The sequence below is a fragment of the Telluria sp. LT1R51-2 genome, from assembly GCF_059685775.1.
Window position 1 is genome coordinate 798853 of sequence record NZ_JCASIM010000001.1, and the last position, 57671, is coordinate 856523.

Sequence of the window (57671 nt, forward strand, 5' to 3'; positions counted from 1 at the left end):
AAGGGCGAGCGCGGCGAACAGGGTAACAATTAATTTCATCTGACTTGCGACAATAGACGTTTCAAGGTGGCGTGGAGCCGGGGATCGGCTGCGGGCGCGGCATAGCGCCAGGCGCTGTAACGACGCAGGAAGGCGATGGCGGCCTCGCGGGCGGGCGGGCTCAAGCCCTGCGTGCCGGCGGCGGTAGCAGCATCGATGGCAAGGATGCGCGCCGCGTAGGCGCTGGGCCCTTCGTCTTGCGCGCGCGGCAGGCCGGCCTGGCCCAGACGCTTGCACAAGACCGAGTATAGAGCATCGATCGGGTCGATTTCGCGACGGCGCCGCAAAATTTTCATCCCCCACCAGGCCAATCCGGCCAGCACCAGCACAACCCCGAACGGCCAGGCCAGCAACTTGTCCTGCAAGCCCTGCACGACGCTGCGCTGGCGTTCCGGCGTGTAGTTCAGCACCCACTGATTCCAGCCGTTGTTGATTGCGCCCATCGCGTTACGCACGTCGGCCAGCCAGGCACCGGCTTCCAGTCCGAACGGGTTCACGCCGCGCAGCGCCTCGATGCCGAATGGCGCGGGTCGTTCCGTGGCCCGGTTGGTCCCGGTCCGGACGCGCTCCGGTGCCACCGCCGCCGTCGGATCGACGCGCAACCAGCCACGGCCTGCGATCCAGACTTCGGCCCAGGCGTGGGCATCCGACTGGCGCACCGTCATGAAGCCGTCGATGGGGTTGAGCTCGCCCCCCTGGTAGCCGGTCACGACGCGCGCTGGCACGCCGGCCGCGCGCATCAAAAACACGAACGCGCCCGAGTAATGTTCGCAAAAGCCGGAGCGCGTCCCGTACAGGAATTCGTCGACCGTATGGCGCCCGAGCAGGGGCGGAGCCAGCGTGTATTCGAACGATTGCTCACGGAACTGGCGCAGCACGGCGTCGACCCGCTCGGCGGGATCGTCCAGCGCGCGCAAGGCCATGCCGGCAGCCAGTGCGCGCGGATTGAAGCCATACGGCAGCAACAGCCAGCGATTGGCATCAGCAAGAGCCGGACCACGCTGCAGCGCATACTCGACGTGCGAGCTGACGCGGTAGCGCACGCGGCTTGCCAGCGGCGCGTCGGCCGTCAGTTCGAACTGCGGCGAGATGCGCAGTTCGTGGCCCGGCACGACAGGCAGTTCGCCCGGCATCTCGAGCGCGAACACCCAGCGCGACTGCGACGGTTCAAGGGTGACTTCATAGTCCAGGCCCGGCCCGCCAACCGACAGGCGCAGATTGCGGCCCGACGCGGTGTTGTCACCACGGCGCCAGGTCAGGCCGTCGAAGGCATCGAGCACCGGGCCGCGCCAGTACAACTGGGGCGCCAGTGGCGGTGTGCCGAAGAAGCGCACGCGAAACGCCGGCTCTTCGGACAGCGCCAGATTCGACATCTGGCCCGGCGCCATCTGGTCCGACAAGCCCGAGGTGCCGGCGCCCGGGCCGCCCGGCATGCTCCACAGCGGGCCCTGGATGCGCGGGAACACGACAAACAGCGCGATCGCGATCGGCGCGGCAAAGGCCAGCATGCGCGCAGCCATCGCCAGGCGCGTGCGCAGCGGCGGCACGGCGCCGGTGAACTGGAACGACAGCTGCGTGGCCAGCAGCAGCAGCACCGACGCGATCATCATGATGGCCGTGCCGATGCCCTGCGCGTAAAAGAAGTTGGTCAGCACGAGGAAGAAGCACAGGAACACCACGACGAACAGGTCGCGCCGCGCGTGCATCTCGAGCATCTTGAAGGCCACCAGCAGCACCAGCATTGCCACGCCGGCGTCCTTGCCAAGCAGCGTGTCGTAGCTGAACTGCACGCCGACCATGGCGGCAATCGCGATCGGCAGCAGGACGATGGCCTTGGGCATGCGCTTGCCGCGCAGCGTAATCGCGGCGCGCCAGCCAAGCGTGGCCGCGCACAGCAGCGAGACCCACCACGGCAGATGCAGCGCATGCGGCGCCAGCACCAGCACCGCACTGGCCAGGAGCAGCAGCGTGTCGGCCTTGTCGCGTGGCAGCGGGGTACGCAGGAAGTTCATGCGGGGCCCCCGATGCCGTACAGGGCCAGCGCGCGCAGGCACGCGGCCTGGTGCGCGGCGCCGCTGCCGGCGTCGATGCGCACGGGGCCCAGGTGGAAGGCGTAGGGCAGGGCGCGGCTTTCGGCGTCCAGCACCCAGCGCGTCAGGCGCGCCAGGCGCAGTTCGAGGTCGAGGTCGCGTGGCATGCGGTCGAAGTCGAGCACCAGTTCGTCGCCGCCACCGCCTTCGAAGTGCTTCGTCACCAGCTGGCCGCCGATGCTGGGGTCGAGCCGCGCAATCTGGCGCCAGGCCATCTGGCGCGGCGAGTCGCCCGCCTGGTAATTGCGCACGCCGGCAAAATCATCATGGCCGGCCGTGCGCACGCTGTTGCCGCCGCCGCCCTGCAGCGGCAGGCCGGGCGCGCCGTCTTCAGGGCGCGGATAGACCAGCACTTGCGCGGCCGGTCGCCAGTAACTCCAGGCGACGAACAAGCCAAGGGGAAAGCGCGTCGACAGTTTCACGCGCCCCGGCGCGGCCCAGCCGCGCGCGGTGGTCGGCAGCGTGAGCGTGACGGTGGCCTGCGTGCCAGCGGCGATGTCAGCGACGTGGCGCGCATCTGGCCAGTCGGCAAAGTCGGCCCGCACGGCGTAGCGCGCCAGGCGCGTGCGGTTGATGACCTGCAGCTCGAATTGCGCAACCTCGCCCGCGAACACGGGCGCCGTGCGGCCTTGCTGCAGGCGCAGCTGCGCCAGATTGCGGTAGGTGGCGACCATGTCGACCAGTGCGCATGACAGTGCCAGAAAGGTCAGGCCGAAGCCCAGGCCCAGCCCGTAATTGACCGATCCGACCAGCAGCACGGCCAGCAGCAGCACGAACCCCAGGCCCGCGCGTGACGGCACAATGAACACGCGGCGCTGGCTGATGACCACCTCGCCCGTATCGAGCGCGCCACCGCGCGGCAGCCACACGCCGGTCGTGCGGCGCAACCAGCCCCGTAGCGCCAGCGCCATCAGACCGGGACCGCCTTTTGCAGCTGCAGCACCAGGTCGCGGCTGGCCAGTGCGGTGCCGTGGGCGGCGCGCACCGGCCGCAGGCGGTGCGCGCAGACCGGCACCAGCACGGCCTGGATATCCTCGGGGATCACATGATCGCGCCCTTCGAGCGCAGCCCATGCGCGCCCGGCCTGCAGCAGCGCGATTGCCGCGCGCGGCGACAGGCCTTCGGCGAACATGCCGTTCTGGCGCGAGGCCTGTGCCAGCGCCTGCACATACGTGATCAGCGCGCCGGACGCGTGGATGGTGCGCAGCTGGTGCCGGGCCGCGGCCAGTTCGGTGGCTTGCATCGCCGGCTGCAGGGTCTTGAGCATCGCGCGCCGGTCTTCGCCCATCAGCAGCGCGCGTTCGGCGGCGGCGTCCGGGTAGCCCAGCGTCAGGCACATCAAAAAGCGGTCGAGCTGCGACTCGGGCAGCGGGAACACGCCGACCTGGTTGGCCGGGTTCTGCGTGGCGATGACAAAGAAAGGCTCGGGCAGGGCGCGCGTGACGCCATCGGCCGAGACCTGGTGTTCTTCCATGGCTTCGAGCAGGCCTGACTGGGTCTTGGGCGTGGCGCGGTTGATCTCGTCGGCCAGCAGCACCTGCGTGAAGATCGGGCCCGGATGGAACACGAACTCGTTCTTTTCGCGCTCGTAGATCGAGATGCCGGCCACGTCCGCCGGCAGCAGGTCGCTCGTGAACTGCACGCGGTTGAAGCGCAGGCCCAGCGAAGTGGCCAGTGCGTGCGCCAGCGTGGTCTTGCCGACGCCCGGCAGGTCGTCGAGCAGCAGGTGGCCGCCGGCCAGCAGGCAGGTCAGGGCCAGGCGCACTTGCTGGTCCTTGCCGACCACGACCTCGTTGACCTGGCGTGCGACGGCGTGCAATTTGTTGAACATGATTGGCTTTACGTTATTCGGTACATGAAACAGGTCGGCGGACCTGGCACGCATGGCATGATTGACAAGGCGGCACAGCAGCGCTGTGGCCTGCCGTGGTAGATTAGCGCCATTGGCAATCTTCATACGTCGACAGCAACAGCCGTCCCAAGGGATTCTATGCGAGAACGGCGTGGCAAGGTGTGAATGGATGAGCACAGGCGGAGACCGAGCATCATGAGTACAGCGATTTACAGCCACCCCGACTGCCTGCGGCACGAGATGGGCGATTGGCATCCCGAGTCCCCGGCGCGCCTGCGGGCCATCGACGACCAATTGATCCTGGCGCGCCTGGATGGCCTGATCGAGCAGCGCAGTGCACCGCTGGCCGATACCGCGCAGATCCTGCGCAACCACACGGCGGGCGCGCTGGCGCTGGTGCGCGACCACGTGCCCACGACGCCGGGCGACTACTACCCGCTCGATGGCGACACGTCGCTCAATCAGCACAGCTACCAGGCGGCGCTGCGCGCAGCCGGCGCTGCGGTGGCAGCAACCGACGACGTCATCGCCGGCACGGTCACCAACGCCTTCTGCTCGGTGCGCCCGCCGGGCCACCATGCCACGCCGACCGAGCCGATGGGCTTTTGCCTCTTCAACAACGTGGCCATCGCCGCGCGCCACGCGCTCGAGGCGCATGGCCTGAAGCGTGTGGCGATCATCGACTTCGATGTCCATCACGGCAACGGCACGGCCGACGCGTTCCGCGACGATCCGCGCGTGCTGATGGCGAGCTTCTTCCAGCACCCGTTCTTTCCGTACACCGAGCCCGAACCGATTACCGCCACCTGCGTGAACGTGCCGGTGCCGGCGCGCTGCGAGGGCGACACCGTGCGCCAGCTGGTGCAGGAGCAGTGGCTGCCGGCGCTGCATGCGTTCAAGCCGCAGATGATTTTTGTCTCGGCCGGCTTTGATGGCCATCGCGACGACGACATGGGCGGCATCGGGCTGGTCGAGGCGGACTACGCGTGGATCACGCGGCAGGTCGTGGCGGTGGCCAACCAATACGCCGGCGGGCGGATCGTCAGCTGTCTTGAAGGCGGCTATGAATTGTCGTCGCTGGCGCGCAGCGTGGTGGCGCACCTGAAGGTGCTGGCCGATCTCGAATAGCCGGGGAACCGCGGCGGCATTCTGCGCTCTAACGTAGCACCGGCACAAGCCGGGCCGCGAGGAGACCAGCATGAGCGAGGAGACCAGCATGAAGCACCGCCGCATCCCGTACGCCCTCTACATCTTCTGCACCCTGTGCCTGCTGCTGGCCAGCACCGTGGCGGGCGCCACCAACTACACGCTCTGGATCAATGGCCGCAGCAGCGGTGGTGCGCCCGGCAACTACAGCGACTTTCGCTACTGGGGCCCGGCCGCGACGCCTGCCGGCATCAACAAGCAGGCGGTCAACTGGGACGGGCGCAGCAGCATCGCGTCGCAAAGCGGCCGCGTGCGCGATGCGCTCGACTGCTTCTGCACGGGCCAGAACTGGTGCTATATCGCCACCTACAGTGCGGGCGATCTGCTGCTTGGCTACACGCTGGCCAATTACGGCGGCTCGGCGCGCGCCGTGACGGACGCCAGCGCGAACGCCAATGGTGTATGCGCCGCCAGCGGCGGTGTGCAGACCGGCTGGAACCTCAAATGGGTGCGCGTCGCGGCCGGCGCGGCGGGCGGCTCCGAGCTCGCCAACGCCGGCGCCTGGACCACGTCCGAGCCGCTCGTGCAAGACCTCAAGACCAGCACCGCGCGCGCCATGTACAACCACAACGACACCCGCAACGTCTGGTTCTATCGCTACGCCGGCGCGCGCGGCACCGCCTACTCGTTCCTGTTGCCGGGCCAGGACGACGAGGTCGTGGCGTATCACAGCAGTGGCGGCGTGGCCGGCAATGCGGGCCGCGCGCTGTGCAATCCGGGCGACTGGCTGTGCGACGACCTGCGCCTGGGCACCGCGCCGAACCAGGGCGGCAGTGTCAAGTGGAGCTGGCACTCGGTCGTGTTCCGCGACGACGGTGAACGCTTCAACCACTATGGGGACGGCAACTGGGCTGGCATCATCGGAGTCATGCGTGAAGCGATGGTCGATACGGCCAACTAGGCGGCGCGCCGTCTGGCTGGCGCTGGTCGTCGTCGCTGCGCTCGTGGTCGGCCTGTTCTGGCGCAAGGATGATCCAGCACTGCCACTTGCAGCACCGGCGGCAGCGGTCGGCCTGCATTTTCTCGGGCCGGTGCCGGTCATGAATTCTGCCGGCGACGACCGTACCATGCGCCAACGCCAGCTTGCCGAACAGGTCCGATTAACGCAGCACACCTATTGCAGCTACCTCCAGCACAGCCGCTATCCGCATGCTTCGCGCCCGGCCGCGCAGCATCCCGACCAGCTGTATCCGAACCAGCCGGTGCGCGAATCGAACCCGATGCGTGTCGATGGCGGCGACAGTGATCCGGGCGTGCTGGTGCAGACCATGCAGTCGCGCGTCTACCTGGCGGCAGGCGAAACGGTCGAGTTGTCGCTGCGCGTTGTTGACGCGCACGGCGCGGCAGTACCGCTGGTGGTCACGCGTGCGCTGACCCAGGGCATGGCTGTGCAGGGAGCTCGCCCCGCGCCTCGCGTGACGCTGGCGTTTTCGCAGGATGACGGCGACCACTGGCGCGCCACGTTCGCGCCGCAAACGAGTGCACTGGCGGGCTTTCACGGCACCATTCGCAGTGAAGTGCGCTTCAGCGTCAATGGCCGCGCGGGTGTCGTGTTGTTCGATGTGATCTATTCTCCCGAGCTGCCGGCCATGTGGGCCGGCGCGCCGCATGAAGCGATCGGCCCGGACGCCGTCGAGTTCACGCTGCCGCTCGACGTGCGCCTGGCCGGCCGTTACGTGGTCAGCGGCCGCATCGACGATGCGCTGGGCCGCCCGTTCGCGCTGGCGAGCTTCAACGAACGATTGGGGCAGGGGACGCAGGCGGTGGTCTTGCGCGTGCACGGCAAGCTGCTGCATGACGCCGACCCCGGGCCACCCCTGCCGCTCGTGCTGCGCGATGTCGAAGGCTATCTGCTGCGCGAAAATGCCGATCCGGACCGGCTCTTGCTGGCGCGCCGCGAGGGCCCCGTGCTGGTCAGCCGCACGCTGTCGCTGGCGCACGTGCCCGATCACGCATGGCAGAGCGAGGAACGCAGCCGCTACCTGGCCGAGTATGCGAAGGACCGCATGGCGGCGCGCGAACGGTTGGCGGCGTTCGACCCGGCAGCCACGTTGCCACCGGCCGGGTGCAGCGAACCGGAGCTGGTTCAGTAAGGCACCAGCGGCAACTCGACCAGCGCGGACACCGCGATGGCGCAGCACAGCAAGCCCACGCCATACCAGCGCACCATCGATCGTTTCAGTCTGTCCCGTGCGCGCATATGTCGTCTCCGCTGGCGGCCCGCCACCATGCGTGGCCAAAGCCCAGTGTGCACGCCGAATATGTCAACAGTGTTGCAACGGCTCAACGTCGTGCAGAAGAGAAACGCCGGCTGTGGCGGGTTCGCGACGCCAGGGCGCGCCACCAGCGTAAAATAGCACCTTGAACGAAAGATAAAGAAAGCAACAGCATGTCGATACAATGGTTCCCGGGCCACATGAACGCGGCCAAGAAGGAAGCGGCCGAGCAGATGGAGAACATCGATCTGGTGATCGAAGTCCTCGATGCACGCCTGCCCGAGGCGAGCTGCAACCCACTGGTGGACCAGCTGCGCAAATTCCGCCAGCGTCCCAGCCTCAAGATCCTGAACAAGATCGACCTGGCCGATCCGGTCGCCACCGCCGCCTGGAAAGCCTATTACGATGCGCAGGATGGCGTCACGGCCTACCCGATGACGACCAAGAAACCGGCCGACGTCGCCCGCATCCCCGATCTGGCCCTGTCGCTGGCGCCGCACCGCGGCGTGCCGACCAAACCGCTGCGCATCATGATCATGGGCATTCCCAACGTCGGCAAGTCGACGTTGATGAATGCGCTGCTGAAAAAACGCGTGGCCAAGGTGGGCGACGAGCCAGCCGTGACCAAGGTCCAGCAGCGCCTGTACCTGAACAAGAACGTGGTGCTGGTCGACACGCCCGGCATGCTGTGGCCAAAGATCGCCATGGCCACCGATGGCCTGATGCTGGCAGCGAGCCACGCCATCGGTACCAATGCGCTGGTCGAAGAAGAAGTGGCGGAATACCTGGGTGAGCTGCTGCTGCAGCGCTACCCGCACCTGCTCACCGCGCGCTATGGCCTGAAGACCGAGGGCATGGATGGTGTGGGCGTGATCGAAGGCGTCGCGATGCGCAGGGGCTTCCGCGTGCGCGGCGGCGAGTACGACTACGAAAAGGCCGCGCACTCGCTGCTGCAGGATTACCGCCAGGGCGCCTTGGGCCGCATCAGCCTGGAAACGCCGGATTCGCGCGCGACCAGCCTGGCGCTGCACGCGGCTGAAGTGGCCGAGAAAGCCCGCCTGGCCGCCGAGAAGCTGGCCGCCAAGCTCGAAGAGCAGTCGCGCGGCAAGCGGGGCAGCTGACCTGCCAGGGCGCGTGCCGACACGGTATAATCGCGCCGTTTTGGTGCTCTCGTGCGCATTCCGGCGCGCGAAGTTAAACGGGAAACACGACAGGCCTGCGCCACGAGCCGGCCTGGAAGTGTGCTGCCCCCGCAACGGTCGACAAGCGCCGCGTTCGCACATCCTGCGCCGTGGCAGACAATCTCGATAACCACTTTCCGCACGACAGGAAGGTGAGGGCGTCCCGCTTGCCAGCCCGGATACCGGCCAGGACAGGTGGAAGCGCCACGCGCTTCCTTCGACGCCGGGCTGCGGGGACGCAGCAGGGCGCCCTTTACCGAGACCACATTCATCATGACTTTTGCAGCTCCTGCGCGCCGCGCGCCCCTCGTTGTGGCGTGCGCCTTCGCCGTGTCCACCTTTGCCACCATCGCCACCGCACAAGAAACGCTGGCGCCGGTCGTCGTCACCGCCGCCCGTTTCCCGGCCACCGCCACGCCGATCGGCGCCACCGTGATCACGGCGGACCAGATCCGCACCTCCGGCGTGGCCGACGTGAATGCGGCGATCCGCAAGATCGGCGGCGTCTTCGGTCGCCAAAGCCTGGACGGCTCGCCCGACTTCAGCCTGGACCTGCGGGGTTTTGGCACCAACAGCGCGCAGAACGTGGTAGTGATGGTCGACGGCGTGCGCCTGAATGAAAACGAGCTGGCCAATACTGTGCTGTCGAGTATTTCGATCGATACGGTCGAGCGCATCGAGATCACGCGCGGCGGCAGCAGCGTGCTGTACGGCGACGGCGCCACGGCAGGCGTGATCCAGATCTTCACCCGCCGTCCATCGGGCAGCGGTACGCGCGGTTCGCTGTTTGCCGAGGCCGGGCGCTTCGATGCCCGCGACCTGCGCGCCTCGATCGCGCACGGCGCCGGCCCCTGGTCGTTCGACGCCGCCGTGACCGATCGCCGCACCGACAACTACCGCGACAACAACCGGTACGAGCAGACGAGCTTCAGCGGCGGCGTGCAATATGCGTATGGCGCGAACGGCCGTGCCGGCCTGCGCTTCGAGAGCTCGCGTTCGGACGCGCGTTTTCCGGGTTCGCTGACGGACGCGCAATTCCAGTCGATCCCGACCCAGAGCAACACGCCGGACGACTTCGGCTCGCTCGACACCGACCGTGTCAGCGCCTTCGTCGAACACCGCATCGGCGCCATCGAACTGGCGGCCGAGCTGTCGCACCGCGAGCGCGATGTCGGTTCGACGTATGTGTTCTCGGGCTTCCCATCGGCCTCGCGCTACCAGGCCGATCAGACCCAGTTCTCGCCACGTCTGCGCCACACCGCCATGCTCGGCGACAAGCGCAACGAATTTGTCACCGGGATCGACCTGACCCGCTGGGACCGCCAGGTGACGTCGAGCTTCTCGGCCGGCGACGCCAAACAGGAGTCCAAGGCGATCTACGTGCGTGACGAGCTGACCTGGAACGCGCCGCACAATGCGCGCCTGGCCGTCGGCGCGCGCCATGAACGTTTCGACAAGGACTACGCCGACCCGCTCGCCTTTGTCGAGCCGGAAGACACCGAGCAGTCGGTCAACGCGTTCACCGTCGAAGGCAGCTTCGACGTCGCGCGCGAAGTAACCGTGTTCGCCAAGGCCGGCCGCAGCTACCGCATCGCCAACATCGATGAAAACTCATTCCGCTCTAGCCCTGGCGTGCTGGCCCCGCAAACCTCGCGCGACCTGGAACTGGGCGTCGCCTTTGGCAACGATGCGCGCAAGGCCACGGCGCGCGTGTTCCGTCACCGCCTGACGAACGAAATCTTCTTCGATCCGACGCTGGCCGGCGGCTTTGGCATCAACACCAATCTCGACCCGACCCGACGCCAGGGTGTAGAGGTTGAAGGCAACGCGCTGTTGGCGAACAACCTGCGGCTGACGGGCGCCTGGCAGTACGTGCAATCCGAGTTCCGTGATGGCCCGAATGCCGGCCGCGAGATGGTGCTGGTGCCGAAACACGTCGTGACGACGCGCCTGGCCTGGACGCCAGGCAATGGCCAGACCGCCGATGTCGGCGCGCAGTGGGTGGCCAGCCAGCGTTTTGGCGACGACTTTGCCAACAGCTGTGACGCACGCGTGCCGTCGTACACCACGGTCGACGCCCGTTATGCGCGCCGCTTTGGCCCATGGGAAGCGTCGGTATCGGGCCTGAACCTGCTCGATCGCCAGCATTACAGCTACGCGTTCAGCTGCCGCGCCGGGATTTACCCGAGCGATGGCCGCCAGCTGAAGGTGTCGCTGCGCTACGACTTCTGATCGATCGTCTGCCGGGCGCGGGTGGCTGATGTATTTGCACCCGTGTTTCAGCGGTAAGCAAATGCAATAAATCGCGCCCTGCAGACAGGGCAGGGGCAAAAAGTGGTAATCTCGCGATCGTTCGCTCAATCATATTTGTGGAAGGATGTTATGCGCACTCTGCGTTTTGCCCTCGTTGCTGCCGCCCTGGTTGCCGGTTTCGCCAATGCTTCGCCGACTGATCCACGCGTCGGCGCCGAATACACCGTGCTGGCCGCGCCGCAGCCGACCCAGACTGTCGGCAAGAAGGTCGAAGTCGTTGAATTCTTCGCCTACCACTGCGGCGCCTGCAATGCGTTCGAGCCAACGCTCAATGCATGGATCAAGAAGCAGGGCGACAACATCGTGATGCGCCGTATCCCGCTGCCGTTCCAGGGCCCGAGCGATCCGGAAGCCCGCCTGTTCCTGACGCTCGACGCCATGGGCAAGCTCGAGCAGTACCATGACCGCGTGTTCCGCGCCGTGCACATCGAGCGCAAGCGCCTGATGAAGGATGAGGACATCATCGCCTGGGCGACCTCGAACGGGCTGGACAAGGCCAAGTTCATGGAAGCGTGGAACTCGTTTGGCGTCCAGACCAAGCTCAAGCGTCTGCCGGCTGTTGCCGAAGCGTACAAGGCCAGCAGCACGCCGACCGTCATCGTCGATGGTAAATACGTCGTGTCGCCGGCGACTGTGGCACAATCGAACAAAATCCAGGACATGGGGCAGCTGATGACGGCCACCGGCCAGGTCCTCGATGCACTGGTAACGAAAGCAGCCCAGACCAAATGACCAACGACGTCGAACGCGACATCCTCAAGATCTACGAAGGGTCACGGCCCAAAGAGGAAGAGCTGTTTGAGATCAGCCGCGTGAACCATCTCGCGTGGTCGCTGGTGGCGATCTTCGCCATGGCGACCATCTGGCTGAGCATCGCCCTGATCAATGCCGAGAATCAGCGCCATGCGCTGGCAACGAATCAATGTCCTGACCTGGTGTTCAAGGCGGGCTTTGACAAGGCATGCCTGGTCACGGTGAGTTCGCGTGATCACTGGTGGGAACACCTCTGGTTCGGCGTGATGAATGTGCGGCCTGCTCCGCACAATGTTGGAAAATGAGTCGGCAAATGCGTTAACTGAGCAAGACAGGCAGTACCGGAACGGCGCCCCATGGGCGCCGTTCTGTCATTCCGCGGTCGAGACCGCATAAGCGCAGCGCCGCGCGCCATGTAACTGATGCTCGATGCGGATGACCTTCACGGTCGGGCCCAGCACGCGCGCGAATACGTCCAGCTCCGAGCGGCAAAAGTCCTGGCATATGCGTGCTGCTGCGCAGATCGGGCAGTGGTTCTCTATCAACAGCACGCTGCCGTCCGGCTGTGGCTGCGCCTCGGCCATATACCCCTCTTCATCGCGCACGGCGGCCAGCGCCGCGACGCGTGCGTCCAGTGGCGCCGCAGCGCCGACGTCGTCGAGCCGGCTGCGGTACAGCGCTTCGCTCGTCTGCTCACGCGCGACAATCAGGCGTTCCATCGCTGCCGGTCCGAACAGCGTCTGCACCTGCCCGATCAAGTCCACCGTGAGTTCGGCATGACGATCCGGATAGCGTGCCTGCCCGGCCTGGCTCAAGCCCCAGCGCCGCACCGGACGCCCGACCTTGCCCCCGCTGTCCTCATACTCGACCAGTCCCTTCTCAGACGCGCTCTCCAGATGGCGGCGCACGCCCATCGAGGTCAGATCGAGCTGCGCGGCCAGCGCCTGGGCGGTCTGGGCACCACGCATTTTCAACTGCATCAGGATGCGTTCCGAGGTGTTCATGGGGTCTCCAGTTGTGGATGCGTACTGCGCATGCTCCAGCGCCGCAGCGCCACCGATGCCCAGACTGCCAGCATGCCGCCGACGACCAGCACCAGCCGGGTGTCGATCAGCGTCAGCACGGCGCCCAGGAGCGCCATCAGGATATTGGCCAGGCAAAAAATGGTCGACAGCAGCGCCATGACCGACCCCTGGCCGTGGGCCGCAAACTCGTCGGCCGCCCAGGTTTGCAGCGCCGTGTTGTAGAACGCATGCGGCACCCCGAACAGGACGATCCCGGCAATACCGATCCACAGGTTGCCGAAGCCCACGCACAGGATTGCGGTGGCACCCACAGCCGCGTACCAGGCAGCGCGGCGGCGGCCTTCCACCAGACTGGCGTGGCCGGCGAACAGCGCGGCGGTCGTCATCAACGCGCACATGCCCATGTTCACGAGCGAAATCTGGCGCGCATCGTAGCCGCCTATGTCGACCAGCCATAACGGGAAGTATTCGTACAGCGACGCGACACCACAGCAATAGCCCAGGTGGACGATGAACAGCGTGCGCAGCGGGCCGTGACGCAGCAATGTCAGCGCGTGGCGTTCCCGCGCCACCGTCCACCAGCGCAGGCCGTGCGTGGCGGGCGGCGTGGCGGGAATCGTCAGGAACACGCAGAGGGTACCCAGCAGCAGGGCGACAGCGGCGATCCCGAACGGCACCTCGGCGCCCAGCGTCATCGTGAAGCCGCCCAGCAGCGGGCCGACCAGCCAGCCCAGGTTGAAGGAACCATTCAGCCACGACAGTGCGTGATTGCGCAGCGGGCCCTTGATGCGCTCGATCACCAGGGCCCGCATCACGGCGCCATTGCCTTCGAGCAGGCCGGTGCAGAAGCGCGCCGCCAGGAACAGCAGATACGATTCCATGACCATCGCCACGGCCGTGAGCAAGTGGCCGATCGCCGCGCCGACGGTTGTCAGCAGCAGCGCGCGGCGGCGGCCGAAACCATCGGACAACGGCCCCAGCACGGCGCTGCCGATCAGCAGGCCCAGTGGATTGATCATCAGGGCAAGCCCCAATAGCAGCTTGGGCGGCAGCCCGAGAAAGCTGTTGAGCCCATGGACGCTGCCATCGGCGAACAGCGGAGCGAGCATCGGATAGGGCAGCGAGGCGCCGACCGTCGACAGCAGGGCCAGGCCGCACAGGGTGAGGATGAGGAAACGCTGGTTCATAATGGCGCTGAAAACATGTCAACGCGCCGAGCTTACGCCCGCCCGGAAAATAAGTAAACGAAACTGTTTATTTATTTGGGGGCCTGCGGTAATTGCATCACGAAGCGCGCGCCGCCAAGCGGCGAGGTGTCGATATGCAGGGCGCCGCCATGCAACAGCACCGCCTTGTGTGCAATCGACAGGCCAAGGCCGAAGCCGCCGGTGGCGCGGTCGCGGCTGCGGTCGAGCCGGTAGAACGGCTCGAACACCTTGTCGCGCTCGCTTTCGGGAATGCCGGGGCCGTCGTCGTCGACGGCGATCTCGATGCCGGCCGGGTCCCGTGTGGCCGACAGCACGACGCGGCTGCCTGCATATTTCTGGGCGTTGCGCAGCAGGTTGCCGATGGCGCGCGCCAGCAGGCGGGCATCGGCGTCGATGGTGCCCAGTCCGTCCTGGAACTGGCAGGTAACGTCCTGGGACGATGGTGGCAGCGTCGCGCAGCAGTCGCGCAGCAGCGCGTCGAGATCGACCGTGGAACCCTGCAGCGCGCCAGCGCTGTCGAGCTTGCTCATGTCGAGCAGCTCTTTGACCAGGTCGTTCAGCTCGCGCACGTCGCCTTCCAGCGCGGCGATGCGGCGGCGCAGGTCCGGGTCGCCGGCGCGCGCGTCCAGCAATTCGAGGCCGAATTCCAGGCGCGCAATCGGCGTACGCAGTTCGTGCGAGACCGAATGCAGCAAGCTGCGCTGCGCCGCCATCAGCCCTTCGATGCGGCCGGCCATGTGGTTGATGCGTTCGGCCAGTGGATAGACGATCTCCGAGCGGTGCAACTGCGCGCGCACCGACAGCTTGCCGGCGCCGAATTCGTCGGCCATGCGCGACAGCGATTGCAGCGCGCGCCAGTGCGAGCGCGACCACAACGCGATCGGCACCAGCAGGGCAAGGGCGACGATGACGAAGCGCAGCAGCTCCATCGTGAGCTCCTTGCCGATGTCGATCGGCAGGTTCTGCGCATGCAGCACGTCGTCGTTGCTGCCGATATAGCGCTCGCCCGCCAGGTCGACGCGCCGGTACAGGGCCCGCTCGCCGATGTCGATGACAATGGCGCCGCGGTCGAGCGCCGCGCGCTGGCCGGCAGACAGCCGGGCGCGCACATCGGCCAGTGGCAGCAGGTCGTAGCGCACCGGCGAGACTTCGCGCACCTTGTTCAGGCGCGTGAGCCACTCGTCGACCGGCGCTTCGTCCACGTAATGCTCGATCAGGAAAATCTGGCCTGCAGCCTGGCGCCGTGCAATGTCTTCCAGCGGATCGCCAAACAGGCGCGCAAACGCGAAATAGATGAGGAATGTCGCAGCCGTAATCGACAGCATGACGAACACGAAGAACCGGAAAAATAGCCGGTTCACGGGGCCATCCGGGGTGACTGTCGGTGACGAAGTGCGGCCAAGGGCATGGTTTCTCCTGAGCTGGAGATTGTACAGCGGCAAGGGCATAACGGTCAGCATCCCCACGGGGCGCACGAGGGCCGCCTTACAAATTGACGACAATTGGTGGACATCTGAGGGGTGATTCGCAGCACCGGCAGCGCTTACCATCTATCTCATCATCAGGGTTTCCGTTTGCCCACTGATGCGTGAGTGTCAGTGGGTTTTTTTATTCGAGCCAGAGCGAAAGCATCTGCATTGTCACCATGCGATGGGAGAGCGCAGCTTGCTCGACGTAAAATATCAGCACACGAACTCCCGGACCGCTATCACGATGAAACAGTTCTTCGCCCTGGCCCTCGCCGCTGCAAGCAGTGCCGCGAACGCGCAGATGCCGGCCACCAACCCGATGCCCGATGGCAGCCACGACATGTATGCGGGGCTGGGCGCCGTGTCACGAGCTCGCTACGAGGGTGCGGAAACCCGCAAGACATCGGTCATGCCGGTGCTGCAGGTGCAATGGAGCAATGGGGTGTTTATCTCCGGCATGAGCGCCGGGATGCATTGGTCGAATGATCCCACCCTTGAATACGGCCCATTGGTATCGGTCCACGCCAGCCGCGACGCGTCCGGCTCGGGCGGCATCATCGATGGCGTCGGCGTTGCGACCATGCTGCCGCTGGCGGCGCGCGTGCGGCGCGACGATCCCGTCGTCGGCATGCCGGACGTGGATGCCCGGGTCGAAGGCGGCGCCTTCCTGAACTATTATCTGAATCCGGCCTGGCGGCTCACCAGCAGCGTGCTGATCGGCTCGGGCAACGAGCATGACGGCGCCCGCATGGAGCTGGGCGTCCAGCGCCTTGCCATGGCCATTGCGCCGCAGCACACGGTCTCGTTCAATGCCGGGCTCACGCTGGTCAACCGCGACTACAACCGCAGTTACTTTGGCGTGAACGAAAACGAGGCCTGGAGCAGTGGCAACGCCGTGTATCGCCCCGGTGGCGGCCTGAAAGATGTGCGCGCCGGCGCGCGCTGGAACTGGGCGCTTGGTCCATCGTGGATGCTCACCACCAACCTGCAAGCAACGCGCCTGATCGGCAGCGTGCGCCATAGCCCGCTCGTCGAGCGGCCCACCAACGTGACGGTTTCGACCGCCTTCGCCTACCGCTTCTGATGATGCAACGCGTACACCTCTCCGCCTGCGTGACCCTGCTGCTGACGGCAGGCATCGCCGTTGCGCAGGCGCGTGCCGACGAATGGGTGAGCTATCGGGATGCATACCGCGCGATGGTGGTATTCGACAAGTATGGCGGCCCCAAACACCTGTTGCACAGTCAGCTGCAGGTGCGCCCGCGCGCGCGGGGCATGCTGGACGACGCCGCAAGCCTGCTGATCAAGGGCCGCACGCTGCAGACCAGCCTGGCGCTTGATGCGCTGGGCCGCACGACGCTGCCACTGCTCAAGGTTGCCTACGACGAGAATGCCGTGCTCATGCCCAACAGGTCGCTGGGCGGCTTCACCGTGCGCCCGCGCATCTCGCTGGCGCTGCGCGCCGACGGTGCATATGACACGACCGAATTGCGCGCGGCCTGCGAGCAGGCGCTGGGCTTTGCCCGCCATGGCGACGCCTCGGCGAGCAGCCAAGCGTGTGTGGGCGTGCGGCTGGTGTTTGCAAAGACCAGTCCCGCAGCCGGTGCCCGGCTGCGCACCGGTGGCGCCGATACCGTCCTGCCAGTCACGCGTGCCCCTGCGTTCGCTGGCGACGTCGATGACGATTTCCCCGTCGTCACCTACCGCTTCACACCATCAGACGCGGCCCAGCTCGTCACATACAACGCACCGCTGGCCATCGTGCCAGTGTTTGAATAAGCCAAAAGCCGGGGTCAGATCTGACATTCGGACACGATCTCGACGGTAAAGCCGGGGTCAGGTCTGACATTCGGACACGATCTCGACAATCGGGTAGTTGGAACTAGCTGGCACCGCGCCATGCTATTGGTCAATACACCATTGGACGTGTTTAAGGCTGAGGCCGTGTCTGAATGTCAGACCTGACCCCGGCTTTTTACGCGTCAATTCCAGGCCGATGGCGAAAACAGATAGCCTTCGCCCCAGACCGTCTTGATCTTTTCCGAATCGGCATCGTCGAACTTGCGGCGCAGCTTCGAGATGCAATTGTCGATGCTGCGGTCGAGCCCGTCGAACTCGATGCCGCGCATCTTCTTGAGCAAAGCGTCGCGCGAGAGTACGCGGCCGGCTGCCTCGGCCAGCACCAGCAGCAGTTTGTATTCGGTATTCGACAGGATGCAGGGCTGGCCGCGCCAGACGACGCTGCGGTCGCTCGTGACGATGCGCAGCGCGCCAAATTGCAGGATGCGCGCATCGACGCCCGACTTGGCCTGGGCGCGCCGCATCAGGGCGCGCAGGCGCGCCAGCAGGACGCGCGGCTGGACCGGTTTGTTGACGAAGTCGTCGGCGCCTTGCTCCAGCCCCGAGACTTCATCGTACGAATCTTCGCGCGCGGTCAGGATCAGGATCGGGACGTCCGAATGTTCGCGGATCTGGCGGCACACCACCATGCCATCCAGGCCCGGCAGCATCAGGTCGAGGATCACAACGTCGGGCGCCAGTTCCTTGAAGCGCTCGAGTGCGGTATCGCCGCGGGTGACGAGGTCAACCGCGAACTCGTAACTGGACAGGTATTCGGAGACGAGCTCGGCCAGGCGCGCATCGTCTTCCACCAACATTACACGGTGCATTCAGTTTCTCCTCGGTCGGCCATTGTAGCGGCCGGTGCGCCGGAATGGCAGGTCCTGCGAGAAGCGAGACAAGTCATTACAGTTTGACGACAATCGCGCGCATCTGGTGCGCCCGATTGTCGGATCAACGCGCACACATGCGCCTCAATCAGCACCATCCTTACCGCCCCGCAGGCTGGCGCCGACCTTCTGGCTGGCGTGCAATGCAAGCGCTGGCACGGTCGCCCCATTCACGCCGCCGAGCGTGAACTTGATGACGCCATTGGCCGGGACCACCACGACGTCGCCGCTGCAACCGGTCCTGCTGGCATTGAGCTGGCCATTGATGACGTTGCAATAGGCGCCTGGCGGCAGGCCGGTCGCCTGCGTCGTGGTCCAGGCCGCCGGGTCGTTATTGATCGCGACAAAGCCCTTGTTACCGCGCGAAAACGCGATCTGGTTGCGTGTGCCGGTGGTGAAATTATCCACGCCCTGGCCCGATGTGGCAGCGCGAAAGCCGACCATGTTCGAGATTTCGGGCCAGCGGTGGATGAAGTCCCACGCCTGGTTGATCAGCGGATTGCCTTGTGCGTCGAACGGGCTGGCCGCTGGCGGCGGCTGCTCGCTCCGGGTAAAGCGAAAGCCCGAATGCACTTGCGCCGCGCCATAGGGCCAGGCCAGCATCAGGACATTGGCCAGCTGGTAGCGCTTGGTGCCTTGCGTGTCGTTGGGAACGCCGGTGAAGTTGCTGGCCACGAGCGAGCTCGGCGCGTGTTCGCCGCGTTCGAAATCCCAGTTGTTGATGAACACGGTCGCCTTGTCGCTGGGGATGAAGCCCCAGGTCCCGCCCCAGCCGGCGCTTGGCGACCCCATAAACCTGGGCAGGTCCGCCACGGCCGCGCCATTCACGTTCTGGAACATTTCCTTCATCGCATAGACGTAATGGAACTCGTTGACCGAGCCAGTGGCCAGGTAGGCATTCGCCTTGACGCCACTGTCCGGGATGACCTCCTGCGTGAACCACAGCGGCTCACCGGCTTTGGTCGTGCGGGATACGCCATTGAGGAAGCCGGCAATGTCGCCCGGCGCCATGTGCTTGGCGGCGTCCAGCCGCACACCGTCCACGCCCATGGCCACGAGCTTGTTCAGGTAGTTGCGGATCTGGCCCTGCACATAGCTGGCACCGGTATTCAGGTCGGGCAGGTTGTTGAGGCGGCAGCTCGTCACCTTGGTGCGGTCGGCCAGGCTGTAGTCACCGCCCTGGATCACGCAGGCGGCATGGAAATCGGGGGCGCTGAAATGGGGGTAGCTTTGCGTGGCGGCATTCCAGCTGCTGCCATCGGTGGCCGTGCCGGTACCGGCGCCGTCGGCCATCTGGTTGACGACCACGTCGGCGTAGATGCGCACCTTGGCCGCATGGCAGGTGTTGATCATGGCCTGCAGCTCGGCTTCGGTGCCCATCCGGCTGTCGAGCCTGGTGTAATTGACCGCCTGATAGACGTCGTACCAGAAGTCCAGCTTGCGCGATGCATGGGGTGGCGAGATCTGCACCGCGCCGTAGCCCTGGGGCCCGAGCCAGTTCGTACACTCTTTGGCGATGTCGTTCCATTTCCAGCGGAACATCTGTACCGAGGTATCGGCAGGGTTGAAGTCGGCTGCGGCCGCTGGCGTACTGAACGCCATGGCGATGCAGGCGATGCTGGAAAGACACGCTGCGCGGTGCAGACGCTGCACCAATTGCCTGGTTCGGATGAATTCCACGTTGATTCCCGGGTTGTGACGCGTTGACGATGAATGACCGCACGGTGGACAAACGGGTTGTCCAATGTTGCTACGACGGAAATTATCACGGAACGTCAGGGCGTAGATTCAGACTTGCTTCAGAGCCAGGCAGCCTGGGCATGAGGGTTTCCGGCTTGACGAACAGGGATCTGTCGTCGAAGATTCCGGTCATCAACCACGTCCTGACACCCTTGGAAAACGCCATGAATCTGGTCGTCAAAGTACGCGTGCTGCGGCACATCCGGCAGTCCGGCTTTCGTCCGCAACTGGAGGATCTCTCGCCTGATCTGTTTCCGTTCTGGCAGCGCACTAGCGGGAAAGAATTTCCCGGCATGCCGGACAACCCGCTTTTTTTCACCCATGCAGCAACCGGACTGATGCGCTTTTTCGAGGTCGCGGCAGACCGGCGCGAGCCGTGCGCGTTGCCATCGCTGGCCGCCGACTCGGTCTGGCATGCGTGGATGGCATGGGATCCCGTGAATCTGGATCACTTTTGCCGCCGCCACTTCGGCAAGCCGATCGACCATCTGCCCCACGCCAGTCTCGATGCACTGGCACTGCCGCGCGTGCTCGTTGGCTGTCGCGAGCACGAAGACGCGCGCTCGCGGGTACGGGGCTTGCCCGCGTTGTTCCGCCTCGATGCCACGTTGCGTATGCCATATGGTCATGGCTACGCGCTGCAAGACGAGGACATCGTGTACAGCCGTCTGGATGCCAATGGCAGGATGGCCGGTCGCGCACGGGCGCATCCCGAGCTGACACTGCGGGCGCTGCTGCTGGCAAACCTGATCAGCCAAGCAGACTATGCCGCGGCCCTGCGAGAAAAACGGGGGCTGGACACCGGGGCAGGCACCTATTACGTCGGTGATGGCGGCAGCGAGAACGCGATGCGCGACTGTGACGCTGACTTCAACTGCCATGGCGGCGGAAGCGATGGGGGCGATGGCGGCGGCGGCAGCAGCAGCAGTTGCGGCGGTGGCAGCAGTTGCGGCGGCGGCGGGGGAGACTGAGCGCCAGCATGCAAACGGCCCGCTCGCGCGGGCCGTTGCAGATCGTCACGCCAGATAGCGCGTGACCTTTAGTGACTCATTTGATTCAAGCCATGTTCTGGTTGACGAAGTCCCAGTTGGCGACGTTCCAAAACGCTTCCAGGAACTTCGCGCGTGCATTGCGGTAGTCGATGTAGTACGCGTGTTCCCAGACGTCGGCCGTCAGCAGCGGCTTGTCGGTCGTGGTCAGTGGCGTGGCGGCGTTCGACGTGTTGACGATGTCGACGCTGCCGTCGGCCTTTTGCACCAGCCAGGTCCAGCCCGAACCGAAGTTGCCCAGTGCCGATTTGTTGAACTCTTCCTTGAACTTCTCGACCGAACCCCATTTGGCATTGATCGCGTCCAGCGCCTTGCCGCTCGGTGCGGCGCCGTTCGGGGTCATGCAGTGCCAGAAGAAGGTGTGGTTCCAGACCTGCGCCGAATTGTTGAACACGCCGCCCGACGACTTCTTGACGATCTCTTCCAGTGGCATCTCTTCGAACTCGGTGCCCTTGATCAGGTTATTCAAGTTGGTCACGTAGGTCTGGTGATGCTTGCCGTGGTGGTATTCCAGGGTCTCGGCCGAGATGTGCGGTTGCAGGGCATCCTTGGCATACGGCAGTGCTGGCAGGGTGTGTTCCATGATAAATCCTTGTTGGGTTGGAAAGGTTGCAGTTCTGATAGCGGCGCTATTCTAAACCGGCTGCAGCAATATTGCATGACTGCATTCTCTTTCCTGTTGGACAGGATTCGTTACTCGAGCACGCTCTGCACCTGCGCTACACCAACCTCGGCGCTGCCATCGGCCAGGCGGATGTGCAGCGTGTCGCGTGCGTGGATCTGCGCCGGGTCGCGCACGATCTGGCCTTTGCCATCGCGCACGATGGCGTAGCCGCGCTCGAGCGTGCGCTGCGGGTTGAGCAGTTCCAGCTGCGCCGCCAGTCCCATCAAGGCATCGCGGCGGCCCTTGAGGCTGTTGCGCAGGCTGGTGTGCAGATGACGCCCGTCCGAAGCCAGTTGCGCCCGCAGTGCGCGCATGTCGGGCCGGTGCCGGCTCCAGCGCTGCTGCAATTGCGCCAGCACCAACCCCTGACGGTTGATGGGCAGCTTGACGGCGTGTGTCATGGCCGTGGCCAGTGCCAGCAGTTTCAGGCGCTGGTGGCCGATCTGCGCTGATGGGCTCAACAGGCGACGACTCAGGTTATCCAGGCCCTGGCTGGCATCCGACAGGCGGCGGTCCATCGCGCGCTGCAGATCGAGTGCGTCGCCGTGCAGCGACGCCAGCCAGTCGGCGCGCGGCGTGGCAGCCAGTTCGGCAGCGGCGGTTGGCGTCGCCGCGCGCACGTCGGCCGCGAAGTCGGCAATGGTGACGTCGGTTTCGTGGCCCACGCCCGAGACCACGGGAATGGCGCAGGCATCGATCGCGCGCGCCACGCATTCTTCGTTGAAACTCCACAGATCTTCAATCGAGCCGCCGCCGCGGCACACCAGCAGCACGTCGACTTCGCCGCGGCGCGAGGCGGTCATGATCGCCTCGGCAATCTTGTCGGCAGCGAACTGGCCCTGGACCGGCGTGGGGTAGAGCACCACGCGCACATGCGGCGCGCGCCGGCGCAGGGCGGTGAGCACGTCGCGCAGCGCGGCGGCGCCGGGGCTGGTGACGATGCCGATGCTGCGCGGGAACAACGGCAGCGCGCGCTTGCGGTCGGCGTCGAACATGCCCTGCGCGGCCAGCTTTTCCTTCAGGCGCAAGAACGCCTCGTACAACTGGCCCACGCCGGCGCGCCGGATGGCCTCGACATTGATCTGGTAGTCGCCGCGCGCGCCGTACAGCGTCACGAGTGCGCGCACCTCGACCTTGTCGCCTTCGCGCGGGATGAAACCGGCCGACTGTGCGCGGCCACGGAACATGACAGCGCGCACCTGGGCCGCGTCATCCTTGAGCGTGAAATACCAGTGGCCCGACGCCGCGCGCGTGAAATTGGAAATTTCGCCGCCGATCCACGTCAGTGGAAAAGTACGCTCGAGCAGGCGCGCCACCTGCTGGTTCAGCGCAGTGACGCTCAGAACGGCGGGGGGAGCGTAGGCGGAATCGGCATCGCTGGTCGGGAGCATGGTGGGTCGCGAAAAATCGGGGAGAGTGGATTATAGCCGTCCGGCGCAGCGTTTTCTGTCAATGGCGCACCGCAGGCAAACACCGATTATTGCTGCTTTTCAATGCAATCTATTGAATTGTGTTTGAAATCAACGGCTTGAAGGGTTGGTAATGTCGTTTGAGAGCGGTTTATCCACACAAGCTGTGGGGAACTCCTGCATAAGACCGGTTACTGCGCGCGGATTGGGCAGCGTGTCTGGATTTATTACAAAACAATGACTTAGGTCGTTTGTGGCGCGCTTGATCACAAAGTTGTCCACAGAATCTGTGCACACCTGATGACGCACTGTTTGGGTCGTTTTGCGGACCGGCGCTGCGATATCGGTGGGCGCGACCGTCATGGACCGTGCTGCCTGATTTTAAAGCACCACGGCGTCGTTCCAATAGAATCAAGGACTTGGCGTATTAACCTGACGCTTCCTCACACTCTTATCCACACAAAGTGTGCACAGTGTGAATATTCGAAGCACAGCGGGTGCGAAGTCCAAATAAACACGGTAACGCGGCGAATCAGGGTGGGTTTTATTGGATAATCAGCCCATATGCTCAAATTTTAAGCGGTTCGCTAATACTGATTGAAATCAAAGGCTTAGTGTCATAAATGGTGGCTTGCGCACAATTTTGTCCACAATAAGTGTGCGGAACTACACTATCCACTGGCGCGATCATTCTGTCGATATACTGCCTCCAAAACAGGCGTGCCGACCAAGTCCTATGAAATCAATGACTTATGACTTGTTAAGGCGGCTTGCGCACAATTTTGTCCACAGAATGTGTTCGCAACTACAGGAGTTCGCGCCGGCGTTGTCGAAAAAGCCATGGTGTCACTGCGCACTGGCACCGAGTCCTGAGACTGCCATTTTCTTGCGCAGGCGCAGAAAGCCGTTTGAAATCAACACACTCGTATGCCCTCAGGCGCGTTGCGCACAATTTTATCCACAGAAGGTGTGCAGAACTCTACTTGCTGCTTCGCTGCCAACTTGCTACATTGCCGGATTGACTTTTATCCTCTCAGGAGTATCTCTTGCTCGCCATCTTTCAAGCCGCAGGCTGGCCTATCTGGTTCCTGCTGTTCGCGTCGATCGTTGCCGTCGCCCTCATCGTCGAACGCCTGATCACGCTGCGCCGCGAGAAAATTCTTCCCCGCAATCTGCTCGACGAAGTCATCCGTGTGCACCACACGGGCAAGGCCACGCCGGACGTCATCAACAAGCTGGAACAGAATTCGCCGCTGGGCACCGTGCTGGCGGCTGCACTGCGTAACGTCGACGCACCACGCGACGTGATGAAGGAGTCGATCGAGGAAGCCGGCCGCGGTGTGGCCCAGAACCTCGAACGTTTCCTGACCACGCTCGGCACCATTGCCTCCCTTGCGCCGCTGATGGGTCTGTTCGGTACGGTGGTCGGCATGATCGAAATCTTCGGCGCCTCGGCCCCGACCGGCGGCAATAACCCGGCCCAACTGGCGCACGGCATTTCGGTGGCGCTGTACAACACCGGTTTCGGCCTGGCCATCGCGATGCCGGCCCTGGTCGCCTACCGTCACTTCCGCAACCTGGTCGACACCTATATCGTCGACATGGAACTGCAGGCCGTGAAATTTGTCGACGTCGTCCATGGTGCGCGCAAATGATGGACTTTCGCCGTGGCCGCAAGCGCGAAGATCCGGAGATCAACCTGATCCCGTTCATCGACGTGCTGCTCGTGGTCCTGATCTTCCTAATGGTCTCGACCACCTACAGCAAGTTCACCGAGCTGCAGATCACCTTGCCGACCGCCGAGGCCGACAAGCAGGCGCAAAAGCCGTTCGAGATCAATGTCACGGTCGATGCCAAGGGCAACTACACGGTCAATAACACGCCCGTGGCGTTCACCAGCGTGGCAGGCCTGGCGCAGGACATGAAGACGGCGGCGCGCACGCCCGATGGCCAGGTGGTGGCCAGCCCGGTCGTCATTGTCAACGCCGACCAGTTTGCGATGCACCAGATGGTGATCAATGTGCTGGAAGCAGCGCGCGTGGCCGGCTACGACAAGCTGACCTTTGCTGCCCAGACCGGCACTGGCAAGTAACCTCACCGGCCCGCCTCAAGCGGGCCGGCATTCTCCCGCATGGCATCTTCCTTCGAATCGACTCTGACGCGCGCCTGGTTGCGGCGCGGACCACTCGCGGTCGCGCTGCTGCCGGTGGCGCTGCTGTTCGGGGCGCTGGCCGCCGTGCGCCGCCGGCTGTTCCAGTCCGGCCTCAAACCATCGGCACGGTTGCCCGTGCCCGTCATCGTTGTCGGCAACATCTTTATTGGTGGCACAGGCAAGACGCCGCTGACGATCTGGCTGGCCGAGGCCCTGCGCGCGGCCGGCATGCATCCGGGCATCATCTCGCGCGGTCACGGTGGCGCTGCCGGCAAGGATGGCGCGCCGCGCGCCGTCACGCCAGGGGCCGATCCGCGCATTGTGGGCGACGAACCGCTGTTGATTGCCCAGCGCACCGGCTGCCCCGTCGTCATCGGCCGCCAGCGCGCCGAGGCGGGCAGGGCGCTGCTGGCGGCGCATCCGGACGTCGACGTCCTCATTACCGACGATGGCTTGCAGCACTATGCGCTGGCGCGCGATATCGAGATCGTCCTGTTCGACGGCCGCGGCGTGGGCAATGGCTGGCTGCTGCCGGCCGGGCCGCTGCGCGAGCCGCCGTCGCGCCGCCGTGATTTTACCGTGGTCAATGTCCCCGAAATTACGCCAGCGCTGGCCCGGGCCGTCGGCGGCGCCCCGTACCGCATGCTGCTGTCGGGCCAGTATGCCGAACCGCTGAACGGTGGCGCACGCGTGCCGCTGGCCGATCTGCGCGCCAAACGCCTCGTCGCCGCAGCCGGCATCGGCAATCCGGGGCGCTTCTTCGCGATGCTGCGCGCGGCTGGCCTCGCCCCTGGCGAACTGGCATTGCCGGACCATCATGATTTCCTGGACGACCCGTTCGCCGCCCTGGACGCCGAGATCATCCTGATCACGGAGAAGGATGCAGTAAAATGTCGGCAACTTGAACATCTGAAGGACGATCTGCGCTTGTGGGTCGTGCCTGTGACGGCGCAGCTCGACCCTGCGCTGGCTGAACAAATCGTGGAGAAATGTCGTGGACGCTCGCCTGTTTGATATCCTGGTCTGCCCGTTGTGCAAGGGTCCGCTTGAACTCGACAAGAAGGCGCAGGAACTGACCTGCCGCGCCGACCGTCTCGCCTATCCGATCCGCGACGGCATTCCGATCATGTGGGCCGACCAGGCGCGCAAGATCGAGCCTGTCTGATCGGCCTGCATGAACTTTACCGTCATCATCCCGGCGCGCCTGGCGTCGACCCGCCTGCCGAACAAGCCGCTGGCCGACCTGGGCGGCAAGCCGATGGTGGTGCGCGTGGCCGAGCGTGCCCGTGAATCGGGCGCGACCCGGATCATCGTCGCGACCGACCATGCCGACATTGCCGCCGCCTGCTTTGAACATGGCGTAAGCGCCGTGATCACGCGCGCCGATCACCCGTCCGGCACCGACCGGATTGCCGAAGTGGCGCACGTGCTGGGCCTGGCACCCGATGACGTCGTCGTCAACCTGCAGGGCGACGAACCATTGATCGACCCGCGCCTGCTGGCGGCCTGCGCCGCCCGGATCAGCGCCGACGTGCCGATGGCCACCTGCGCGCATCCGATCCTGGATGCGGCCGACGTGTTCAACCCGAACGTCGTCAAGGTCGTGCTCGACAAGAACGGCCGCGCACTGTATTTCTCGCGCGCCACAATTCCCTGGCACCGCGACGCGTTCGCCCAGACGCTCGAGTCATTGCCTGCCGGCTACGCGCCGCTGCGCCACATCGGCCTGTATGCCTACAGCAATGCGTTCCTGCAGGCCTATCCCGCCATGGCGGTGTCGCCGCTCGAGTCGATCGAGGCTCTGGAGCAGTTGCGTGTGCTGTGGCACGGTGTCCCGATCGCCGTGCACATCACGGACAGCGCACCGCCAGCGGGCGTCGATACGCCCGACGATCTGGCCCGGGTGCGTCTGCACTACACGTCTTGACGCAAGCCACAAGGGGATAGCAAAGCCATCTGCGCAGGATCAAATATCCTCGCTGCAACGGCTTGCGACTGGCTTTTACGCCAACTTTTGTGGTAACTTCCGTCTCAACGAAGTCTGCGCCATATCAAAAAGATCACCCTATCCGCCATTTTACTTTTCTCTATTTTCTAGAATCTCAGGAAACTCATGCGTCTCATTCTGTTAGGAGCACCCGGTGCCGGCAAGGGCACCCAGGCCAATTTCATCAAAGAAAAGTTCGGCATCCCCCAAATCTCGACCGGCGACATGCTGCGCGCCGCGATCAAGGCCGGGACTGAACTGGGCCTGGCCGCCAAAAAAGTGATGGATGCCGGCCAACTCGTGTCGGACGACATCATCATCGGCCTGGTTAAAGAGCGCCTGAAGGACGCGGACTGCCAGAACGGCTATCTGTTCGACGGCTTCCCGCGCACCATCGCCCAAGCCGAAGCGATGAAGGACAGCGGCGTGAACATCGATTACGTGCTCGAGATCGATGTTCCGGACGACATGATCCTGGAACGCATGACCGGCCGCCGCTCGCACGCTGCGTCGGGCCGCGTGTACCACGTCAAGTTTAACCCGCCAAAAGTCGCCGATATCGACGATATCACGGGCGAGCCGCTGATCCAGCGCGACGACGACAAGGCGGAAACCGTCTCGAAGCGCCTTGAGGTGTACCACAACCAGACCAAGGTGCTGCTCGGTTACTACGGCAAGTGGGCCGAGTCGGGCCTGCCAGGCGCGCCGAAATACCGCCGCATCACGGGCGTTGGCCCGGTCGAGCAAGTGCGTGACAATGCGTTTGCGGCGCTGGCCGAATAAATCGTTCTTCCGGTACTACCCCATCGATCCCGCGCTGGTCCCGCCCGCGCGGGATCGATGCATTTGGGGCCTGCGACCGTCATTACGCCGTACAATTGTGAGCAATTGTTTCCCGTGCGCCGTGTACGGGTTGGCAAGACGATAATAAGTTATCTGTCTACAACCCTGAGAGGTCTTTTCATGAACAAGAACAACGCCATCCGCGCCATGCTGCTGGCCTTTGCCGCTGCCAGCGCCAGTGCCCAGACGACAGGCGCCACACAGGGGCAGCCCGCCACGGGCGAGACATACCGGCCATCCCTTGACGGCCAGCAAACCTCGACCCCGGCCGCACCGATCGACATGCAGCCAAAAACCCAGGAAGAAAAAGCCACCGGCCGCCAGGAACCATCGCGCCTGAAGGACATCGACCCGGCAACGCACCCGGCGCCGCAGAACGTGCGCCCGCAGCCGACACCGTCGCCGAAGACGCAGCAGGAGCAGGGCGTGCAGCCAGTTGCACGCCGCTCGGTCCAGCAGCAGATTGACAGTGCAGCGCGCCTCGCGTCGCCGAATGCACCGACGGTGGTCGCCCCGGCCACCAGCGCGCCGACCCCGGTCGTGCCAACGACCAGCCAGGTTAGCCCATGCATCGGCGCCACGTGCACTGACGCCACCGGCGCGACCACCGCCGGCGCGGTCGGGAGCTCGAGCGTGAACAGCGCCGGACGCCTGTGCAACCGCAGTGGCACCACGGTGCAGTGCTTCTGAACTAAGACCGCCCGTCGTCCCGAAAGTTCGCCAATCGCCGACTTTACGTTTACGTAAACGTTAAAGCCGGGCAAAATACTGGTACAAGAACTTTTACTAGGGACAACCATGCACATCCAGGATAACGTCTTCATCGTCACCGGCGGTGCGTCCGGCCTTGGCGCCGCCACCGCGCGCATGCTCGCCGCCAATGGCGCGACCGTCGTCATCGCCGACGTCCAGGCCGAGGCAGGGCAGGCGCTGGCCGACGAGCTGAAAGGCCAGTTCGTTCGCTGTGACGTCACCCAGGAAGCCGACGCCCAGGCCGTCGTCGATGCGGCCGTTGAGCTGGGCGTGCTGCGCGGCCTGGTCAACTGCGCCGGCGTCGCGCCGGCCGTCAAGACCGTCGGCAAGGATGGCGCGCACCCGCTGGACGTGTTCCAGCGCGCCGTGAACATCAATCTGGTCGGCACCTTCAATATGGCGCGCCTGGCCGCCGAGGCCATGGGCAAGACCGAGCCGGCCGAACACGGCGAGCGCGGCATCATCATTAACACCGCATCGGTTGCTGCGTTCGATGGCCAGATGGGGCAGGCGGCCTACGCGTCGTCCAAGGCGGCCGTGGCCGGCCTGACGCTGCCGATGGCACGCGACCTGTCGCGCAACGGCATCCGCGTGATGACGATCGCACCGGGCATTTTCGAGACGCCAATGCTGATGAACATGCCGCAGGAAGTCCGTGATTCGCTGGGCAAGATGGTGCCGTTCCCGCCGCGCCTGGGCCTGCCGACCGAGTTCGCCCACCTGGCCCGCGCCATCATCGAAAACGTGATGCTCAACGGCGAGACGATCCGCCTGGATGGCGCGATCCGCATGCAGCCAAAGTAGTTCTTCAGGGACGTGTCCTGAAAGCATTTCGAAGATGCTGTAGCATGTCTTCGATGCCGGGCGCCTGGCCTATGGTCTCGCGCCCGTTTGCTATTTTGGAGAACCGTTTGAACACACTCAGCAAGCTTGCGCTCGCTCTGGCACTGGCCGGCGCGACGACCACGCCCCTGTGGGCCCAGGATTCACTGCAGGCCGCGCCCGAAGCGGCGACCGGCTACACCGAGAAAAATGGCTGGCAGGCCAAGAAGTACATGGTCACCGCCGCCAACCCGCTGGCGGTCGAGGCCGGCTACCAGATCCTGCGCCAGGGCGGGGCCGCGATCGATGCGGCCATTGCCACGCAACTGGTGCTGACGCTGGTCGAGCCGCAATCGTCCGGCATCGGCGGCGGCGCCTTCATGGTCCACTATGACGGCAAGCAGACGCAGGCGTTCGACGGCCGCGAAACCGCGCCAAGCAAGGCCGACGAGCACCTGTTCGAACGGCCTGACGGCACGCCGCTGTCGCGCACCGAAGGCGTGGTCGGCGGGCGCTCGGTCGGCGCGCCGGGCGTGCTGCGCATGCTCGAACTGGCGCACCGCCAGCACGGCAAGCTGCCGTGGAAGGTGCTGTTCGCCCCGGCAATCCGCTTGTCGGAGCAAGGCTTCAAGGTCAGCCCGCGCATGCACAAGATGCTCGCTGGCGAGACGTTCCTGATCAAGGACCCGGTTGCCGCCGCCTATTTTTATGATGCTGCCGGCAAGCCGTGGCCGGTTGGCCATGTGCTGAAGAACCCGGCGCTGGCTGCCACGCTGCGCGAGATCGCTGCCGGCGGCGCCGACGTGTTCTACACGGGGCGCTTCGCGCGCGACATCGCGGCCAAGGTGGCCGCGCACCCGACCAATCCGGGGCTGCTGACAGCCAAGGACATCGCCGACTATCGCCCGAAGGTCCGCACGCCTGTCTGCAGCGACTACCGCGCCTACACCGTGTGCGGCATGCCGCCACCATCGTCGGGCGGGATCGCCGTGGCCCAGATGCTGGGCATGTTCGAGACCTTCGACATGAAGGCGCTCGCGCCGAAGGACGGCGTGCCGGGCGCAGACGCCGTGCACGTGTTTTCGGAGGTAGGGCGCCTGGCCTACGCCGACCGCAACCGCTACGCCGCCGACGCCGACTTCGTGCCGCTGCCGGGCCGTGGCATCCCGAGCCTGATCGACAAGGGCTACCTGACGGCGCGCGCCGGCATGGTGGGCGCACGTTCGATGGGCGAGGCCAAGGCCGGCACGCCGCCGGGGATGGAGGTTGCGTGGGGCACCGATAACGCGATCGAGACGCCGTCGACGTCGCACATGTCGGTGGTCGATGGCAATGGCGCCGGCCTGGCCATGACGACGACGATCGAAGATGCGTTTGGTTCGCGCCAGATGGTCGATGGCTTCATGCTGAATAACCAGCTGACCGACTTCTCGTTCAGCGCGCGCGACGCCGACGGCCCGGTGGCCAACCGCGTCGAAGCCAACAAGCGCCCGCGCAGTGCGATGTCGCCCACGATCGTGTTCGACCGCGCCAGCGGCAAGCTGGTGCTCGCCATCGGCTCGCCCGGCGGCCCGGCCATCATCAATTACGTGGCCAAGGTGCTGGTGGGCACGCTCGACTGGGACCTGAACGTGCAGCAGGCGATCGCGTTGCCGAACTTCGGCAGCCGCAACGGTCCGACCGAACTGGAGCGGGGTCGCTTCCCCGACGCCACGCTCGACGTGCTGCGCGCGCGGGGCCACGCGATCCGGGTCAGCGAGCAGACGTCGGGCCTGCACGGCATCGAGCGTGTGATGGTAAAAGGCGTGCCGATGTGGTTTGGCGGCGCCGATCCGCGCCGGGAAGGTGTTGCCAGGGGCGATTAAGGTAGCGCTCGAGAAAAAGCCGGCTTGAATGTGCCGGCTTTTTATTTTGTGAGACACAGAGTTCCGAATGCGTAGCGAAGCGCTTCCGGCAGCGTAGTCACATCGACGTATTGATTCAGGAGTTCGAGCCGGAGCTTGTCCTTGCCGCCATAGGCAGCAACAAGCCGGTTCGCATAGTCGATCATGAGACGCTGCTGAATGTCGCGCGAGTATTCCTCGGTGAAGTCGTCATCGGCCAGTCGGTAGGGGCCTTCGTGATCGATGATGACGCACGCTTGATGTTGCAGCATGATGATCGGCGCATATTCATCGGTGATATTGCGTGGGAAGTGCATATCGTCGACGCGGTGCCGAACCTCAGAGCTGTTGAGCAGGTAGTAGACCCGGCCGGAGGCGTCGCTGGCGCTGGCAAAAATGAAGAAGGTGCGATGTGGATTTCCTCCCTCGTCCAGCGCCGGGCACTCCTTGCGTAATGTTGACGGGAAGGGCGCGAAATGGATTGTGGCGGGTTCATACCGCAGGCGAAGGACGGGATCTTGCAGAATGCGTGGCAAGGGTTGGGCGCACAGCAATCCGCTCAAAGTACTGAACAGGATGGCGCAAACAAATGGCTTGATCGTGTTGGACGACATGGCAGCAGCCTCGCTATTCGTTGATTCTGGGTCTGATCGAGCATTTGACGGGCATGGACACGCGCGCCAGCGCCGGCAAGTTGGCGATCTCTATTTCGGCAGGCGCAAGTCCCTGAATGTATGGCGAAGCTCGTCGGGCAGCGTGTCGAGATCCACGCGCTGCTTCAGGATTTGCGCCCGAAGCTTCTCTTTGCCGCCGAAAGCCGAGGAAAGCCGAGCGGCGAAGTCGATTGCCAGCCTCTGGTGTATATCCTGGGGATATTCGTCATTGAAAACCGGACTCCTGAATGTTTCTCTGGCATCGTTATCGATGATCAGGCATTCCGGACCCCGGACCATCACGATCAATCCATGGCCACCAGTCGAATACTTGGGGAAATGAGGAGGCTCGGGGTTGTTCCGGATTTCGTACCCATGTAGCAGATAAAAGATTCGGCCCGCGTTGTCGCTTGCTTTGGCGAAGACGAAATGTACACCGACACTGTATTCATTGTCAGATAACGTGTCGCACCCGGCGATGGCCTGCAATGTTAGCGGCTCGAAACGTATCTTTGCCTGTTCATAACCCAGTTCAAGGAGCGGGTCGTGAAGGATTCGTGGCAGCGACTGTGCAAATAGAATACCGCTCGTGCTGCTGAACAATGCGACGGCGATGAGTTGCTTAAGGACGGTAGAACGCATCAGGTGGCGTCTTGATGCGGTAAGTTCGACCCGCCCAGAAGTCGCGCTGCTTGAAATCCGAGATCCAGATTTTTCCATCGTATGCAGCGATGTGTCCCGAAGGACTCTCAGCCGAATGGGGCTGGATAACAACCACGTCGCCTTTCATCGGGATAAAGATGTCAGAATTTTCAACGGTTAGCCGATGGAAACCAAGGCGCAGCAGCACGGGACCCCAATCCTTTGCATGGCCGGGGTGCCTTCCGTTCGTGGGCGCGCCACCAGCAGCCAGAGCCAGACGGACATATTTGGCACACATCCCCTGGCCGTATCTTTTCGCATTGTTCCGCAGATGCGTCGTGTACTTTTCAATATCAACTGGCATATCGATGCCTGCACGATTCTGTGCTGCGCCAGATTCCAGCGATAAGGATGGGCGAAGAGACATTGGCGAGCTCGTGAAACAGCGTGCCATGCCGAGTCATGGTGCCTGCCATACGTACTCCAAGGTTAGATGGAAGACGGATTTTCGGCCGGTACAAGCATCACGATGTTGGCGTTTCGCAAGACCAAGCGTCGGGTGGCAGCGATCCAGTGCGACTGGGGCACACAAGCGACAATCTGTGACAAATTCTTGCCATTTCTATCCCATATTTGCCTCAAGACAAGCAGAATTTGCTAACCTTCTGGCGTGGAGAACAAACAGAAAACCGGACCGAGCGTGACATGGCAAGGCGCACGCGCTGCCTGCCAGGGCGGGATTCTGCACGCCGCACGGCGCGGCGACGTGCCGGCCTTTTTCACGGCGTGACGATGCTGCGCGCGTTCCTGCTCCTGGCGCTGCTGGCGCTGACCACGCTGTGCGCAGCGCCCGTGCGCGCGGCGGCGCCCGAGCCCACCTTGCGCTTCGAGCACCTGTCGGTGCAGCACGGTCTGGCGCAGGAATCGGTGCTGTCGATCCTGCAGGATGCAGATGGCTTCATGTGGTTCGGCACCCAGTCCGGCCTGTCGCGCTACGACGGTTACCGGTTCGTCAATTACCGCAGCGAGATCGGCAATCCGCGCAGCCTGGCGAGCAACTGGGTGCGCGCGATGCTGCTCGACCGCCACGGGACCATGTGGCTTGGCACCGATGGCGGCCTGAATCGCTACGACCCGGCCACCCGCAGCTTCACGCTGCATGCGCCGAACGAACCGGCTCGGCGCGGCACCGGCAACCGCCAGATCAAGACGATGATCAGCGATGGCCAGGACGGCCTGTGGATCGGCACCGCCGACGGCCTCCAGCACTTCGACATCGACACCGGCAAGTTCACGGTCTGGCACCATGTTCAGGGCGACCCGCGTACGCTGCGCGACGACGGTATCCAGGCGCTGGCGCTGGGCGGCGACGGGCGCCTGTGGATTGGCAGTGCGGCAGGCCTGGACAGCTTGAGCGCGGACCGCCGGCGCATCGAGCACCATGCGTCGGACCTGCCGGAGCGTGCGCTCCCGGTGCATGCATTGCTGGTCGACAGCCAGCAGCGGCTGTGGGTGGGCCGCTACGGCGGACTCGAACGCCATGGTGCGGGCGGGCCGGGCAAGGGCGCGCTGCGCCGCTTCGGGGCCGGCGACGGCGTCGGCAACGAATGGATCACCACCCTGCACCAGGATGCCGACGGCACGGTGTGGGTGGGCACGCACGACGACGGCATGTACCGCTGGCGTGCACAGCGCGACCGCTTCGACGTCTTTCGCCATGCAATCGCCGATCGCTACAGCCTGGGCGACAATTTCGTCTCGGCGCTGTACCGCGACAATGTGGGTACGTTCTGGGCCGGTACCTGGTATGGCGGCGTCTCGCGCGTGGACCTGGGCGGGGGCGGCTTCGCCCGCATCGTCGGCCGCTCCGATGACCCCCATTCGCTGGCCGACAACAAAATCCGCGCGCTGCTGCAGGACGGCGACCATTTGTGGATTGGCTCGGCCACCGCGCTGCACCGGTTCGATCCGGCGACCGGCAAGGCCGACGTGTACCGGCACCAGAAGGACAATCCCAACAGCCTGATCGACGTGCCGGCGGCGGCGATCGTGCGCGATCGCGCCGGCCTGCTGTGGATCGGCAGCCGCTCGGGGATCACGAGCTTCGATCCGGCGACCCGGCGCTTCCGGCGCCAGGTGCTGCCGGGCGACGCCGACGCCAACCAGGTGCGTTCGATGCTGGTCGATCGCGATGATGTCATCTGGATCGGTACCCGTGGTGGCATGCACCGGATGGCGGCCGGCACGCGCGCGCTGACGAGTCTGCGCCATGATCCGGCGCGCTCGGCCAGCCTGACGGATGACTCGGTGCGGCCGCTGCTGGAAGACCGCCGCGGGCGTTTCTGGGTCGGCACGTTGTCGGGGCTGGAGCTGCTGGACCGCGCCAGCGGGCGCTTCCGCCATTTCCGCCACGATCCGTTCGACCCGAACAGCATCAGCCACAACGAAGTGCAGTCGCTGTTCGAAGACAGCCGCGGCGATATCTGGATCGGCACCGGCGTGGGCCTGAACCGCATGACCACCGGGCCGGATGGCGCGCTGAGCTTCACGCGCTACTCGACCCGTGATGGCCTGGTCGACGATGCCGTATCGGCCATCCTGGAAGATGCGGACGGGCGCATCTGGGCCAGCACGTCGAGCGGTATCTCGAGCTTCGATCCGGCCAGCGGGCGCTGGCGCAGCTACACGGCGGCCGACGGCATCAGCGAAGGCGCGTTCTTCGACACGGCGGCGCTCCGGACAACCGATGGCACGCTGTATTTCGGTGGCTTCAATGGCCTGACCGCGTTCGATCCGCGCGCGGTCCACGACAACCGCATTCCGCCACGCCCGACGATCACCGGGCTGCAGGTGTTCAACCAGCCGGTCGAGCAGGTCTTCCCGGGCCTGTTGCCGGGGCCGATCGAGCATGCCAGCAGCATCACGCTGCCATCCGACGCCGCCGTGATCACGGTCGAATTCGCTGCGCTGCATTTCGCTGCGCCCGAGCGCAACCGTTTCGCCTACCGCCTCGACGGATTCGATGCGGGCTGGGTCAATGCAGGTGCCGACAAGCGCTTTGCCACCTACACCAATCTCGATCCGGGCACGTATGTGTTCCGGGTACGCGCGGCCAACAAGGATGATGTCTGGAGCGAAGACGTGGCCGCACTGGCGATCACGATCGAGCCGCCGCCGTGGGGCACCGCGTGGTTCCGGATCGGCATGATTATCCTGATCTGCGGCGCGATCTACATCGGCATGCGGATGCGCTTCGCGAGCCTGCGCCACCAGAAAGAGCGCCTCGAGCATCAGGTCAGCGCGCGCACCGAGCAGGTCGAGCAGCAGAACCGCATGCTCGAGCACCAGACGCAGGAGCTGCGCGAGCAGGAGCGGCGCGGCCGCCACCAGAGCAACGAGCTGGCGCTTGCCTACCGCGCCTTGCAGGACAACGAGGAAGTGCTGCGTCAGGCCAAGGAGCGCGCCGAGGATGCGACGCGCCAGAAGTCCGAGTTTCTGGCCAATATGAGTCACGAGATGCGCACGCCGCTGGCCGGCGTGATCGGCATGCTGGGCTTCGCGCTGCGCGACCTGGCGCTGCGCGAGAGCACGCGCGAGCAGATCGTGCGCGGCCAGGCCAACGCCCAGGCCCTGCTGGGGATCATCAATGATCTGCTCGACTTTTCCAAGATCGAGGCCGGCAAGCTGACGGTGGAGCGGATCGACTTCGACCTGCACGCCAAGATGCGCAACGTGGCCAGCCTGTTCGACGAACAGGCGGCGGGGATGGACCTGGCGTTTTCGGTGCTGGTCGATGACAACGTGCCGCGCTATCTGGTGGGCGACCCGACCCGCGTGCGCCAGGTGCTGGTCAACCTGGTCGGCAATGCCTTCAAGTTCACCAGGGAGGGCGGGGTGACGATCCATGTCGAATGCCGGCCAAGCGACCAGCACGGGACGGGCGAGCAGCACATGATCCGCTTCACGGTGCGCGATACGGGCATCGGCATCCCGGCTGCGGCGGTGCCGCGCCTGTTCCAGAAATTCGAGCAGGCCGACACCACCACGACGCGCCGCTACGGCGGCACGGGCCTGGGACTGGCGATCTGCCGCCAGCTGGTCGAGCTGATGGGCGGGACCATCGGTGTCAACAGTGTCGAAGGCGAGGGCAGCGTGTTCTCCGTGCTGCTGCCGCTGCGCGACGGCGCCCCGCCTGCCCATACCCCGCACGTGACGCGCGCGCCGCACAGCCACCAGCTGACGGTCCTGTGCGCGGAGGATTTCCCGACCAACCAGGTCATCGCACGCCTGATGGTCGAGGAGATGGGCCATGCGATCGACATCGTCGGCAACGGCATCGAAGCGGTGGCGGCGTGCGCCCGCAAGCGCTACGACCTGGTGCTGATGGACGGGCGCATGCCGGAAATGGACGGCGCCAGCGCCACGCGCCTGATCCGCGCCGGCGGCCCGCCCGACGCGCCGGTGCTCGACCAGCACGTGATGATCGTGGCGCTCACCGCCAACGCCAGCGGCGAAGATCGCGCGCGCTACCTGGCCTGCGGCATGGATGCGTTTTTGACCAAGCCGATCGATGAAGCGGCGCTGCACCTGCAACTGGCGCGCGCGATCGAACGCCAGCTGCAGCGCGGGTTCCCGCTGCCACTGCTGGCGTATGGGCCGGTGGTTGCCATGGCACCAGTTGCGCCTGTGCCGGGCGCACCTGTGCCGGCCGCACCTGTGCCGACTGCGCCTGTGTCGGTGGCACCTACGCCGGCCGCCCTCGATGCGCTGTTCGGTGTGGAGGCGCCAGCGGCGCCGCCTGCCGCGCGGAGTGACCACCTGCGGCTGCGCCTGCGCGCTGCATTCTGCAACGACCTGCCGCGCCGGCGCGCCGAACTGGACGCCGCGCTGGCAGTCGACGACTTCGAGACCGCAGGCCGGATCCTGCATGGGCTGCGCGGCAGCGCTACTTATCTGGCCGAGCCGGCACTGGAAGCACTGTGCAGCGAACTGGAAGTGGCCGCCGACGGTCATGATGCCGGGCGCCTGCGCGCCGGCTTGCCGCTGCTGGCTGCGATCCTCGATACCTTCGAAACCGGGGAACCGTCCTGACACCTGCTTATAATGAAGTTCCTGAGGAATCTGGTGGAGACGTGATGAACGTGCTGGTGGTCGACGACGATGTGGTGGCGCGCATGATGCTGATGCATCTGGTGGACAGCTGCGGCAGCCATGCGATCGTCGAAGCCGAAGACGGCGCCGATGCCTGGCGCCAGTTGGCGGGTGGCCTGCAGCCCGACATCGTGTTCTGCGATCTGCGCATGCCGCATCTGTCCGGGATCGAACTGCTGCAGCGCGTGCGCCAGACCCCGCTGCTGGCGGCCCTGCCGTTTGTGCTGGTCTCGGCGGCCTCCGACAGCGCCACGATGGACGAAGCGGCGCTGGCCGGCGCCAGTGGCTACATCGTCAAACCATTTCGCCACGAGGATGTGCGCGCCCAGTTCGAGCGCCTGTTTGCGCCAACCGAGGCGAACGATGCGAACGATGAGGCGCCGGACGCGGTGGCGCGCCGGCTTGACATCGACCTTGATCGCCTGCGCTTGTATCTGGATGGCCTGGCGCGCCAGTTGCAGGCGGCGCAGGGCGGCCTGGCCGAAGGCGCCGAGGGCGTCGAACAGCTTGCGCGCCTGCGCGCCGGCTGCAGCATGCTCGGCCTGCACGGCGCTGCTGCAGCGCTCGGGCGGGCGCCGCTGGCGGCCGGCCTGATGGAGGCGCAGGTGGCAGTGATGCGCCAGATCGAACGCGCTGCGCGTGCATGATGCCGATGGCATGACGGCCTGCCAGATCTCCTCGCTGCCGGTGTGCTTTGGACTTACCCTATCCCGCGGGTGTGGCCTGACTAGCGCTGCCGGTCGGCTGCTTCGTTGTCAGCCGGGGATCACGCCATGAACGACGTCACCAGTGCCGCGTTGTCCCCGTCCGGCCACACCGATGGCTTCGCGCGTGCGCACTTGCCGCCCCCCGACACCTGGCCCGACTTCCTGTTCGACCTGCCCGAGCTGCAATACCCTGAGCGCCTGAACTGCGCGAGCGCGCTGCTCGATGACGCCATCACGCGCGGCTGGGGAGCGCGCACGGCGCTGATCGGCACGCGCGAATGCTTGAGCTACGCCCAGTTGCTGGCCCAGGTCGACCGCATCGCCCACGTGCTGTGCCACGATCTTGGGCTGCCTACCGGCAGCCGCGTGCTGGTGCGCGGCGCGAACTGCCCGATGATGGCGGCCTGCATTCTGGGCGTGATCAAGGCCGGCTGTGTCGTGCTGCCGACCATGCCGCTGCTGCGCGCACGCGAGCTGGGCGCCATTGCCGACAAGGCGCGCATCAATGCGGTGCTGTGCGCCGATGGCCTGGTGGATGCCATCGATGCACTGGGCCTGCGCGTGCCGGTACTGGTGTTCGGCGCGCCGGCGCCCGATGTACCCGGCGCGCTGGAAGAACGCATGGCGCGCCACGACGCCCCGTTCGTCGCTGCCGACACCGCGCGCGACGACGTCTGCCTGATCAGCTTCACGTCCGGCACCACCGGCATCCCGAAAGGGACCATGCACTTTCATCGCGACGTGCTGGCCATCTGCGACTGCTTCCCGCGTCACACGCTCGGTGCGCGCGCGGACGATATCTTCATCGGCACGCCGCCGCTGGCGTTCACGTTCGGGCTGGGCGGCCTGCTGCTGTTTCCGCTGCGCGTCGGCGGCGCGGGTGTGCTGCTCGAACGCCTGAGCCCCGAGGCGCTGCTGGCGGCCATCGCCGACTACCGCGCCACCGTGTGCTTCACGGCGCCGACCTTTTATCGCCTGATGGTAGCGCAGGCGGACCGTTTCGACCTGACCAGCCTGCGCGCCAGCGTGTCGGCCGGCGAGCCGCTGCCGCTGGCCACGCGGGCGGCCTGGCAGGCGGCGACCGGGCTGGCGATGATCGACGGTATCGGCGCGACCGAACTGCTGCACATTTTTATTGCCAGCGCGGGCGCGGCCATCCGGCCGGGTGCGACCGGCAAGCCGGTGCCGGGCTACCAGGCGTGCATCCTCGATGCCGACGGCATGCCCGTCGGGCCGGGCGTGATCGGGCGCCTGGCCGTGAAAGGCCCCACCGGCTGCCGCTACCTGGACGACGAGCGCCAGGGTGATTACGTGCAGGGTGGCTGGAACATCACCGGCGACGCCTACGAAATGGACGCCGACGGCTATTTCTACTACCGCTCGCGCACCGACGACATGATCATCTCGGCCGGCTACAACATCGCTGGCGCCGAAGTGGAAGAAGCGCTGCTGCACCATCCGGCGGTGGCCGAGTGCGCCGTCGTGGGGCGGCTCGACCCCGAACGCGGCCAGGTGGTCGAGGCCCACGTCGTGCTGCGCGCAGGGCGGGCGGGGTCGCACGAGCTGGCATGCGAATTGCAGGAATTCGTGAAGACGCAGATCGCGCCGTACAAGTACCCCAGGGCCATTTTGTTCAAGGAAAAACTGCCTCGCACCGAAACCGGTAAACTACAACGCTTTAAATTACGCACGAACGCAGATTGAGGACAGCATGCAGGAAGTGGATGGACGTGAAGAAGACCCAGCGATGGGCGGGGCAGCCGAGCTGGACATGGAAAGCCGCCTGACGGACGAACATCACCAATCGCTGCGCCTGTGGCTGCGCATGCTGTCGTGCACCACGCGTATCGAAAACGAAATCCGCAGCCGCCTGCGCACGACGTTCGACATCACGCTGCCGCGCTTTGACCTGATGGCGCAGCTCCAGCGCCATCCGGACGGCCTGCGCATGGGGGAACTGTCCAAGCGCATGATGGTCACAGGGGGCAATATCACAGGGATCACCGATCAGCTCGAACGCGAGCAGCTCGTGGTGCGGGTGCAGGATGTGAACGACCGGCGCGCGTCGGCCGTCAAGCTGACGTCAGCAGGGCGCGCGGCGTTCGACGAGATGGCGGCCGTGCATGAGCGCTGGATCGAGGAAATGCTGGCCGATGTGGCGGCGGACGACAAGGCGACGATGATCGCGTTGTTGTCGACCATGAAGCGCAGTTTGCGGGTGGATGACGGGGTGTAGCTGGTCCCCCCGACTGGAATCGAACCAGTATCCCACGCTTAGGAGGCATGTGCACTATCCATTGTGCTACGGGGAGGACGCCCGCGCCGCCAGGTGCTGACGGCGCGAAGCAGGGCAAGCCTGCAGTCCGGCGGGCAGGCCCCGCAGGGCGGGCTGGTACCGTGAACCGGTTGCAATTATAGCCGGGATCGAAATAGAAATGCAGGTTCATGCCCGGCAGTCGGTACAATGTGCCCCTTATTCAATCAACGCACCTTTTCCCCCCGCGCCTTATTTTCTTCGCGCGACGAAACGCATACCGATCATGGCTGTCATCTCCATTAGTTCCGCTCAACTTGCTTTCGGCCATGTGCCGCTGCTCGACCACGCTGATTTTTCCCTCGAGACCGGCGAACGCGTCGGCCTCATCGGCCGCAACGGCACCGGCAAATCCTCGCTCCTGAAAGTCATCTCGGGCCGTTCGCGCCTGGACGATGGCTTGCTGGTCATGCAGCAGGGCGTGACCATCGCCTATGTTGAACAAGAACCGGTGTTCGACCTGAGCATGACGGTGTTTGCTGTGGTTGCCGGCGGCATGGGCGACCAGCAGGCGATGCTGACCGAATACGAAGAACTGACCGGCAAGTTCGGCCAGGGCGACGACGACGCGCTAATGGAGCGCATGCATGTGATCCAGACCAAGCTCGATGCGAACGACGGCTGGAATCTGGCGCACAAGGTCGAGACCACGCTCGATCGCCTGAACCTGTCGGGCGACGCGCTGATGGGCACGCTCTCGGGCGGTATGCAAAAGCGCGTCGCGCTGGCCGTGGCGCTGGTGTCGGCGCCGGACGTCCTGCTGCTCGATGAGCCGACCAACCACCTGGACTTCACGTCGATCAAGTGGCTCGAAAGCCTGCTGCGCGAATTCCGCGGTTCGGTCCTGTTCATTACCCACGATCGTAGTTTCCTGGACAACGTTGCCACCCGCATCATTGAACTCGACCGCGGCCGTCTACTGTCGTTCCCTGGCAACTTCACGACCTATCAGGCGCGCAAGCAAGAACTGCTGGCCAATGAAGAAGTCGAAAACGCCAAGTTCGACAAGTTTTTGGCGCAAGAAGAAGTGTGGATACGCAAGGGCGTGCAGGCACGCCGTACCCGCGACGAAGGCCGCGTGCGCCGCCTGGAAGCACTGCGTTCGCAGCGCGCGGTGCGCCGCGACCAGCAGGGTCAGATCAAGCTCGACGTCGCCACGGGCGAACGGTCGGGCAAGATCGTTGCCGATCTCGAGAACATCTCGAAGATGTATGGCGACAAGGTCATCGTCGACAACTTCACCGGCACGCTGATGCGTGGCGACAAGGTTGGCCTGATCGGACCGAACGGCGCCGGCAAGACGACGCTGCTCAAGATTATCCTGGGCGAAGAAACGGCCGACAGCGGCAAGGTCCGTCTGGGCACCAAGCTGAATGTTGCGTACTTCGACCAGATGCGCACCCAGCTCAATGAAGAAGCCAGCCTGGCCGACACCATTGCACCGGGCAGCGACTGGGTCGAGATCAATGGCCAGCGCCGTCACGTGATGACCTACCTGAACGATTTCCTGTTCTCGCCGGAACGCGCGCGTTCGCCGGTCAAGTCGCTCTCGGGTGGCGAGCGCAACCGCCTGCTGCTGGCGCGCCTGTTCGCCAAGCCGGCCAATTGCCTCGTGCTCGATGAGCCGACCAACGATCTGGACATCGACACGCTCGAGCTGCTCGAAGAACTGCTCGAGGAATACACGGGCACCGTGTTCCTGGTCAGCCACGACCGCACCTTCCTCGACAACGTCGTCACGCAAGTGATCGTGGCCGAAGGCGCCGGCAAGTGGCGCGAATTCGTCGGTGGTTATACCGACTGGGAACGCGTCAAGGCGGCAGCGCCGGTGGCCCAGGCGCCGGTCAAGACCAGCGCCCCGAAAGCGGACGACACGGCAGCCCCGGCCGCCAAGAAGGTCAAGCTGAGCTACAAGGAGCAACGCGAACTGGAAGAATTGCCGAAGCTGATCGCGACGCTGGAAGACGAACAGTCGGCCATCACGGCGCAGCTCAATGGCCCCGACTTCTACAAGCAGAACCCGGCCGACGCCAAGCGCATCAATGCGCGCTTTGCCGAAATCGAAGACTTGCTGCTCGACGCACTCGAGCGCTGGGAAACGATCGAAGCGCGCTCGCGCGGCGTGTAATCAACAAGGGGCGGGCAATGACCGGGCAGGGCGACTTTTCATGATTGACAACGACGAATCGCGCAGCGCCCGGCCAGCCGGCCCCGGCGTCGGGACTGCGACCCCGGCGGCCGACGAACCCTTCCTGACCCGCGCCGCCTGGGCGCGGATCCTGCCATTCGGCACTTATATCCTGTTCATGGTGATTGGCGACCTGCTCGAACGCATGGGCATGAGCCGCGCCGACCTGCGCTGGCTGTATCCGGTGCAGGCCGGCGCCGTGCTGGCGCTGCTCGCTGTGTTCTGGCGCCAGTACGACGAGCTGCACCGGTTCGGCCTGCGACTCTCGCACACGCTCGTTGCCATGGTCGTTGGCGTCATCGTGCTGGTGTTGTGGGTCAATCTGACGCTGCCCTGGATGACGCTCGGCAGCTCGCCCGGCTACGATCCGCGCACCGGTGGCGAGATCGACTGGCTGCTGGTGACGCTGCGGATCGCTGGCGCGGCGCTGGTCGTGCCCGTCATGGAAGAATTGTTCTGGCGCTCGTTCCTGATGCGGTGGGTTGAACACGCCAACTTCAGACTCGTTGATCCGGCGCGTATCGGCTTCAAGGCGTTTGTGATCCCATGCGTGCTGTTCGGCTTTGAACACACGCTGTGGCTGGCCGGTATTGTGGCCGGCGTGGCCTATGGCGTGTTGTATATGAGGCACCGCAACCTGTGGTCGCCCATCCTGGCCCACGCTGTCACGAATGGGTTGCTGGGCGTCTGGGTCGTCTACACAGGGGGCTGGCAATTCTGGTGATTTCTCCGGTAGCACGACCCGTGGAAGACGACGACCATGCCAGCCCCTTCAGCGTTGCATCGCCTTTCGCCGGTCGCGCTCTGCGCCGGCGCCTTCTGGTGTTTTCCCGCAGGTGCGGCGTCCACGGCGCCAGCTGAAAGCCTGCAACTGCTGGCTGGTATCGGCTGGGCCCACGACGACAATCTGTTGCGCCAGGCCGATGGCGTGTCCGCATTCGGCAACGGGCGCAGCGACAGCTACCGCACGCTGGAAGCGGGTGTGGTGCTCGACAAACAGATCAGCCGCCAGCGCCTTGCGGCCACGGCCAAGGTGTCGAAGACCGCGTTTGATCGTTTCAGGCAACTCGACTACACCGGACGCAACCTGCAAGCCACGTGGTTCTGGGAACTCGGCGACCAGTTTGCAGGCCATCTCGCGGGGCTGTATCTCGAGACGCTGGCGCCGTACACCGACTTCAACAGCGACCAGCGCAACCTGCGCCAGCAGCGCCGCCAGGAAGCCGATGCCGGCTGGACCTTGCACCCGAGCTGGAAAGTGCGCGTTGGTGCCGTGCGCGACAAGGCAAGTTACGACCTGGCGATCCAGCGCTTCAACAACCGTACCGAAACCACGTTGGAAACCGAGCTGCTGTACCAGCCGAGGGGCGGCAGCGCGCTGGGCCTGGTCGCGCGCCGCATCAAGGGCCGCTATCCGTTCCGGCGTCCGTCCATCGCCACGGGCCTGAACGACGATTTCACCCAGGACGAACTCAAGCTGCTCGTGCACTGGCTTGCCACGGGCTCGACCACGGTGCAGGGCCTGGCCGGGTATGTGCGGCGCGAACAGCCGTCGTACGGCGCGGGCGCCACCAGCGGCGTGAACGGCCGCGTCGATGTGGTCTTCACGCCGCGCGGCCCGGTCAGCTATCAGGCGGGTGTGTGGCGCGACTTCGCACCGGTCGAAAGCCCGTTGGTGAGCTACACGTTGAACCAGGGCGCCAGCATCGGCGTCAACTGGGCCGCCAGCACCAGGGTGGCAGTCGAGGCCAGCGCGCTCTACGAGCGGCGTCGCTCCACGGGGCGGGGCGACTTCACCGGCGCCGATGCGCTGCGCGACGCGCTCCGCTCGGCCAGCGTGCGCGCGGTGTGGCAGGTCAGGCCAAAGGTGAAGGTCGTCGCTGGGTTTGCCCACCAGGCACGCAGCGCAGCGGCGCGGCCTGGTACCGGCCAGTTCGATGCCAACGTGGTGGAGGTGACTGCCAACCTGCTGTTCTGACCGGCGCCCTGACGGCCATGTGTTGTCGCGCGAATGACGCGCATCGATTGCGCTTGCGCCAGCTCAGTCAACGCAGCCGCTTTTGACGGAACCGATGGGTTGCAGGCGCGTCGAATGACATGTCAGGCAGATTTTTATGGGACGGGGGCAGCGGTCCCGGCCAGGCACAAACACCGTGCAACGATCACCAATGCGGATGGAGGCATCATGAAGCGTGTCGTCATATGGATCGCTGGCCTGGCGGTGATGCTCGGCATGGGTATTGTCACGGCCGGCGCGGCCGACGTGCTGCTGGGGCCGGGCGACGTGGTCAAGCTGTCGGTGTACGGCAGTCCCGACCTGTCCCTTGAAACCCGTGTCAGCGAAAGCGGGCATCTGACGTTTCCGATGCTGGGGCAGGTGGCCGTGGGCGGCATGCCGGTGGCGACGGCCGAAAACACCATCGCAGCCCTGCTCGAGAAGAGCGGCTATCTCAAGCATGCGCAGGTCAACATGCTGGTGACGACCATGGCGAGCCAGCAGATTTCAGTGCTCGGCCAGGTGAACCGGCCCGGCCGCTATCCGGTGGAAGGCCGCCGCCGCGTACTCGACATGCTGGCGCTGGCAGGCGGCATTCACAGCGATGGCGGCGACATGATCAGCCTGGTGCGCACCCGCGACGGCAAGACCCTGCGCGAGACCATCGATGTGGTCGACATGGTGCGCAAGGGCGAACTCGACAGGGACGTGGAGGTGGCCGGCGGCGACATCATCTTCGTCGAACGGGCGCCGCGCGCGTATATCACCGGTGAGGTCAGTCGCCCGGGGCCATTCCGGCTCGAACGCGGCATGACGGTGCAGCAGGCATTGTCGGCGGGCGGTGGCCTGAGTCCGCGCGGCAGCAGCAACGGCATCCGCATCACGCGCAGGGATGCCGGTGGGCAATCAGTCTCGCTGGACGCGCGCACTAGCGATATTGTCCAGGTCGATGACGTGATCGTCGTGCGCGAGAGCTGGTTCTAGCGCGTCGCGGCTGGCTGGTGATACCGGGCGCGGCGAGGGAGCTGGCTTGCATCACCGGCTGCCGCCTTGCCACCTCGCCACCTTGCCATCGCATTCTCTCGCATCAAACACAGCCCCAACAGGCGAGCGTGGCGACACCCTTCTTGCATGGATGGCATCATTTCCTTGAACAATGTGATCAAGGATGGAGGGCATGCGCGTGTGGTGGACAGAAAGCTTGCAGACGATTCAACGTGAATTTTCCGATCTGGGTGACGCTGAGGATGTGACGGTGCTCGTCGTGCGTCTGCTGGTGGCGTCCGTCCTGGGTGGCCTGCTCGGTTACGAGCGCGAAACGAAGGGCGCTTCGGCCGGCCTGCGCACCCACATGCTGGTGTCGGTCGGCTCGGCGCTGTTCGTGCTGATTCCGTTACAGGCCGGGATGTCGGTCCAGGACCTGTCCCGTGTGTTGCAAGGGGTTACGGCCGGTATCGGCTTCCTTGGGGCTGGCGCCATTCTCAAGCAGCGCGATAACAACGACGTCAAGGGTTTGACGACGGCCGCCAGTGTCTGGATGACCGCCGCCATCGGCGTTGCCGCCGGCATGGGGCGCGAGGGCACAGCGGTACTCAGTGCGCTGTTCGGCCTGATTATTCTCGCGTTCATACGTTCGCCCAACAAGCGCAGCGCCGAGTTACTAGATAACGTTGACACTAAACAGCGCTAACCCGCGCTCTTTGCGAGGTGATGTCCCTCCGCACCTTCGCGCGCTTTAGAGACAGGAATAATGCCACTGACCCGCTATTGCACCGGCTAAATTTTTGTTGTTAGCGCACCATCGACGGGGCCGGAGCAACTTACCTGATGTCGTTTGAATCGCGGCATCCGGTGTCACGAGGTGAGCGCCACCCGCCGTCGAAAGGTGCTCGCCGAGCCAGGATTGGCTGCTGCACGCCCCCGTCATGGACGTGCTGATTCCAATAATCGATGCCGTTCCCCACCGGGCAATTTGCAGGTCTGCGCCACCGTGCACGCGTCCTGAATCGTGCGTGGCGTCCTCTACGGAAAAATGTATGATCGGAAAAATTGTGCCTTTACCAAGTGCTCGGGCGCGATCGTACCGGAATGGCTGGGCTGCGGTCGTTGCCCGTGCCAGCGCAAGGGCGCCGGTCATCGGCGACGGACCACACTAGACTGCAAGCCATGCCGGTCATGGCAGACGATGTTGCGATACTCAGGGGATGCCGCAGAATGCTGAACGCCGGCGCCCTTGCACCGCCAGGGAGGGCGTCGGCAGTCACTCTCGACAGGGTACAAGCCACGCCCCTGTGCCGGGCCAGGCTGGCACAGGTCGCGCGCCACGATCGATCAGGCAAATTCGATACACGACATGTACCGGCAGCGCTGCGCTCCACCCACGCACGTACGCCTGGCGGGGGAGGGGCGGGGACGGGCAACCGGTTGACAAAGCGGAGTTCTGCATGAAGGAAGCGTGATGAACGGAACAAACATGGTGCAGTTGGTGAACCGCTTGCGCTGCATGTCGGTGGCCGAAATGGGGTATCGGGTGCAGCAGGCAACCGCAATCCGGCTGGGACGCAGCACGGCCAGTCGTATGCAGCTGTCGCAGTCGCGGGCGGCGCCGCCGTCCGTGCCGGCGCTGACCCTGGGCGTGCGCGGCGCGCCGGAACTCGATCCAAGCGAGGTCGAGGCGCTGCTGCTGGACGCCGAACGCATCTGTGCTGGCCACGTCGTGCTGTTTGCCGATGGCCGCTTCGACGTCGGTGTGCCGACGGCATGGAACCGCGATCCCGACACTGGCGTGACTGCGCCGGCCGTGTACCGGGGCGACATCGCCATCACCGACCGCGAGCTGGTGGGCGACATCAAGCATGTCTGGGAACTGAACCGCCACCTGCACCTCGTGCGACTGGCGCAGGCCTGGGCACTCACCCGCGACGCGCGCTGGATGGATGCACTCGGACAGAATCTGCGCAGCTGGCTCGAACAATGCCCGCCGCTGACCGGCCCCAACTGGACCAGCTCGATGGAGCTGGGTATCCGGCTCATCAACTGGAGTCTGATCTGGCAATTGATCGGGGGCGAACGCAGCGCGCTGTTCGAGGGCGACGCCGGCCAGCGCCTGCGCGCCGACTGGCTCGGGAGCATCCACGCCCATTGCCGCACAATCGCGCGCCATCTGTCGCGCCATTCGTCAGCCAACAACCACCTGATCGGTGAACTGGCCGGCCTGTACATGGGCGCCGTCACCTGGCCATGCTGGAAAGCGTCGCGCGACTGGCAAACGTTGGCCCGGAACGAGCTGGAAATACAGGCACAGGCGCAATTCTCGCGCGATGGCGTCCACCGCGAGCAAGCGTTCGGCTATCACTTGTTTGTCTGCGAATTCCTGTTCGTGGCCGGCTTGCTGGCGCAGACCGGCGGCCACGGGCTGCAGCCATTTTCGCGCGCGTACTGGGGTAGTCTGCAGCGCGCGGTGCGTTTCCTGCGCTCGGTACGCGATGCGGGTGGCAATGTGCCGGCCGTGGGCGATGCCGACGATGGCTGCGCGTTTCGCCTGGACGCGTCGGGCATGGACCGCGCCGCGCAATTGCTGGCACTGGGCGAGACCGTGTTTGGCGGCCAGGCCGACAGTCACCCCGGCGTGCGCTGGCTGCTGCACACGCTGCCGGGCGGGCGGCCCGACTGCGATCCGTACGAGGCCGATTCGGCCTGGGCATTTCCCGACGGTGGCTACCTGCTGTTGGGCAACCACTTCGGCGAAGCGGACGAGATCAAGGGCTTGCTCGACTGTGGTCCGCTTGGCTATCTGGGCACGGCCGCCCACGGCCACGCCGATGCGCTGGCGCTCGCGCTGTCGGTGGCAGGTGAACCGTGCCTGGTCGATCCTGGCACCTATTCGTATGGCCAGGACGACAAATGGCGCGATTATTTTCGCGGTACGTCCAGCCACAATACGGTGCGCATCGATGGCCTGGATCAATCTGTCTCGGGCGGCCGTTTCATGTGGCTGCGCAAGGCGGTGGCCAGCATCGAGCGCATGCCGGCCTCGCCCCACGAGTTCGATTTTCGCGGCTCGCACGATGGTTATGCGCGCCTGGCCGATCCGGTTCGTCATGTGCGCAGTGTCCGCTTCGAGAGCGCCAGCAACACGCTGACCGTGCGCGACGAAGTGTCCGGCAAGAAGCCGCACAAGGTCGAGTTGTTCTGGCACTTCGCCCCTGGCCTCGACGTGCGCCTGACCAGTAATGGCCTGGCCGTGCGCGGCCGCCGCTTCGTGCTGCAGATGCAGGCCAGCGGCGAAGATCTGCACCTGGAGCTGGTGAAGGGCGCCGAAAACCCGCCCCTCGGCTGGTACTCGGCCACCTACCAGACGAAGGTGCCGTGCGATGTCTTGCGAATCTCGACCGTTTCGTCCGCTGTGCCGGTGGAATGCAGGTTCTCAATCACGTTCATCGACGAAAAATAGCGTGTCGCGCCAACTGTCGCAGGCTGCCAAGCCGGGTTGCCAACGTGCGACGGGGCAGAGCATTGAAGACCAGGCTGCCCGTACATACCAGCACGCGCGCGCGCTGTTTTTGCAAAAGTCTTGTAAAATAGATAAGCTTTGGAATGACGCTATGCAACAATATCGTTTCCCCGGGCGTAGAAGGGGACGATCTGCTCCTCAGCAGTAAGGCGCGCGCGTATTTTTGTTCGCTGCACAACAGCATATCGTGCGCGGGGTCAAGCGGATGTATCCTAGTCACGCTCTGGGTTTGATCGTCGCCGGCCAGTTTGTCCTGGCCTCACGGCCTGTGACGCGCAGGGTGTAGCAAAAAAAGCAAGAAATAGCAGTAGCACTGAGCAGTACTGAGCAGCATGCAGCAGCTGGCAACAACGTTATTGCAAAAAATAATTGATCACTCAAAGTGAAAGCAGAGAGCAATACATGAAAATTCTCGTTACTGGCGGCATTGGCTACATCGGCTCGCACACCGTCGTCGAACTGCAAAGCGCAGGTCACGACGTGGTGGTACTCGACAACCTGTCCAATGCCCAGTTGTCAGTGCGCGACAGGGTAGAGCGCATCAGCGGCAAGCCGTTCGCCTTTGTCGAAGCCGATATCCGTGACCGCGCAGCGATGGAAGCGGCATTTGCCGAACACAAGCCGGAAGCAGTCATTCACTTCGCCGGCCTGAAGGCGGTGGGTGAATCGGTAGCCGAGCCACTGCGTTACTACGACAACAATGTGTCGGGCAGCGTCGTGCTGTTCGAAACGATGGCCAAATTCGGCTGCAAGTCGCTCGTGTTTTCGTCCTCGGCCACCGTGTATGGCGATCCGGCATCAGTGCCGATCCGCGAAGATTTCCCGCTGTCGGCCACCAATCCATACGGCCGCAGCAAGCTGATGATCGAAGAGATCCTGCAAGACCTGGCCAAGGCTCAGCCCGACTGGCGCATTGCGCTGCTGCGCTACTTCAATCCGGTAGGCGCCCATGAGAGCGGCCTGATCGGCGAAGAGCCAAGCGGCATTCCCAACAACCTCGTGCCCTACATCGCCCAGGTTGCCAATGGCCAGCGCGAGAAACTGTCCGTCTTCGGCGGCGACTACAACACACCGGACGGCACCGGCCAGCGTGACTACATCCACGTCGTCGATCTGGCCATCGGCCACGTCAAGACCCTGGACCGTCTGGCCAAAGGCCCGGGCATCGTTGCCTACAACCTCGGTACGGGGCGAGGCAACAGCGTCCTGGAAATGATTCGCGCGTTCGAGGCGGCCAGTGGCCGCACGGTCGCCTACCAGATCGTCGACCGCCGCCCGGGTGACGTGGCGAAATGCTACGCCGATCCGGCCAAGGCACGCGATGAACTCGGCTGGACCGCCGAACGCGATGTCGCTCAGATGTGCGCCGATGTATGGCGCTACCAAACTACTGCTAAATAATTCAAAGGAACATCGAATGAAAGCCATGATTCTCGCCGCAGGCAAAGGGACGCGCGTGCGTCCACTCACCTACGATCTGCCAAAACCGATGATCCCGCTGCTGGGCCGGCCCGTGATGGCCTACCTGGTTGACCACCTCCGCAAAAACGGAATTTCCGAAATCATGGTCAACGTCAGCTGGCTGCATGAAAAAATCGAAGAGTACTTCGGTGAAGGCGAGCAGTTCGGCGTCCAGATCGGCTACTCGTTCGAGGGCTACACGAAAGACGACGGCGAAGTCGTGCCGATGCCGATCGGCTCGGCCGGCGGCATGAAGAAAATCCAGGAATTCGGCGGCTTCTTCGACGACACGACGGTCGTGCTGTGCGGCGACGCGCTGATCGACCTGGATCTGAAAGCAGCATTGATGGAACACCGCCGCAAGGGCGCGATGGCCACCGTCATCACCAAGGAAGTGCCATGGGACAAAGTCTCGTCGTACGGCGTGGTCGTGACCGATGAAGAAGGCCGCATCCAGGAATTCCAGGAAAAGCCAGCCGAAGCCGACGCCAAGTCCAACTTCATTTCGACCGGCATCTATATCTTCGAACCGGAAGTCATCGACCTGATCCCGTCGGGCGTCTCGTTCGACATCGGCTCGGACCTGTTCCCGCTGCTGGCCGAGCGCGGCCTGCCGTTCTACGCCCAGGGCCGTCCGTTCAACTGGCTCGACATCGGCACCATGAGCGACTACTGGGAAGTGCTGCAGACGGTCCTGACCGGCGAAGTGAACCACATGCACGTGCCCGGCATCCAGATCAAGCCGGGTCTCTGGGTTGGCCTGAACACCAGCATCGACTGGGAAGGCACGACGATCGAAGGCCCGGTGTACATCGGTTCCGGCTGCAAAATCGAAGCGGGCACGCGCATCGTGGGCCCGACCTGGATCGGCCACGGCAGCCATATCTGCGAAGGCGCCGAAGTCGTTCGCAGCGTGCTGTTTGAATACACGCGGGTGTTGCATGATGTAACATTAAATGAAATGATTGTCTTCAAGGAATACAGTGTCGACCGAAATGGCGAGATGAAGCACACTTCCGAGTATTCTTCCGAAGAGTGGCTCAATGCACGTGATCGCCGCACCTCGCGTCGCAAGGACACCCCGGACACCAACGAGTCAAAGAAAGAGAAAGTCAGCGCATGAAGATCTATCCAGTCATCCTTTCCGGCGGCGCCGGGACCCGTCTGTGGCCCCTGTCGCGTGCCGTTCTGCCAAAGCAGTTGCTGCCACTGGTTGCCGACAAAACCATGTTGCAGGACACTGCCTTGCGCGTGACGAACTGGCCTGGATTGATGGCGCCGCTGGTTGTCTGCGGCAATGATCACCGTTTCATGGTGGCAGAGCAGTTGCGCGAAGTGGGCATCACGCCGCTGGGCATCCTGCTCGAGCCAGTCGGCCGCAATACGGCGCCAGCCGTGGCGGCGGCTGCGCACCATCTGCAACAGATCGACCCGGAAGCCGTCATGCTGGTGCTGCCGGCCGATCACGTCATCGAAAACGTTGCTGCCTTCCGTGAAGCGGTCGAGCGCGCAACGCGCCTGGTCGCGGCCGGCAAGCTGGCCACGTTCGGCATCGTGCCGAAGACGCCGGAAACCGGCTACGGCTACATTCGCCGTGGCGAGCCGGTGGCTGATTGCAGCGATTGCTACAACGTGGCGCGCTTCGTCGAAAAGCCGGATGCCGCCACCGCCGAAGGCTTCGTTGCCGAAGGCACGTATTACTGGAACAGCGGCATGTTCATGTTCGGCGCCGCGCGCTACCTGCAGGAACTGCAGGAGCACGCGCCGGCGATCGCCGCTGCCGCTGACCAGGCCATGCACGCTGCCTACCGCGACCTCGATTTTTGCCGACTCGACGAAACTGCCTTCTCGGCATGCCCGTCCGATTCGATCGACTACGCGGTCATGGAGCACACGCGTGACGCTGCAGTCGTGCCGGCCGACATCGGCTGGAATGACGTCGGTTCGTGGTCAGCCCTGTGGGAAACCCAGCCGAAAGATACCAACGGCAATGCGCAGCGCGGCGACGTGTATCTCGATGGCGTGAAGAACTCGCTGGTGCGTGCCGAAAGCCGCATCGTGGCCGTCGTGGGTCTCGAAGACATCGTTGTCGTGGAAACCCAGGATGCCGTGCTGGTCACGAGCAAGAGCCAGGTGCAGCGCGTCAAGCAGGTGGTCGAACACCTGAAGTCGAAAGAGCGCACCGAGCACCTGCACCACACCAAGGTCTATCGTCCTTGGGGCCACTACGAAGGCATCGATGCGGGCGACCGTTTCCAGGTCAAGCGCATCACGGTCAAGCCGGGCGAGAAGCTGTCGTTGCAGATGCACCACCACCGCGCCGAGCATTGGGTCGTGGTGTCGGGCACGGCGCGCGTGACGTGCGGCGATACGGTCAGCCTGCTGTCCGAGAACGAATCGACGTACATCCCGATCGGCATGAACCACCGTCTGGAAAACCCGGGCAAACTGCCGCTGCACATCATTGAAGTGCAGTCGGGCAGCTACCTGGGCGAAGATGACATCGTGCGTTTCGAAGACATCTACAAGCGCGCGTAATTCATCAGGCCGCGCCACGCTCTGTGCTGTGCAAAGCACTGCAGACGTGGCGTTGGCAGCATGAGGATGAATGGCGGAGCGGTCGTATTGCCCGCCATTCTGACCACCCCGGCATCATCTGCAGTGGCGCCACGCGCCGCTGTACTTCCAGCTTCCATACGGCCGGTCCAACCCCGGTCAGGTCCGCGTTCTTCCCTGCGTGAATTTGGCCCGCGTTTATGCGGCCAGCGACCAGCCCTTCCCGATATTCCCGCGCTCGCACCTACTGCGCGTCATCACCTGAAGCAATAATTCCCGATTGTGTTGTATGCATGCTGAAGATTGGTTCCTTCGGACTAATACTGCGTCATCATGTTGTCAATTAGCGCATTTACTATGATTTTGTTAATGAATGCCGCAAGCATGCCTTGCATGACAACCAACAGGGAATCCATGACCACCTTTGCATCCTTCATGCCACGGCGTACGCTGCTGGCGACCTTGATTGCCGGCTTTGCCGCGACAGCTTCGGCTGCCCCTGGCGACGTCGTGATCAGCCAGCTGTATGCCCATTCGAACAATGCCGGCGGTCAGTGGAGCCACGACTTCGTCGAGCTGTTCAATCGCAGTTCCTCGCCGGTCAGCCTGGATGGCATGAGCCTGCAGTACCAGTCTGCGGCCGGCACCGCCTGGGGTTCGGTCACGCGCCTGCCGGCCGTGGAACTCAAGCCTGGTCAATACTTCCTGATGGTGGGTCGCACCGGCACCCAGGCCAACGCCATGCCGGTGGGCACGGGCGACGTGACCAGCGCCAGCTTCGACATGGCGGCAGGCGGCGGCAAGGTCGCGCTGTCCGGTATTGCGACGCAGATGCCGGCGGGCGAGGGCACGAACCTGATCGATCTGGTGGGCTTTGGCAGCGCCAACCGCGCCGAGGGCGCGCCCGCACCGGCCCCTTCGACCGTCAATTCGATCCAGCGCGCCGCGCTGGGTTGCCAGGATACCGACAACAACCGTGACGACTTTGCTGCCGCGCCCGTGACCGGCCCACGCAGCATGGGCTCGGCCATCCAGGCATGCGGCGGCCCGGTCGTGCAGCCGATCGTGCTGACCTGCCCGACGGCGGTCCAGGTCGCGCAGGGCAGCGGATCGTCGACGCTCCTGTCGGCCATCGACGGCGATGGCATCGTCAACAGCGCCAGCATCATCGGCGGCGCCCGTCCCGGCATCAGCCTGGTCGACTTCGCAGCGGCCGGCGCCGTTGGCGGCCGTGCCCAGGCGCAGCTCGTCATTGCCGATACGCTGGCCGCTGGCAGCTATCCGGTCCAGGTCCAGTTCGGCAATGTTGCCGGCGACGCCGAAACCTGCGCCATCAACGTCAATGTCGCCGGTGAACTGCGCATCCCGGCGATCCAGGGATCGGGTGCAGCCAGTCCGTATGTCGGCACGGTCCAGTCCACGCAAGGCGTGATCACGGCCAAGATCGGCAGCGGCTTCTTCATCCAGGACGCCGCCGGCGATGGCGACCCGTCGACGTCGGATGGCCTGTATGTCTTTGGCGCACCGACCGATGCGCCGATCGGCGAACTGGTGCGCGTGACCGGCACCATCATCGAATACCGCCCAACCGGCGCCAACCGCACCTACACCGAGTTCAGCAACGTCACCGGCGTGCAGCGCCTGGGTACCGGTCCGGCCGTTAAGCCAACCAATATCGTGTTGCCGAACGCCGATCTGGCCAGTGTCGAAGGCATGCTGGTGCGCTTCACGTCGCCACTGACCGTGAATGGCAACCGCAACGTCGGTGACCGTGGCGAGCTGATCCTGGCCAATGGCCGCCGCGAAAATCCGACCAACCGCTTCCCGCTCGGTTCGCCCGAAGCCCTGGCGCTGTACCAGGAGCACCAGGCCAACCAGATCGTGCTGGACGATGGCATCTTCGTTGCGCCGACCGTGATTCCATACCTGGCCGAAGACGGCACCGTGCGCGTCGGCGACACCGTCACCGACCTGACGGGCGTCATCGATTATGGCGCACTGGGCGGTGGCGGCGCCGGCTTCAAGCTGCAGCCGACCATGGCCCCGACCTTTGCCCGTACCAACGAGCGCACCGCGGGCCCATCCCTGCCAGCCGGCATCAAGGTCGGCAGCGCCAACGTGCTCAACTTCTTCACGACCTTCACCGACGGGCGCGACGCCTGGGGCCGCACCGGCCAGGGCTGCACCATTGGCAACTCGACGTCGGCTGGCAACTGCCGCGGTGCCGATAACTCGGCCGAGTTCATCCGCCAGCGCGACAAGATCATCAAGTCGCTGGCCGCGCTCGACGCCGACGTCGTGGGTCTGATGGAAATCCAGAACAACCGTGACATCGCGGTGGGCTACCTGGTCGAGCAGCTCAACGCCGCCACGGCGCCGGGCAAGTACGCCGTGGTGCCGCAGCCGGTTGCGCTCGGTACCGACGCGATCCGCGTGGCGATGATCTACAAACCGTCGGTCGTCTCGCTGGTGGGCGGTGCGCTGTCGGACGGCAACGCGATCAACAACCGCGCACCGATGGCCCAGACGTTCATGGCCAGCAATGGCGGCGGCAAGTTCTCGGTGGTCGTGAACCATCTGAAATCGAAGGGCGGTTGCAGCGGCGCCGGCGCCGGCGATACCGATCCGGGCAACGGCGCAGGCTGCTGGGACCGCACCCGCACTCAGCAAGCTCAGCGCTTGACGTCGTATTTCATCCCGCAGGTAATCGCGGCTGCTGGCGATCCTGACGTACTGGTCATTGGCGACCTGAACGCCTACGCCTTCGAAAGCCCGATCAACCACCTGACCGGCGTGGCCGGCATGGTCAACCTGCTCGAGCGTTTCGTGCGCCCGGACGCGATGCCGTACTCGTACGTGTTCGACGGCCTGTCGGGCTACCTCGACCACGCGCTGGCAAGCAGCTCGCTGGCTGCGCAAGTGGTGGGCGCCGCCGAATGGCACAGCAATGCCGATGAGCCGGAAACCATCGACTACAACCTGAACGATACCGCGCAGGATCCGTACCGTAACAACGCCTACCGTGCATCGGATCACGATCCACTGGTGGTGAGCCTGAACCTGACGCCGGCGTTCAGCGATGTCACCGCATCGGTCAGTGTCGACGTGGGCGGGTTTGCCATCAACCGCATCACCGGCAAGTACAGCGGCAAGGTCACGGTCACCAATACGAGTGCCACGGTGCTCACCGGCCCGCTGCATTTCGTCATGCAGGGCTTGCCAAGCGGCGTGACGCTGGACAACAGCAGCGGCATGCGGGGCGGCGCGCCTTATCTGACGCTGCCGCAAGCGAGCGTCGCACCCGGCGCCACCGTCACCTTCACGACCACGTTCACCAATAGCGCCAAACGGTCCATTACCTACACCCCGCAGCTGGTTTCCGGCGCACTCTGATCAGGAATCATCATGAACAATCTTTACGCTATGTTTCTTCGCGCCATGCTGGCGTTCTCGATCGCGGTCGGCGCGCCCGCCGCGCTGGCTGGTCCGCTGTACCGGGTCTCTCTTGACACGTCGTCGTTCGCCGGCAGCACCGGCTTTCTCGACCTGGGCTTCAACGGTGGCGGCGACATGGGGCAGTCAGTCGCCCGATTGAGCAACTTCAGCGGCAGCTTCCTCGGCGATGCCATGTATGCGGGTGACGCCAGCGGCACCGTGGCCACCGGGGCGGTACTGGGCAACAGCACGGGCGAAAATTTCTTCACCCAGGCAGTGACCTTCGGCGGGCTGTTCTCGTTCGACGTGGCGTTTGACATGGGCAACGAGCCGCTGGGTACGCTGTTCACCGTGGCGCTGCTCAACGACACGTTCGATGCCTACCTTGGCGCCGACGCCGAACTGTTCTCGATCGACATGATCGCAGGCATGATGGATAACGTTACCGTGAGCGCCCCGGGTCTGGTACAAGTGGCCCAGGTTGCCGAAGTTCCGGAACCGGGCGAATGGCTGCTGCTCGCCACCGGTCTGCTGCTGATCGTTGCAACCCGCCGGATGCAACAGCGCGGCTGACGCAGGTACTGCAGGTAAATCGGGCGCAGCCACCATCAGGTCGCTGCGCCCGATTTATTCTCCAAACATCTAAATACGATAAAGAAATTGTATTTATAA

48 protein-coding genes, 1 tRNA gene and 1 riboswitch (1 of these 50 running past the window's edge) are annotated in these 57671 nt (G+C 64.6%); of the genes, 34 read left to right on the forward strand and 15 right to left on the reverse strand.

Annotation, left to right across the window (positions count from 1 at the left end; translation table 11 throughout):
- The 4 genes in view from mltB to AC56LH_RS03555 are tightly spaced (each overlapping or abutting the next) and all read right to left on the reverse strand, a layout consistent with a single transcriptional unit that may run on beyond the window.
- Positions 1–39, reverse strand: the start of a protein-coding gene (gene mltB / locus AC56LH_RS03540; protein WP_499644092.1) for a lytic murein transglycosylase B. It extends 1173 nt beyond the left edge of the window; only the first 39 of its 1212 coding nucleotides appear in the window; its start codon is at positions 37–39; its stop codon lies beyond the left edge, outside the window.
- Positions 36–2051: a transglutaminase TgpA family protein gene (locus AC56LH_RS03545; RefSeq protein WP_499644094.1), complete on the reverse strand. Its 2016-nt coding sequence runs from the start codon at positions 2049–2051 to the stop codon at positions 36–38. The genes mltB and AC56LH_RS03545 overlap by 4 nt, the downstream gene beginning before the upstream one ends.
- On the reverse strand, positions 2048–3040 hold the full coding sequence (locus AC56LH_RS03550) for a DUF58 domain-containing protein (RefSeq protein ID WP_499644096.1): 993 nt from the start codon (positions 3038–3040) through the stop codon (positions 2048–2050). The genes AC56LH_RS03545 and AC56LH_RS03550 overlap by 4 nt, the downstream gene beginning before the upstream one ends.
- On the reverse strand, positions 3040–3960 hold the full coding sequence (locus AC56LH_RS03555) for an AAA family ATPase (protein ID WP_499644098.1): 921 nt from the start codon (positions 3958–3960) through the stop codon (positions 3040–3042). Before AC56LH_RS03555 ends, AC56LH_RS03550 begins: the two co-directional genes overlap by 1 nt.
- A 216-nt stretch (positions 3961–4176) precedes the next feature.
- On the opposite strand from AC56LH_RS03555, the gene AC56LH_RS03560 reads away from it, so the two are divergent.
- From AC56LH_RS03560 to AC56LH_RS03590, 7 genes are all read left to right on the forward strand, one after another.
- Complete coding sequence (locus AC56LH_RS03560; RefSeq protein WP_499644100.1) at positions 4177–5109, forward strand: histone deacetylase family protein; 933 nt, start codon at positions 4177–4179, stop codon at positions 5107–5109.
- Positions 5110–5179: 70 nt separating this feature from the next.
- Complete coding sequence (locus AC56LH_RS03565; RefSeq protein WP_499644102.1) at positions 5180–6088, forward strand: hypothetical protein; 909 nt, start codon at positions 5180–5182, stop codon at positions 6086–6088.
- The gene (locus tag AC56LH_RS03570; protein WP_499644104.1) at positions 6060–7280 is read left to right on the forward strand and encodes a hypothetical protein; all 1221 of its coding nucleotides are present in this window, start codon (positions 6060–6062) and stop codon (positions 7278–7280) included. Before AC56LH_RS03565 ends, AC56LH_RS03570 begins: the two co-directional genes overlap by 29 nt.
- Before the next feature lie 296 nt (positions 7281–7576).
- Entirely contained in the window at positions 7577–8524 is a 948-nt protein-coding gene (gene ylqF / locus AC56LH_RS03575) for a ribosome biogenesis GTPase YlqF (RefSeq protein ID WP_499576652.1), read from the forward strand.
- Positions 8525–8548: 24 nt separating this feature from the next.
- A riboswitch (cobalamin riboswitch) is annotated at positions 8549–8789 on the forward strand.
- A 68-nt stretch (positions 8790–8857) separates the two neighbouring features.
- Positions 8858–10816, forward strand: a complete 1959-nt coding sequence (locus AC56LH_RS03580; protein WP_499644106.1) for a TonB-dependent receptor — start codon at positions 8858–8860, stop codon at positions 10814–10816.
- Positions 10817–10966: 150 nt separating this feature from the next.
- A complete protein-coding gene (locus tag AC56LH_RS03585; protein ID WP_499644108.1) occupies positions 10967–11629 on the forward strand; it encodes a thiol:disulfide interchange protein DsbA/DsbL in 663 nt (220 codons plus the stop codon).
- Entirely contained in the window at positions 11626–11955 is a 330-nt protein-coding gene (locus tag AC56LH_RS03590) for a hypothetical protein (protein ID WP_499576655.1), read from the forward strand. Before AC56LH_RS03585 ends, AC56LH_RS03590 begins: the two co-directional genes overlap by 4 nt.
- Positions 11956–12021: 66 nt before the next feature.
- On the opposite strand, the gene AC56LH_RS03595 is transcribed toward AC56LH_RS03590, so the two are convergent.
- The 3 genes from AC56LH_RS03595 to AC56LH_RS03605 form a co-directional block, all read right to left on the reverse strand.
- The gene (locus AC56LH_RS03595; RefSeq protein WP_499644110.1) at positions 12022–12654 is read right to left on the reverse strand and encodes a helix-turn-helix transcriptional regulator; all 633 of its coding nucleotides are present in this window, start codon (positions 12652–12654) and stop codon (positions 12022–12024) included.
- Positions 12651–13862 carry an MFS transporter gene (locus tag AC56LH_RS03600; protein WP_499644112.1) on the reverse strand — a complete coding sequence of 404 codons (1212 nt, stop codon included), beginning with the start codon at positions 13860–13862 and terminating at the stop codon, positions 12651–12653. Before AC56LH_RS03600 ends, AC56LH_RS03595 begins: the two co-directional genes overlap by 4 nt.
- A 71-nt stretch (positions 13863–13933) precedes the next feature.
- Positions 13934–15244, reverse strand: a complete 1311-nt coding sequence (locus AC56LH_RS03605) for an ATP-binding protein (RefSeq protein ID WP_499644114.1) — start codon at positions 15242–15244, stop codon at positions 13934–13936.
- 352 nt (positions 15245–15596) lie between these two features.
- On the opposite strand from AC56LH_RS03605, the gene AC56LH_RS03610 reads away from it, so the two are divergent.
- Positions 15597–16436 (forward strand): MipA/OmpV family protein, encoded by an 840-nt coding sequence (locus tag AC56LH_RS03610; RefSeq protein WP_499644116.1) that lies wholly within the window; start codon positions 15597–15599, stop codon positions 16434–16436.
- Positions 16436–17131: a hypothetical protein gene (locus AC56LH_RS03615; RefSeq protein WP_499644118.1), complete on the forward strand. Its 696-nt coding sequence runs from the start codon at positions 16436–16438 to the stop codon at positions 17129–17131. Before AC56LH_RS03610 ends, AC56LH_RS03615 begins: the two co-directional genes overlap by 1 nt.
- Before the next feature lie 203 nt (positions 17132–17334).
- On the opposite strand, the gene AC56LH_RS03620 is transcribed toward AC56LH_RS03615, so the two are convergent.
- Both AC56LH_RS03620 and AC56LH_RS03625 read right to left on the reverse strand, forming a co-directional pair.
- Entirely contained in the window at positions 17335–18021 is a 687-nt protein-coding gene (locus AC56LH_RS03620; RefSeq protein ID WP_499576664.1) for a response regulator, read from the reverse strand.
- A gap of 144 nt (positions 18022–18165) precedes the next feature.
- Entirely contained in the window at positions 18166–19761 is a 1596-nt protein-coding gene (locus tag AC56LH_RS03625; protein ID WP_499644119.1) for an alpha-amylase, read from the reverse strand.
- Between the two features lie 224 nt (positions 19762–19985).
- Here AC56LH_RS03625 and AC56LH_RS03630 point away from each other — a divergent pair, with 224 nt between their 5' ends.
- Positions 19986–20792 carry a UCP032817 domain-containing protein gene (locus tag AC56LH_RS03630; RefSeq protein WP_499644121.1) on the forward strand — a complete coding sequence of 269 codons (807 nt, stop codon included), beginning with the start codon at positions 19986–19988 and terminating at the stop codon, positions 20790–20792.
- An 85-nt stretch (positions 20793–20877) separates the two neighbouring features.
- On the opposite strand, the gene AC56LH_RS03635 is transcribed toward AC56LH_RS03630, so the two are convergent.
- On the reverse strand, positions 20878–21453 hold the full coding sequence (locus AC56LH_RS03635) for a superoxide dismutase (RefSeq protein ID WP_183550156.1): 576 nt from the start codon (positions 21451–21453) through the stop codon (positions 20878–20880).
- A 110-nt stretch (positions 21454–21563) separates the two neighbouring features.
- The gene (gene xseA / locus AC56LH_RS03640) at positions 21564–22925 is read right to left on the reverse strand and encodes an exodeoxyribonuclease VII large subunit (protein ID WP_499644122.1); all 1362 of its coding nucleotides are present in this window, start codon (positions 22923–22925) and stop codon (positions 21564–21566) included.
- A 1064-nt stretch (positions 22926–23989) separates the two neighbouring features.
- On the opposite strand from xseA, the gene AC56LH_RS03645 reads away from it, so the two are divergent.
- The 9 genes from AC56LH_RS03645 to ggt all read left to right on the forward strand — a co-directional run bounded on the left by AC56LH_RS03645 (position 23990) and on the right by ggt (position 31365).
- Positions 23990–24598: a MotA/TolQ/ExbB proton channel family protein gene (locus AC56LH_RS03645; RefSeq protein ID WP_183550160.1), complete on the forward strand. Its 609-nt coding sequence runs from the start codon at positions 23990–23992 to the stop codon at positions 24596–24598.
- On the forward strand, positions 24598–25035 hold the full coding sequence (locus tag AC56LH_RS03650) for an ExbD/TolR family protein (RefSeq protein WP_482900191.1): 438 nt from the start codon (positions 24598–24600) through the stop codon (positions 25033–25035). Before AC56LH_RS03645 ends, AC56LH_RS03650 begins: the two co-directional genes overlap by 1 nt.
- A gap of 39 nt (positions 25036–25074) precedes the next feature.
- Entirely contained in the window at positions 25075–26109 is a 1035-nt protein-coding gene (gene lpxK, locus AC56LH_RS03655) for a tetraacyldisaccharide 4'-kinase (RefSeq protein WP_499644124.1), read from the forward strand.
- A complete protein-coding gene (locus AC56LH_RS03660) occupies positions 26090–26260 on the forward strand; it encodes a Trm112 family protein (RefSeq protein WP_499644126.1) in 171 nt (56 codons plus the stop codon). The genes lpxK and AC56LH_RS03660 overlap by 20 nt, the downstream gene beginning before the upstream one ends.
- A 9-nt stretch (positions 26261–26269) precedes the next feature.
- Positions 26270–27022 (forward strand): 3-deoxy-manno-octulosonate cytidylyltransferase, encoded by a 753-nt coding sequence (gene kdsB / locus AC56LH_RS03665; RefSeq protein WP_499644128.1) that lies wholly within the window; start codon positions 26270–26272, stop codon positions 27020–27022.
- Between the two features lie 186 nt (positions 27023–27208).
- The gene (adk, locus tag AC56LH_RS03670) at positions 27209–27865 is read left to right on the forward strand and encodes an adenylate kinase (RefSeq protein ID WP_499644130.1); all 657 of its coding nucleotides are present in this window, start codon (positions 27209–27211) and stop codon (positions 27863–27865) included.
- A gap of 180 nt (positions 27866–28045) precedes the next feature.
- Positions 28046–28615 carry a hypothetical protein gene (locus AC56LH_RS03675; RefSeq protein WP_499644132.1) on the forward strand — a complete coding sequence of 190 codons (570 nt, stop codon included), beginning with the start codon at positions 28046–28048 and terminating at the stop codon, positions 28613–28615.
- A gap of 108 nt (positions 28616–28723) precedes the next feature.
- Positions 28724–29482 carry a 3-hydroxyacyl-CoA dehydrogenase gene (locus tag AC56LH_RS03680; protein WP_499644134.1) on the forward strand — a complete coding sequence of 253 codons (759 nt, stop codon included), beginning with the start codon at positions 28724–28726 and terminating at the stop codon, positions 29480–29482.
- Positions 29483–29553: 71 nt separating this feature from the next.
- Positions 29554–31365, forward strand: coding sequence for a gamma-glutamyltransferase (ggt, locus tag AC56LH_RS03685; RefSeq protein ID WP_499648379.1), 1812 nt, complete (start codon positions 29554–29556; stop codon positions 31363–31365).
- Positions 31366–31406: 41 nt separating this feature from the next.
- Here ggt and AC56LH_RS03690 read toward each other — a convergent pair whose 3' ends face one another.
- The 3 genes from AC56LH_RS03690 to AC56LH_RS03700 all read right to left on the reverse strand — a co-directional run bounded on the left by AC56LH_RS03690 (position 31407) and on the right by AC56LH_RS03700 (position 33105).
- Positions 31407–31997, reverse strand: coding sequence for a hypothetical protein (locus tag AC56LH_RS03690; RefSeq protein ID WP_499644136.1), 591 nt, complete (start codon positions 31995–31997; stop codon positions 31407–31409).
- 90 nt (positions 31998–32087) lie between these two features.
- Entirely contained in the window at positions 32088–32678 is a 591-nt protein-coding gene (locus AC56LH_RS03695; RefSeq protein WP_499644138.1) for a hypothetical protein, read from the reverse strand.
- Complete coding sequence (locus AC56LH_RS03700) at positions 32659–33105, reverse strand: CHAP domain-containing protein (RefSeq protein WP_499644140.1); 447 nt, start codon at positions 33103–33105, stop codon at positions 32659–32661. The genes AC56LH_RS03695 and AC56LH_RS03700 overlap by 20 nt, the downstream gene beginning before the upstream one ends.
- A gap of 365 nt (positions 33106–33470) precedes the next feature.
- Here AC56LH_RS03700 and AC56LH_RS03705 point away from each other — a divergent pair, with 365 nt between their 5' ends.
- From AC56LH_RS03705 to AC56LH_RS03720, 4 genes are all read left to right on the forward strand, one after another.
- Positions 33471–37769: a hybrid sensor histidine kinase/response regulator gene (locus tag AC56LH_RS03705; RefSeq protein ID WP_499644142.1), complete on the forward strand. Its 4299-nt coding sequence runs from the start codon at positions 33471–33473 to the stop codon at positions 37767–37769.
- Between the two features lie 44 nt (positions 37770–37813).
- Positions 37814–38476: a response regulator gene (locus AC56LH_RS03710; RefSeq protein ID WP_499644144.1), complete on the forward strand. Its 663-nt coding sequence runs from the start codon at positions 37814–37816 to the stop codon at positions 38474–38476.
- 126 nt (positions 38477–38602) lie between these two features.
- Entirely contained in the window at positions 38603–40240 is a 1638-nt protein-coding gene (locus tag AC56LH_RS03715) for an AMP-binding protein (protein ID WP_499644146.1), read from the forward strand.
- Positions 40241–40247: 7 nt separating this feature from the next.
- Complete coding sequence (locus AC56LH_RS03720; RefSeq protein ID WP_499644148.1) at positions 40248–40772, forward strand: MarR family winged helix-turn-helix transcriptional regulator; 525 nt, start codon at positions 40248–40250, stop codon at positions 40770–40772.
- A gap of 1 nt (position 40773) precedes the next feature.
- On the opposite strand, the gene AC56LH_RS03725 is transcribed toward AC56LH_RS03720, so the two are convergent.
- Positions 40774–40848 (reverse strand) — tRNA-Arg (locus AC56LH_RS03725).
- 228 nt (positions 40849–41076) lie between these two features.
- On the opposite strand from AC56LH_RS03725, the gene AC56LH_RS03730 reads away from it, so the two are divergent.
- The 11 genes from AC56LH_RS03730 to AC56LH_RS03780 all read left to right on the forward strand — a co-directional run bounded on the left by AC56LH_RS03730 (position 41077) and on the right by AC56LH_RS03780 (position 57572).
- Positions 41077–42978 (forward strand): ATP-binding cassette domain-containing protein, encoded by a 1902-nt coding sequence (locus AC56LH_RS03730; protein ID WP_499644150.1) that lies wholly within the window; start codon positions 41077–41079, stop codon positions 42976–42978.
- 40 nt (positions 42979–43018) lie between these two features.
- A complete protein-coding gene (locus tag AC56LH_RS03735; protein ID WP_499644152.1) occupies positions 43019–43762 on the forward strand; it encodes a CAAX prenyl protease-related protein in 744 nt (247 codons plus the stop codon).
- A 36-nt stretch (positions 43763–43798) separates the two neighbouring features.
- Positions 43799–45016, forward strand: coding sequence for an XrtB/PEP-CTERM-associated polysaccharide biosynthesis outer membrane protein EpsL (epsL, locus tag AC56LH_RS03740; protein WP_499644154.1), 1218 nt, complete (start codon positions 43799–43801; stop codon positions 45014–45016).
- A gap of 207 nt (positions 45017–45223) precedes the next feature.
- Positions 45224–46018, forward strand: a complete 795-nt coding sequence (epsE, locus tag AC56LH_RS03745) for a polysaccharide export protein EpsE (RefSeq protein ID WP_499644156.1) — start codon at positions 45224–45226, stop codon at positions 46016–46018.
- A gap of 193 nt (positions 46019–46211) precedes the next feature.
- Positions 46212–46724 carry an MgtC/SapB family protein gene (locus AC56LH_RS03750; protein ID WP_499648381.1) on the forward strand — a complete coding sequence of 171 codons (513 nt, stop codon included), beginning with the start codon at positions 46212–46214 and terminating at the stop codon, positions 46722–46724.
- Positions 46725–47492: 768 nt separating this feature from the next.
- Positions 47493–49487, forward strand: coding sequence for a heparinase II/III family protein (locus AC56LH_RS03755; protein WP_499644158.1), 1995 nt, complete (start codon positions 47493–47495; stop codon positions 49485–49487).
- 462 nt (positions 49488–49949) lie between these two features.
- Positions 49950–50948, forward strand: coding sequence for a UDP-glucose 4-epimerase GalE (gene galE / locus AC56LH_RS03760; RefSeq protein WP_499644160.1), 999 nt, complete (start codon positions 49950–49952; stop codon positions 50946–50948).
- A gap of 16 nt (positions 50949–50964) precedes the next feature.
- Positions 50965–52131 (forward strand): nucleotidyltransferase family protein, encoded by a 1167-nt coding sequence (locus AC56LH_RS03765; protein WP_183550210.1) that lies wholly within the window; start codon positions 50965–50967, stop codon positions 52129–52131.
- A complete protein-coding gene (locus AC56LH_RS03770) occupies positions 52128–53546 on the forward strand; it encodes a mannose-1-phosphate guanylyltransferase/mannose-6-phosphate isomerase (RefSeq protein WP_499644162.1) in 1419 nt (472 codons plus the stop codon). Before AC56LH_RS03765 ends, AC56LH_RS03770 begins: the two co-directional genes overlap by 4 nt.
- 432 nt (positions 53547–53978) lie before the next feature.
- On the forward strand, positions 53979–56957 hold the full coding sequence (locus AC56LH_RS03775; protein WP_499644164.1) for an ExeM/NucH family extracellular endonuclease: 2979 nt from the start codon (positions 53979–53981) through the stop codon (positions 56955–56957).
- Positions 56958–56969: 12 nt separating this feature from the next.
- A complete protein-coding gene (locus AC56LH_RS03780) occupies positions 56970–57572 on the forward strand; it encodes an NF038129 family PEP-CTERM protein (RefSeq protein ID WP_499644166.1) in 603 nt (200 codons plus the stop codon).
- The last annotated feature ends 99 nt before the right edge of the window (positions 57573–57671 follow it).

What these genes read in the sequence shown, in the direction of transcription:
- AC56LH_RS03755 (WP_499644158.1), top strand. Translation starts at nt 47,493, where the DNA reads ATGAACGGAACAAACATGGTGCAGTTGGTGAACCGCTTGCGCTGCATG.
- AC56LH_RS03770 (WP_499644162.1), top strand. Translation starts at nt 52,128, where the DNA reads ATGAAGATCTATCCAGTCATCCTTTCCGGCGGCGCCGGGACCCGTCTG.
- AC56LH_RS03780 (WP_499644166.1), top strand. Translation starts at nt 56,970, where the DNA reads ATGAACAATCTTTACGCTATGTTTCTTCGCGCCATGCTGGCGTTCTCG.
- AC56LH_RS03585 (WP_499644108.1), top strand. Translation starts at nt 10,967, where the DNA reads ATGCGCACTCTGCGTTTTGCCCTCGTTGCTGCCGCCCTGGTTGCCGGT.
- AC56LH_RS03715 (WP_499644146.1), top strand. Translation starts at nt 38,603, where the DNA reads ATGAACGACGTCACCAGTGCCGCGTTGTCCCCGTCCGGCCACACCGAT.
- lpxK (WP_499644124.1), top strand. Translation starts at nt 25,075, where the DNA reads ATGGCATCTTCCTTCGAATCGACTCTGACGCGCGCCTGGTTGCGGCGC.
- AC56LH_RS03590 (WP_499576655.1), top strand. Translation starts at nt 11,626, where the DNA reads ATGACCAACGACGTCGAACGCGACATCCTCAAGATCTACGAAGGGTCA.
- AC56LH_RS03560 (WP_499644100.1), top strand. Translation starts at nt 4,177, where the DNA reads ATGAGTACAGCGATTTACAGCCACCCCGACTGCCTGCGGCACGAGATG.
- AC56LH_RS03680 (WP_499644134.1), top strand. Translation starts at nt 28,724, where the DNA reads ATGCACATCCAGGATAACGTCTTCATCGTCACCGGCGGTGCGTCCGGC.
- AC56LH_RS03550 (WP_499644096.1), bottom strand. Translation starts at nt 3,040, where the DNA reads ATGGCGCTGGCGCTACGGGGCTGGTTGCGCCGCACGACCGGCGTGTGG.
- AC56LH_RS03675 (WP_499644132.1), top strand. Translation starts at nt 28,046, where the DNA reads ATGAACAAGAACAACGCCATCCGCGCCATGCTGCTGGCCTTTGCCGCT.
- AC56LH_RS03710 (WP_499644144.1), top strand. Translation starts at nt 37,814, where the DNA reads ATGAACGTGCTGGTGGTCGACGACGATGTGGTGGCGCGCATGATGCTG.
- AC56LH_RS03555 (WP_499644098.1), bottom strand. Translation starts at nt 3,960, where the DNA reads ATGTTCAACAAATTGCACGCCGTCGCACGCCAGGTCAACGAGGTCGTG.
- AC56LH_RS03705 (WP_499644142.1), top strand. Translation starts at nt 33,471, where the DNA reads ATGCTGCGCGCGTTCCTGCTCCTGGCGCTGCTGGCGCTGACCACGCTG.
- AC56LH_RS03765 (WP_183550210.1), top strand. Translation starts at nt 50,965, where the DNA reads ATGAAAGCCATGATTCTCGCCGCAGGCAAAGGGACGCGCGTGCGTCCA.
- AC56LH_RS03730 (WP_499644150.1), top strand. Translation starts at nt 41,077, where the DNA reads ATGGCTGTCATCTCCATTAGTTCCGCTCAACTTGCTTTCGGCCATGTG.
- AC56LH_RS03700 (WP_499644140.1), bottom strand. Translation starts at nt 33,105, where the DNA reads ATGTCTCTTCGCCCATCCTTATCGCTGGAATCTGGCGCAGCACAGAAT.
- AC56LH_RS03630 (WP_499644121.1), top strand. Translation starts at nt 19,986, where the DNA reads ATGAATCTGGTCGTCAAAGTACGCGTGCTGCGGCACATCCGGCAGTCC.
- galE (WP_499644160.1), top strand. Translation starts at nt 49,950, where the DNA reads ATGAAAATTCTCGTTACTGGCGGCATTGGCTACATCGGCTCGCACACC.
- AC56LH_RS03610 (WP_499644116.1), top strand. Translation starts at nt 15,597, where the DNA reads ATGAAACAGTTCTTCGCCCTGGCCCTCGCCGCTGCAAGCAGTGCCGCG.
- adk (WP_499644130.1), top strand. Translation starts at nt 27,209, where the DNA reads ATGCGTCTCATTCTGTTAGGAGCACCCGGTGCCGGCAAGGGCACCCAG.
- AC56LH_RS03695 (WP_499644138.1), bottom strand. Translation starts at nt 32,678, where the DNA reads ATGCGTTCTACCGTCCTTAAGCAACTCATCGCCGTCGCATTGTTCAGC.
- AC56LH_RS03650 (WP_482900191.1), top strand. Translation starts at nt 24,598, where the DNA reads ATGGACTTTCGCCGTGGCCGCAAGCGCGAAGATCCGGAGATCAACCTG.
- AC56LH_RS03735 (WP_499644152.1), top strand. Translation starts at nt 43,019, where the DNA reads ATGATTGACAACGACGAATCGCGCAGCGCCCGGCCAGCCGGCCCCGGC.
- AC56LH_RS03545 (WP_499644094.1), bottom strand. Translation starts at nt 2,051, where the DNA reads ATGAACTTCCTGCGTACCCCGCTGCCACGCGACAAGGCCGACACGCTG.
- AC56LH_RS03565 (WP_499644102.1), top strand. Translation starts at nt 5,180, where the DNA reads ATGAGCGAGGAGACCAGCATGAAGCACCGCCGCATCCCGTACGCCCTC.
- xseA (WP_499644122.1), bottom strand. Translation starts at nt 22,925, where the DNA reads ATGCTCCCGACCAGCGATGCCGATTCCGCCTACGCTCCCCCCGCCGTT.
- kdsB (WP_499644128.1), top strand. Translation starts at nt 26,270, where the DNA reads ATGAACTTTACCGTCATCATCCCGGCGCGCCTGGCGTCGACCCGCCTG.
- ggt (WP_499648379.1), top strand. Translation starts at nt 29,554, where the DNA reads ATGGTCTCGCGCCCGTTTGCTATTTTGGAGAACCGTTTGAACACACTC.
- AC56LH_RS03775 (WP_499644164.1), top strand. Translation starts at nt 53,979, where the DNA reads ATGACCACCTTTGCATCCTTCATGCCACGGCGTACGCTGCTGGCGACC.
- AC56LH_RS03620 (WP_499576664.1), bottom strand. Translation starts at nt 18,021, where the DNA reads ATGCACCGTGTAATGTTGGTGGAAGACGATGCGCGCCTGGCCGAGCTC.
- AC56LH_RS03690 (WP_499644136.1), bottom strand. Translation starts at nt 31,997, where the DNA reads ATGTCGTCCAACACGATCAAGCCATTTGTTTGCGCCATCCTGTTCAGT.
- AC56LH_RS03580 (WP_499644106.1), top strand. Translation starts at nt 8,858, where the DNA reads ATGACTTTTGCAGCTCCTGCGCGCCGCGCGCCCCTCGTTGTGGCGTGC.
- AC56LH_RS03600 (WP_499644112.1), bottom strand. Translation starts at nt 13,862, where the DNA reads ATGAACCAGCGTTTCCTCATCCTCACCCTGTGCGGCCTGGCCCTGCTG.
- AC56LH_RS03720 (WP_499644148.1), top strand. Translation starts at nt 40,248, where the DNA reads ATGCAGGAAGTGGATGGACGTGAAGAAGACCCAGCGATGGGCGGGGCA.
- AC56LH_RS03595 (WP_499644110.1), bottom strand. Translation starts at nt 12,654, where the DNA reads ATGAACACCTCGGAACGCATCCTGATGCAGTTGAAAATGCGTGGTGCC.
- AC56LH_RS03750 (WP_499648381.1), top strand. Translation starts at nt 46,212, where the DNA reads ATGCGCGTGTGGTGGACAGAAAGCTTGCAGACGATTCAACGTGAATTT.
- epsE (WP_499644156.1), top strand. Translation starts at nt 45,224, where the DNA reads ATGAAGCGTGTCGTCATATGGATCGCTGGCCTGGCGGTGATGCTCGGC.
- AC56LH_RS03635 (WP_183550156.1), bottom strand. Translation starts at nt 21,453, where the DNA reads ATGGAACACACCCTGCCAGCACTGCCGTATGCCAAGGATGCCCTGCAA.
- ylqF (WP_499576652.1), top strand. Translation starts at nt 7,577, where the DNA reads ATGTCGATACAATGGTTCCCGGGCCACATGAACGCGGCCAAGAAGGAA.
- epsL (WP_499644154.1), top strand. Translation starts at nt 43,799, where the DNA reads ATGCCAGCCCCTTCAGCGTTGCATCGCCTTTCGCCGGTCGCGCTCTGC.
- AC56LH_RS03615 (WP_499644118.1), top strand. Translation starts at nt 16,436, where the DNA reads ATGATGCAACGCGTACACCTCTCCGCCTGCGTGACCCTGCTGCTGACG.